Origin of the sequence: Qipengyuania sp. NPDC077410, from assembly GCF_044543405.1 — a bacterium.
Taxonomy (GTDB): Bacteria; Pseudomonadota; Alphaproteobacteria; order Sphingomonadales; family Sphingomonadaceae; genus Qipengyuania; species Qipengyuania pacifica.
In genome coordinates this window covers 1,126,039-1,182,126 of record NZ_JBITWB010000001.1, presented here as the reverse complement: position 1 = coordinate 1,182,126, position 56,088 = coordinate 1,126,039, and the positions used below count along the sequence as shown (strand labels likewise).

57 protein-coding genes and 1 pseudogene (1 of these 58 only partly in view) are annotated in these 56,088 nt (G+C 61.6%); 12 read left to right on the top strand and 46 right to left on the bottom strand.

Annotated elements, in window-relative coordinates:
• The first annotated feature begins 60 nt into the window (after positions 1-60).
• Together ACIGGE_RS05880 and ACIGGE_RS05875 are read left to right on the top strand one after the other, a co-directional pair.
• On the top strand, positions 61-762 hold the full coding sequence (locus ACIGGE_RS05880; RefSeq protein ID WP_397489672.1) for a tRNA (guanine(46)-N(7))-methyltransferase TrmB: 702 nt from the start codon (positions 61-63) through the stop codon (positions 760-762).
• A gap of 126 nt (positions 763-888) precedes the next feature.
• A complete protein-coding gene (locus ACIGGE_RS05875) occupies positions 889-2,103 on the top strand; it encodes a site-specific integrase (protein ID WP_029140603.1) in 1,215 nt (404 codons plus the stop codon).
• Between the two features lie 14 nt (positions 2,104-2,117).
• On the opposite strand, the gene ACIGGE_RS05870 is transcribed toward ACIGGE_RS05875, so the two are convergent.
• The 6 genes and pseudogenes from ACIGGE_RS05870 to ACIGGE_RS05845 all read right to left on the bottom strand — a co-directional run.
• Positions 2,118-2,684, bottom strand: coding sequence for a GntR family transcriptional regulator (locus ACIGGE_RS05870; RefSeq protein ID WP_397489671.1), 567 nt, complete (start codon positions 2,682-2,684; stop codon positions 2,118-2,120).
• A 35-nt stretch (positions 2,685-2,719) separates the two neighbouring features.
• Positions 2,720-3,586, bottom strand: a complete 867-nt coding sequence (locus ACIGGE_RS05865) for a phytanoyl-CoA dioxygenase family protein (RefSeq protein WP_067674506.1) — start codon at positions 3,584-3,586, stop codon at positions 2,720-2,722.
• Positions 3,583-4,197, bottom strand: coding sequence for an acyl-homoserine-lactone synthase (locus ACIGGE_RS05860; RefSeq protein WP_067674508.1), 615 nt, complete (start codon positions 4,195-4,197; stop codon positions 3,583-3,585). The genes ACIGGE_RS05865 and ACIGGE_RS05860 overlap by 4 nt, the downstream gene beginning before the upstream one ends.
• A 191-nt stretch (positions 4,198-4,388) precedes the next feature.
• Positions 4,389-5,141, bottom strand: a complete 753-nt coding sequence (locus tag ACIGGE_RS05855; RefSeq protein WP_067674510.1) for a LuxR family transcriptional regulator — start codon at positions 5,139-5,141, stop codon at positions 4,389-4,391.
• A 201-nt stretch (positions 5,142-5,342) separates the two neighbouring features.
• Positions 5,343-5,975, bottom strand: coding sequence for a DUF2285 domain-containing protein (locus ACIGGE_RS05850; protein WP_082834723.1), 633 nt, complete (start codon positions 5,973-5,975; stop codon positions 5,343-5,345).
• 4 nt (positions 5,976-5,979) lie between these two features.
• A pseudogene (locus ACIGGE_RS05845) lies at positions 5,980-6,105 on the bottom strand (transcriptional regulator domain-containing protein); the annotation flags it as partial.
• A 407-nt stretch (positions 6,106-6,512) separates the two neighbouring features.
• Between ACIGGE_RS05845 and ACIGGE_RS05840 the strand changes: the two are divergent.
• The 3 genes from ACIGGE_RS05840 to ACIGGE_RS05830 all read left to right on the top strand — a co-directional run bounded on the left by ACIGGE_RS05840 (position 6,513) and on the right by ACIGGE_RS05830 (position 11,719).
• Entirely contained in the window at positions 6,513-7,094 is a 582-nt protein-coding gene (locus ACIGGE_RS05840; protein ID WP_216082371.1) for a sigma-70 family RNA polymerase sigma factor, read from the top strand.
• Between the two features lie 120 nt (positions 7,095-7,214).
• The gene (locus ACIGGE_RS05835) at positions 7,215-9,572 is read left to right on the top strand and encodes a TonB-dependent receptor domain-containing protein (RefSeq protein ID WP_082834725.1); all 2,358 of its coding nucleotides are present in this window, start codon (positions 7,215-7,217) and stop codon (positions 9,570-9,572) included.
• Complete coding sequence (locus ACIGGE_RS05830; protein ID WP_397489670.1) at positions 9,572-11,719, top strand: Atxe2 family lasso peptide isopeptidase; 2,148 nt, start codon at positions 9,572-9,574, stop codon at positions 11,717-11,719. The genes ACIGGE_RS05835 and ACIGGE_RS05830 overlap by 1 nt, the downstream gene beginning before the upstream one ends.
• Here the strand turns inward: ACIGGE_RS05830 and ACIGGE_RS05825 are convergent.
• The 14 genes from ACIGGE_RS05825 to trbB form a co-directional block, all read right to left on the bottom strand.
• Positions 11,708-13,186 carry an asparagine synthase-related protein gene (locus ACIGGE_RS05825; protein WP_397489669.1) on the bottom strand — a complete coding sequence of 493 codons (1,479 nt, stop codon included), beginning with the start codon at positions 13,184-13,186 and terminating at the stop codon, positions 11,708-11,710. The genes ACIGGE_RS05830 and ACIGGE_RS05825 overlap by 12 nt on opposite strands.
• A 239-nt stretch (positions 13,187-13,425) precedes the next feature.
• Positions 13,426-14,001 (bottom strand): lasso peptide biosynthesis B2 protein, encoded by a 576-nt coding sequence (locus tag ACIGGE_RS05820; RefSeq protein ID WP_397489668.1) that lies wholly within the window; start codon positions 13,999-14,001, stop codon positions 13,426-13,428.
• A gap of 96 nt (positions 14,002-14,097) precedes the next feature.
• A complete protein-coding gene (locus ACIGGE_RS05815) occupies positions 14,098-14,235 on the bottom strand; it encodes a benenodin family lasso peptide (protein WP_156170876.1) in 138 nt (45 codons plus the stop codon).
• Between the two features lie 333 nt (positions 14,236-14,568).
• Positions 14,569-14,805: a DUF2274 domain-containing protein gene (locus tag ACIGGE_RS05810; RefSeq protein ID WP_397489667.1), complete on the bottom strand. Its 237-nt coding sequence runs from the start codon at positions 14,803-14,805 to the stop codon at positions 14,569-14,571.
• Positions 14,802-15,980, bottom strand: a complete 1,179-nt coding sequence (locus tag ACIGGE_RS05805; RefSeq protein WP_397489666.1) for a TrbI/VirB10 family protein — start codon at positions 15,978-15,980, stop codon at positions 14,802-14,804. The genes ACIGGE_RS05810 and ACIGGE_RS05805 overlap by 4 nt, the downstream gene beginning before the upstream one ends.
• Complete coding sequence (gene trbG, locus ACIGGE_RS05800) at positions 15,977-16,978, bottom strand: P-type conjugative transfer protein TrbG (protein WP_397489665.1); 1,002 nt, start codon at positions 16,976-16,978, stop codon at positions 15,977-15,979. The genes ACIGGE_RS05805 and trbG overlap by 4 nt, the downstream gene beginning before the upstream one ends.
• Positions 16,978-17,658 (bottom strand): conjugal transfer protein TrbF, encoded by a 681-nt coding sequence (trbF, locus tag ACIGGE_RS05795; RefSeq protein ID WP_010240179.1) that lies wholly within the window; start codon positions 17,656-17,658, stop codon positions 16,978-16,980. Before trbF ends, trbG begins: the two co-directional genes overlap by 1 nt.
• A 6-nt stretch (positions 17,659-17,664) precedes the next feature.
• Positions 17,665-18,978, bottom strand: coding sequence for a P-type conjugative transfer protein TrbL (gene trbL / locus ACIGGE_RS05790; protein ID WP_010240177.1), 1,314 nt, complete (start codon positions 18,976-18,978; stop codon positions 17,665-17,667).
• Between the two features lies 1 nt (position 18,979).
• The gene (gene trbK-alt / locus ACIGGE_RS05785) at positions 18,980-19,306 is read right to left on the bottom strand and encodes a putative entry exclusion protein TrbK-alt (protein WP_050775919.1); all 327 of its coding nucleotides are present in this window, start codon (positions 19,304-19,306) and stop codon (positions 18,980-18,982) included.
• 6 nt (positions 19,307-19,312) lie between these two features.
• Entirely contained in the window at positions 19,313-20,059 is a 747-nt protein-coding gene (gene trbJ, locus ACIGGE_RS05780) for a P-type conjugative transfer protein TrbJ (protein WP_372519974.1), read from the bottom strand.
• Positions 20,056-22,518 (bottom strand): conjugal transfer protein TrbE, encoded by a 2,463-nt coding sequence (trbE, locus tag ACIGGE_RS05775; RefSeq protein ID WP_060703633.1) that lies wholly within the window; start codon positions 22,516-22,518, stop codon positions 20,056-20,058. The genes trbJ and trbE overlap by 4 nt, the downstream gene beginning before the upstream one ends.
• A gap of 3 nt (positions 22,519-22,521) precedes the next feature.
• Positions 22,522-22,797 (bottom strand): VirB3 family type IV secretion system protein, encoded by a 276-nt coding sequence (locus ACIGGE_RS05770; protein ID WP_010240658.1) that lies wholly within the window; start codon positions 22,795-22,797, stop codon positions 22,522-22,524.
• Positions 22,797-23,120, bottom strand: a complete 324-nt coding sequence (locus tag ACIGGE_RS05765) for a TrbC/VirB2 family protein (protein ID WP_369813978.1) — start codon at positions 23,118-23,120, stop codon at positions 22,797-22,799. Before ACIGGE_RS05765 ends, ACIGGE_RS05770 begins: the two co-directional genes overlap by 1 nt.
• 5 nt (positions 23,121-23,125) lie before the next feature.
• Positions 23,126-24,106, bottom strand: coding sequence for a P-type conjugative transfer ATPase TrbB (gene trbB, locus ACIGGE_RS05760; protein ID WP_029140414.1), 981 nt, complete (start codon positions 24,104-24,106; stop codon positions 23,126-23,128).
• Positions 24,107-24,348: 242 nt separating this feature from the next.
• Between trbB and ACIGGE_RS05755 the strand changes: the two genes are divergently transcribed.
• The 6 genes from ACIGGE_RS05755 (at position 24,349) to ACIGGE_RS05730 (ending at position 35,200) form a co-directional block, all read left to right on the top strand.
• The gene (locus ACIGGE_RS05755; RefSeq protein WP_060703634.1) at positions 24,349-25,506 is read left to right on the top strand and encodes a cysteine desulfurase family protein; all 1,158 of its coding nucleotides are present in this window, start codon (positions 24,349-24,351) and stop codon (positions 25,504-25,506) included.
• A 99-nt stretch (positions 25,507-25,605) separates the two neighbouring features.
• The gene (locus ACIGGE_RS05750; protein ID WP_010240493.1) at positions 25,606-26,532 is read left to right on the top strand and encodes a DUF4007 family protein; all 927 of its coding nucleotides are present in this window, start codon (positions 25,606-25,608) and stop codon (positions 26,530-26,532) included.
• Positions 26,529-29,897, top strand: coding sequence for a hypothetical protein (locus ACIGGE_RS05745; protein ID WP_397489664.1), 3,369 nt, complete (start codon positions 26,529-26,531; stop codon positions 29,895-29,897). Before ACIGGE_RS05750 ends, ACIGGE_RS05745 begins: the two co-directional genes overlap by 4 nt.
• A complete protein-coding gene (locus ACIGGE_RS05740) occupies positions 29,894-30,733 on the top strand; it encodes a phosphoadenosine phosphosulfate reductase family protein (RefSeq protein WP_010240132.1) in 840 nt (279 codons plus the stop codon). Before ACIGGE_RS05745 ends, ACIGGE_RS05740 begins: the two co-directional genes overlap by 4 nt.
• A gap of 136 nt (positions 30,734-30,869) precedes the next feature.
• On the top strand, positions 30,870-33,290 hold the full coding sequence (locus ACIGGE_RS05735; RefSeq protein WP_060703636.1) for a sensor histidine kinase: 2,421 nt from the start codon (positions 30,870-30,872) through the stop codon (positions 33,288-33,290).
• Positions 33,287-35,200, top strand: a complete 1,914-nt coding sequence (locus tag ACIGGE_RS05730) for a hypothetical protein (RefSeq protein WP_060703637.1) — start codon at positions 33,287-33,289, stop codon at positions 35,198-35,200. Before ACIGGE_RS05735 ends, ACIGGE_RS05730 begins: the two co-directional genes overlap by 4 nt.
• A 132-nt stretch (positions 35,201-35,332) precedes the next feature.
• On the opposite strand, the gene ACIGGE_RS05725 is transcribed toward ACIGGE_RS05730, so the two are convergent.
• From ACIGGE_RS05725 to ACIGGE_RS05600, 26 genes are all read right to left on the bottom strand, one after another.
• On the bottom strand, positions 35,333-36,256 hold the full coding sequence (locus tag ACIGGE_RS05725) for a HEPN domain-containing protein (protein ID WP_010240530.1): 924 nt from the start codon (positions 36,254-36,256) through the stop codon (positions 35,333-35,335).
• Between the two features lie 134 nt (positions 36,257-36,390).
• The gene (locus ACIGGE_RS05720) at positions 36,391-36,861 is read right to left on the bottom strand and encodes a hypothetical protein (protein WP_010240533.1); all 471 of its coding nucleotides are present in this window, start codon (positions 36,859-36,861) and stop codon (positions 36,391-36,393) included.
• On the bottom strand, positions 36,858-38,852 hold the full coding sequence (locus ACIGGE_RS05715; protein ID WP_010240536.1) for a conjugal transfer protein TraG: 1,995 nt from the start codon (positions 38,850-38,852) through the stop codon (positions 36,858-36,860). Before ACIGGE_RS05715 ends, ACIGGE_RS05720 begins: the two co-directional genes overlap by 4 nt.
• A 100-nt stretch (positions 38,853-38,952) precedes the next feature.
• On the bottom strand, positions 38,953-39,654 hold the full coding sequence (locus tag ACIGGE_RS05710; protein ID WP_054522837.1) for an RES family NAD+ phosphorylase: 702 nt from the start codon (positions 39,652-39,654) through the stop codon (positions 38,953-38,955).
• Complete coding sequence (locus ACIGGE_RS05705; protein WP_010240541.1) at positions 39,641-40,072, bottom strand: antitoxin Xre-like helix-turn-helix domain-containing protein; 432 nt, start codon at positions 40,070-40,072, stop codon at positions 39,641-39,643. Before ACIGGE_RS05705 ends, ACIGGE_RS05710 begins: the two co-directional genes overlap by 14 nt.
• A gap of 74 nt (positions 40,073-40,146) precedes the next feature.
• Positions 40,147-41,889 carry a DUF3363 domain-containing protein gene (locus ACIGGE_RS05700; protein WP_054522838.1) on the bottom strand — a complete coding sequence of 581 codons (1,743 nt, stop codon included), beginning with the start codon at positions 41,887-41,889 and terminating at the stop codon, positions 40,147-40,149.
• A 240-nt stretch (positions 41,890-42,129) separates the two neighbouring features.
• Positions 42,130-42,810, bottom strand: coding sequence for a lytic transglycosylase domain-containing protein (locus ACIGGE_RS05695; protein ID WP_225982213.1), 681 nt, complete (start codon positions 42,808-42,810; stop codon positions 42,130-42,132).
• A 4-nt stretch (positions 42,811-42,814) separates the two neighbouring features.
• Complete coding sequence (locus ACIGGE_RS05690) at positions 42,815-43,147, bottom strand: DUF736 domain-containing protein (RefSeq protein WP_010236492.1); 333 nt, start codon at positions 43,145-43,147, stop codon at positions 42,815-42,817.
• Positions 43,144-43,725, bottom strand: coding sequence for a S26 family signal peptidase (locus ACIGGE_RS05685; protein ID WP_067674518.1), 582 nt, complete (start codon positions 43,723-43,725; stop codon positions 43,144-43,146). The genes ACIGGE_RS05690 and ACIGGE_RS05685 overlap by 4 nt, the downstream gene beginning before the upstream one ends.
• Positions 43,722-44,411, bottom strand: coding sequence for a DUF2840 domain-containing protein (locus ACIGGE_RS05680; protein ID WP_230782952.1), 690 nt, complete (start codon positions 44,409-44,411; stop codon positions 43,722-43,724). Before ACIGGE_RS05680 ends, ACIGGE_RS05685 begins: the two co-directional genes overlap by 4 nt.
• A complete protein-coding gene (locus ACIGGE_RS05675; RefSeq protein WP_050775920.1) occupies positions 44,411-45,292 on the bottom strand; it encodes a replication initiator protein A in 882 nt (293 codons plus the stop codon). Before ACIGGE_RS05675 ends, ACIGGE_RS05680 begins: the two co-directional genes overlap by 1 nt.
• A gap of 9 nt (positions 45,293-45,301) precedes the next feature.
• Positions 45,302-45,574: an AlpA family transcriptional regulator gene (locus ACIGGE_RS05670; RefSeq protein ID WP_010240237.1), complete on the bottom strand. Its 273-nt coding sequence runs from the start codon at positions 45,572-45,574 to the stop codon at positions 45,302-45,304.
• A gap of 572 nt (positions 45,575-46,146) precedes the next feature.
• Positions 46,147-46,368: a hypothetical protein gene (locus tag ACIGGE_RS05665; RefSeq protein ID WP_010240235.1), complete on the bottom strand. Its 222-nt coding sequence runs from the start codon at positions 46,366-46,368 to the stop codon at positions 46,147-46,149.
• 400 nt (positions 46,369-46,768) lie between these two features.
• The gene (locus ACIGGE_RS05660) at positions 46,769-47,155 is read right to left on the bottom strand and encodes a single-stranded DNA-binding protein (protein ID WP_397489663.1); all 387 of its coding nucleotides are present in this window, start codon (positions 47,153-47,155) and stop codon (positions 46,769-46,771) included.
• Positions 47,156-47,423: 268 nt separating this feature from the next.
• Entirely contained in the window at positions 47,424-47,693 is a 270-nt protein-coding gene (locus tag ACIGGE_RS05655) for a hypothetical protein (RefSeq protein ID WP_067674521.1), read from the bottom strand.
• A 71-nt stretch (positions 47,694-47,764) separates the two neighbouring features.
• The gene (locus ACIGGE_RS05650) at positions 47,765-48,118 is read right to left on the bottom strand and encodes a hypothetical protein (RefSeq protein WP_010240464.1); all 354 of its coding nucleotides are present in this window, start codon (positions 48,116-48,118) and stop codon (positions 47,765-47,767) included.
• 283 nt (positions 48,119-48,401) lie between these two features.
• Entirely contained in the window at positions 48,402-48,809 is a 408-nt protein-coding gene (locus tag ACIGGE_RS05645; protein ID WP_156492842.1) for a hypothetical protein, read from the bottom strand.
• A gap of 14 nt (positions 48,810-48,823) precedes the next feature.
• On the bottom strand, positions 48,824-49,474 hold the full coding sequence (locus ACIGGE_RS05640) for a DUF2231 domain-containing protein (protein WP_067674523.1): 651 nt from the start codon (positions 49,472-49,474) through the stop codon (positions 48,824-48,826).
• Between the two features lie 232 nt (positions 49,475-49,706).
• Positions 49,707-50,438: a PepSY domain-containing protein gene (locus ACIGGE_RS05635; RefSeq protein ID WP_067674525.1), complete on the bottom strand. Its 732-nt coding sequence runs from the start codon at positions 50,436-50,438 to the stop codon at positions 49,707-49,709.
• Positions 50,439-50,465: 27 nt separating this feature from the next.
• Positions 50,466-50,984 (bottom strand): nuclear transport factor 2 family protein, encoded by a 519-nt coding sequence (locus ACIGGE_RS05630; protein ID WP_009823989.1) that lies wholly within the window; start codon positions 50,982-50,984, stop codon positions 50,466-50,468.
• A gap of 24 nt (positions 50,985-51,008) precedes the next feature.
• On the bottom strand, positions 51,009-52,322 hold the full coding sequence (locus ACIGGE_RS05625; RefSeq protein ID WP_397489662.1) for a copper resistance protein B: 1,314 nt from the start codon (positions 52,320-52,322) through the stop codon (positions 51,009-51,011).
• The gene (locus tag ACIGGE_RS05620) at positions 52,319-54,118 is read right to left on the bottom strand and encodes a copper resistance system multicopper oxidase (RefSeq protein ID WP_397489661.1); all 1,800 of its coding nucleotides are present in this window, start codon (positions 54,116-54,118) and stop codon (positions 52,319-52,321) included. Before ACIGGE_RS05620 ends, ACIGGE_RS05625 begins: the two co-directional genes overlap by 4 nt.
• 55 nt (positions 54,119-54,173) lie before the next feature.
• Positions 54,174-54,734: an RNA polymerase sigma factor gene (locus ACIGGE_RS05615; RefSeq protein WP_067674531.1), complete on the bottom strand. Its 561-nt coding sequence runs from the start codon at positions 54,732-54,734 to the stop codon at positions 54,174-54,176.
• Positions 54,735-54,740: 6 nt separating this feature from the next.
• Positions 54,741-55,175, bottom strand: a complete 435-nt coding sequence (locus ACIGGE_RS05610) for a Spy/CpxP family protein refolding chaperone (protein WP_067674533.1) — start codon at positions 55,173-55,175, stop codon at positions 54,741-54,743.
• 3 nt (positions 55,176-55,178) lie between these two features.
• Entirely contained in the window at positions 55,179-55,475 is a 297-nt protein-coding gene (locus ACIGGE_RS05605; RefSeq protein WP_067674535.1) for a hypothetical protein, read from the bottom strand.
• A gap of 55 nt (positions 55,476-55,530) precedes the next feature.
• The gene (locus tag ACIGGE_RS05600) at positions 55,531-55,941 is read right to left on the bottom strand and encodes a hypothetical protein (RefSeq protein ID WP_397489946.1); all 411 of its coding nucleotides are present in this window, start codon (positions 55,939-55,941) and stop codon (positions 55,531-55,533) included.
• On the opposite strand from ACIGGE_RS05600, the gene ACIGGE_RS05595 reads away from it, so the two are divergent.
• Positions 55,834-56,088: the 5' portion of a hypothetical protein gene (locus ACIGGE_RS05595; protein ID WP_397489934.1), read on the top strand. It continues 30 nt past the right edge of the window; only the first 255 of its 285 coding nucleotides appear in the window; it begins with the start codon at positions 55,834-55,836; its stop codon lies off the right edge, out of view. The genes ACIGGE_RS05600 and ACIGGE_RS05595 overlap by 108 nt on opposite strands.

Sequence of the window (56,088 nt, the reverse complement as noted above, 5' to 3'; positions counted from 1 at the left end):
GTATGATCGACAGGCGTACCATCTGGACGCACGGTGGGCGGATCGTTAGTCGCCCGCGCCATGAGCGCATTCAAGGAAGGTGACCCGACCACTCTCAACCGGCTATACGGGCGCAGCCAGGGCAAGCCCCTGCGCGCATCGCAGCAGGATCTGGTCGACCGCCTGCTACCGCAGATTTCCGTGCCCGACGAAGGGCCGGTGACGTCGGAAACCCTCTTCGGTTTCGACCGCCCGCTGCATTTCGAAATCGGTTTTGGCGGCGGGGAACATCTCGCTGAACGCGCCGATCTGCTGCCCGATCATGGATTCATCGGCGCGGAACCCTTCGTAAACGGCGTCGCCCAAGCCCTCACCCACGTCCGCGACCGCACGCTCGCCAATGTCCGCATCCACCACGGCGATGCGCTGGAAGTGCTGCGCCGCGTGCCCGACGGCGCGCTGACCATGCTCTATCTCCTGCACCCCGATCCATGGCCCAAGAACAAGCATGCCAAGCGCCGCATGATGAACGATGGCCCGGTCCGCATGTTCGCCGACAAGCTGAAACCGGGCGGTGAATTCCGCTTCGGCACCGACCACGCCATCTACCTGCGCCACGCCCTGATGGTCATGCGGCGCTTCGGCGACGACTTCGAATGGCTCGTCGATGGCCCGGCCAGCTGGCAGAACCGCCCGTCAGGATGGCCCGAAACGCGCTACGAACACAAGGCCCGCACCGTCTATGGGCATGAGGTCTGGTACTTTCGATTCAGGCGACGCTAGACTACGCTGATGTTGTAAAAACAACGACTTAGCGCAAATCACTTACGCCAGAATGGCCTCCAATTCGCCCCTTTTTCCGCTTGCGTGATTACCCGGTGATTGCCAGAAAAGGCCACGAGGTATCGCATGGCAACAGGAAAAATCAGCAAGCGCACGGTCGATTCGCTCCCGGTTGGACCAAAGGAAAACTATCTTTGGGACACCGATCTCAAGGGCTTTGGCGTCAAGATTACAACTGCTGGATCAATCAGTTACATAATCCAGTTCCGAATGGGCGGACGAGAAGCGAAGACCCGTCGTTTCACGATCGGATCACATGGATCGCCTTGGACACCGACTACTGCACGCTTGGAAGCTGAGCGATTGTTGGTGATTGTTGCGCAGGGCATTGATCCGGTTGATGCGGAAAAGCAGCGCCGCCGGGAAGCTGTCGACCTCGCCTTCTCGAATTACGCTGACCTCTTCACTCGCTCCTGCAAACGCGAGGGATGGCGTCGCCTCGTGGAGCGATCCATTCGCCTCTACCTCAAGCCCACATTCGGAATGAAGGCGCTGCCAGCGATTACGAAGATCGACGTCGTTTCGGTTCTCGATCAGATGCCGCCCAAGCAGGTGGCAAACCGGCGAAATGTCTTTGCCGTTATGCGCCGCCTGTTTCGCTGGGCCGTCAGTCGCGGAGATATCGATCGCAATCCGATGGAGGGCATGGAAACGCCGCCTCCGGTCAAGCCACGAGAGCGCTGGCTCAAGGATGGCGAACTCCGCCATATCTGGAATGCGGCGCCGGAATGTCATCGCTGCTTTGGTCCAATTGTCAGGCTTCTGATCGTAACCGGACAGCGCCGTGAAGAAGTCTCCGGGATGCACTGGCAGGAGCTCAGTCGCAGCGAAAGATTATGGACCCTGCCCGGATCTCGAACCAAGAACGGAGAACCTAACTCCATTCCCCTCAACGATCTTGCAATCGCCGAGCTCGACCGGGAGGCTCGCGGCGAGAGGTGGCCGCGTAAGGGCCGTGTTTTCGCGACAGCTAGCGGGGCGGGCTTTACGGGATACGCCAAAGGGAAGGTGAAGCTCGACAGCCTGATCGAGGAACGTTGCGAAGAGCCGCTCGAAGCCTGGCGCCTTCATGATCTACGACGAACCCTCGCAACGAACTTCCAGCGGCTTGGCGTTCGGTTTGAAGTCACCGAAGCCGTTCTCAACCATGTGGGCGGATCTCGCGCCGGAGTCGCCGGCATCTACCAGCGCCACGACTGGAAGGACGAAAAGCGCCAGGCGCTCGATGCCTGGAATGACCACCTCGCGACGGTTCTGTCCGAGAGTGGGGAGACGACCTAAAATATTGGCGAGGGCTAGGGCGTCTGCTGGTTCAAACGTCCGACAAGAGCGGGTACCAGATCCTCAATGTGTTGATGATATGCGCGTACCGCTCGGTTTGAGCCATCGAACCCTTGCTGCGCTTTTCGCTCAATTTGCTCAAGGGCATGCGGCGCGCCAGGCCAAATCACCGGCTCGAGTTCACGTAGCGGATGGAGTCTGTCGCTAATGCGTTCGACCAAATGTACGCGAAACCGATTGCCTGAGCTTGCCGCGATGTCTCTGAAGGCGCGCGCCAATCGGTCGGCATAAGCACCTCGCGTGTCGTTTGATCCTTCGTTGATTGTCAGTGATTTGTGATCGTTGTCGGGAGCCTGCTCCAAAAGCAGGGCGTTGACTTGCAGAATGTCGCGCAAGGCCTGTTCGGTAAGCAGCGGTACGCGAAATCCTTCGCCAGGCGTGAAGTCGACCAGCCCTTCACCAACAAGCTGGTTCAGGCTGTCTCTGACCGGCGTCATGCTCACTCCGAAATCGTCAGCCAGTCGCATTGCCTCGAGCTTCGCGCCGACCGGGAAGCGCCCTTCCAGCAGTGCATTTTTCAACCGCCTGTACGTAGGCTCGAGGACGTGAGCGGGACTCATCGCGCGCTGCGGCGCGTCTCGGCGAACTCACGAACCGCTACTTTCTGATCGGGACGCAGACTATCGGTTGCCTGCGGGAAGGCGGGCACCTTGTCGCTCAGCAGAACCGACGGGCATTGGCCTTCGAAATTACCCAGGTTCGGGCGGTGCTGCACATAACCGGCGAGCTCGGCGAGTTCGGGCGAGAACTCTTTTGCTACTGCGGGCGGGTATGCAAGCCAGAGATTCTCGTAGGGTTTGAGCCAGCCGAGACTGTAGCCGATCACGACACCGCGTCGGACATCCTGGGACTGGTTTGGTCCCGCCCCATGGACGGTCGAGCCAAGAAAGCAGATTGCGTCGCCGGGCCTGCATTCAGCGACTATGGGATCATCGAGGCTTTCGAGATTATCGACAGGCTTTCTGTGCGTGCCGGGGTAGATGCGTGTCGCGCCATTGAGACAAGTAAACTCGGTCAGCGGCCAGATGACGTTGAGAAGATATTCGTGATCGCCCTTGCGGCCTGCCCACATATCCTGATCGCAATGCGGAAACTGTTCTATCTCACCGGGATGGATCGCGATAGCTTGGGCGACATTGAGCTGTATCCGGTCGCAGGCGCTGCCCAGAATGGCGCGGGCGAGCGACAGGACTAGCGGCTGCAGGACCAGATCGCCCGTGACTTGTGACCGGCGAAGCAGGCTTCCAAACCGTTGGGTCCGATGCCCATAGAAGTCTCCCTTGCTAAGTGGCGCCTGCGCAAATGCACCTTCCAGGTCGGCATCGAGTGCGGCGATCTGTTGCTCGGCGACCAGCTGTGGAATGATGCAATAGCCATCCTCCTGCAACCGATCGAGCCAGTATGCCTCGCTCGCGCCGGTCATGCTGCCAGCTCCATGCCGCCTTGGGCCTCCGGCTGACTATTGGTGCAGTAGATCCCTGCGTTGGCGAGTTGCTCGCGGGTATCCTGTTCAATGTCGATGCGAAGAGCGACAAGCTGCTGCCCATCGATGAGAACGCTCGGTCCGAGCTGCTGGCAGCGCCAGCCAAATTGGGCGATCTGGCGGAACCAGGGCATCGGGGCGACCGCCGAATAACCGGAGATACCTTCCGATAGCGCAAAATCCGCGAGTGCGGAAACGAGCTGGTTTCGGACATCCCGCCGATCCGCTCGTGGCAACGTGGGATCAATGCAGAAACGGGTAATCTCACGAAAAGCCTCGTCCTGCGGAACCGGTTGGTCGCACAACTGCGGGTAGAGATCGCGCAGGATGTGAGGCCCGTCAGAACGCAAAAGCCGCGCGGATGCACGATGTTGGCCATTTTCACCGGTGAGGACGAGATAGACGGCCGTGGGCGTGTCGAACTGGTCGATTTCGTATGTATCCTCAAGGATGGGCACGTCCCATTTGAGGAGGTCAACGAAGATCCGCTTGCGTGCTTCGAACATGACACGAAGCGCCGGGTCGGCGAGACTGGAGCGAACTGCGCCCATTGATTGTTGCATTGGGTTTACCTGTAAAATTGATGACAGGCGGCATCTCAACAAATTCGCTCAATTGGAGACATACCAAGAACTGGGGATGGGGGCCGTATCCATTCCCTCTAACGCGATCGCTGAGTGTGCATGCCGGATGGCGAGGCCTCGAAAACAGCGAAGGGAGCGCTGGGTTGGTACCGATTAATCTACCCCGCATCGCGCCAGCGGATGATGTCCGCAAATCCGATCAAGCCATCAAACAGCGCCGCGACGACGAGCGATTGTTTGCAATGGACATGGTAGCGTTCGCGGGCCATCTTGAGATGCTGAATGACGGTCTCGGTGCTGATTTCTAATATCATAGCTGTTTCAGCGGCAGTCTTCCCTCTTGCAACCCAAAGCAGGCACTCGCGCTGCCGGTCGGTCAGGGCGGGGACCGTCTTATTGGATTTTTCCGAATTCAGACCCAGCGCACAGCTCAAGGCAAGCGCGCCGATCATTTCCACGACGGCTAAGCGCCCACTTGGAAGTTCTCGCTCGGGTCTGACGGCAAAGGTGCAGGTACCGCGCCCCACCCCTGGCAAATGCCGCGGAACGGTATAGCCATTGCCGATTCCGCATTCTCGACCGACGCCAAGCATCTGGCGATCACCGCGTGTGAGAGGGACAAGTTCGTCTAACCAGTCCCAAGCAAAACCAGTGATGGTCTTGTCGCAGGCTCTTCGTACCGGATCCTGACCGGCGAGGTCGAAGGCGATATAGACTTTCGCCCATTCGTCGGGATAGTCGTGCAGTAGCAGTCCTGGTGCGTCGTACGACGTCGATCGCATCTCCAGGCTGAGTGCGAAATGGTCGAAGCCAAGGCGCCGCGAAACCAGTTTAAGGGCGCCATCGAGTTCAGTGTCCGAACGGACATTGATAAGTTCAGTCGCGAATTCCTCCGCAAGATACGCGTACATAGACCTGCCGTTCGATCGGCAGCACGCAATCCAACACGTCGCCACCAGACCGCCTGCTCGGTGCCAGACAAGACGGTTCCATTCCACCCTTTCCGGCTGTTGCAGTTGCGACCCTCAAGGTCCGGTTCCAATCCGGGCGCTCCACACAATCAGCGGCATGCCCCAAAGAAAAGCATAATACATTCAGTGCGTTTGAAAAGATCAGAAGCGGCTTTGACGAAGCAGGCCGAGATAACCGTGTGACGCCATTCTTCGTGCTTCGGCGACGAGACGCTGGGTCTGCCGGCGTTGCGATGATGATTTCCAGTCTATGGCGCGTTGCTCCGATAATCCGCGATAAACGAGGGTTCCCGCAATCTCTCGCAGAGTTGCACCCTCAGGCACTCGGCCCAGAGTATCGAGTATGGCAAGCAGCAAGCGGAGGCGATGGGACTGATAGGCGGTGGGCCGCAACTGGTATCGCTTGCTGGGCACAGCGGAACCAGCAACGCAGCAATGAAATGCATCGATCGCCGCTAGCCTAATCGGAACCCACTGGTCTTGAGGGATCAGGTAATTGTCTCCACCCAACCGGGCTGAGGCCACAGCGAGCAGCCGGTGACGAGCGCCACCACCGGCGAGGATCAGATGATCTCCCGCATTGCTCGTTCGTTTGGCGATCAGGTCGCACGCTCCGCGCGCCACTGCTGCGCCGCTACCGCTTGTAATTACAACATGGGGATTTTCTCCGGCTTGCCAGATCGCCGGATGGCTGCGAGCTGAAAGGTCGGGATCGATCGGGAAATTCAAGGCCCCATGAACGCGCCATTCGACGGCAAGCTGGGGATTGCGCATCAAAGCCGCTTACGCTGGCAATCCGGGCGTGTTGCTGCCGGTAGGCGGGATTGCGGCGCAAGAATTCCTGCGCGAAATCCGAAAAGTCGAATCCGCTGGTCCGGTCGTTGCTGTCAAATGGTCGAGCCATGAAGCACCTCCTTTCTCGCCGGTTGCGCTAGAGGCGCCAGCATCGCGCCGACATTCCAAGACCAAGGTATCCACTTCCCCAATAGTGGGCATATTTGATCGGGCGCTCGGCGGGACCGGAGCGCTCTTAGAGAAGGCGATGACCGCTGCCACAAGCGCGTCCGAAACGGCTCTACTTACCTCTTGCAAGCCGTTCCCATGTTGGGCAGATTGACAGCGCGCGGATTGATATTCTGGCACCATCCGCGTGGATCCTCCCGCCGGACATCATGCACGCCGGTCCAGCGCAGGCCCGGCGGCCGAACCGATCAAGGGGCACAAACCAGGCCCCGGACGACGGCACAGACCTGGAACCCGCAAGCAGTTCGCCATGCGAACTCTGCTTGCGGTCGCCTCCAAGTTCGAAGCATGACTCAAATTGCCGCCGAAATTCGGCACCAATCTCCCCAGTGTGTGGGCCCCGTATATTGCGCTGCGAAAGTAAGCCGAACGGTCGGTCGCCACCGCACACTCGATCGACTTTATCGTGAGGAACGCACTGGACTGATCGCATATCTCGCGCGCCGCGTGGGCTCCGAGCGCGCCCACGACCTCGCACAGGACGTGTTTCTGCGTGCAGCGACCAGCAGACAGCTAACGGAACTCGTCAATCCGGCGGGCTTTCTGAGGCGGATTGCGTTAAATTTGCTGGTGGACGAGGCGCGGCGGCAAAAGTGCCGGGTCAGGACCCAGCCCCTTCTGGAAGACGCAGACGCGCCAAGCCGCGCCGCTCAAGAAGATGCCGTGCACGTCCGTGAAGCTCGGCAAGCACTGGAAATCGCGCTCGGGGAGCTCCCGCAGAAGACCGCGCGTATCTTTGCAATGAACCGTATCGAGAAGAAATCCTACCAACAGATCCATCTCGAACTCGGCATCGCGCTGCCAACAGTCGATTATCATATGATGAAAGCCCTTGCGCATTTGCGGCAGGCCTTGGGTCACATCTCCTGATTTCAGGCACCCGGTTCAAAAGGAAAACTGAAAACTTAATTTCAATTGAAACTAAGGTGTTCGCGAAAATGAGCGTCATCCCCTGTAGCGGCCCGACCGCGCCAGAACAGGGAGACCCTTATGCCGTCGAAAATTCGCACGCTTTCCATTCTTCTAACCGGGGCAGCATTTGCAGGTGCCGCTCCTCCACTTTTCGCCCAAGACAGTCCAAGCGAACAGCCACAAGATGACGCTACCGAGGTTGGCGATACGGCTTCGGACGGCGAAAGTTCTGCGATCGTTGTCACGGGAACGCGAATCCGAGGCGCAAGGGTGATCGGTGAAGTCATCGAACTTGATCGCGAGACGATCGTCGAGGCCGGGCAGGTAGATCTGGGTGAAGCAATCCGCAGCTTACCCCAAAATTTCTCGGGCGGTCAGAACCCCGGAGTGGGTTCGGGTGCCGGGCTTATCAACAGCAATGTAAACTCTGCGGCCAGTGCGAACCTGCGCGGTCTGGGTCCCGATGCAACGCTTACGTTTCTCAATGGCCATCGCCTTCCATACGATTCCGCCTTCGCAGGGGTCGATATTTCGGCAATCCCGCTCGCGGCGGTAGAGCGGATCGAGGTCGTCCCGGACGGCGCGTCGGCGCTTTACGGATCCGACGCTGTCGCCGGCGTGGTCAACGTAATCCTGCGCCGGGATTTCGAAGGCGTGGAAACATCGGCCCAGATCGGCGCGAGCACCGATGGCGGGTATTTTCGCCAGCAGGCCGATTTCGTCGGTGGATCCCGGTGGGATGGCGGCGGATTTTTCCTCGCCTACGATTTCACCAACAACTCCGATATCGAGGCGGGGCAGCGATCCTATGCGGCCGCGCTCGACCCCGAGACCACGCTGTTTCCGTCGCAGGAACGGCATGCCGTCACGCTTTCCGGACATCACGAAATATCACCCGGTATCGAGGCAAGCGTGGACGCACTTTATTCGCGGCGCAGCTCGGTTCGCATCACCGGGTCTTCCACGCTCCGCCAGACCGCAGATCCAGTGGTCGAATCCTACACGCTCGCACCGTCGCTCAAGGTCGATATCGGATCTTCGTGGCAGCTGTCGGTGCTCGGCGTTTTTGGACGGGACAGGACGCGCTACCGCACGACCTTTACACGGCCGTCTGGTCCGACAAGCGTGACCGAAGGCTGCTTTTGCAACGAGGTACTATCGCTCGAAGCCGGTGCGGAGGGGCCACTCTTTGCATTGCCAGGAGGCGATGCGCGCCTCGCAATTGGTGCTGGCTTGCGCGATAATTCGCTCGATTTCTCGCGCTCGGAAGGCGGCAATCTCGTTATCGCTTTCGACGAAGCGCAGCGGGCCCGCTTTGCCTATGGGGAGCTGTTCCTCCCGTTGGTGTCGTCGCGCAATGCGATCGGAGGTATCGATGAGCTAAGTGTTTCGCTGGCCGCTCGTCATGAAAGCTATCCCGGTCTCGACAGCCAGACCACGCCGCGCATCGGCTTGGTCTACGCGCCCTCACCAGGCTTGACCCTACGGGGAAGCTGGGCGAGATCGTTCAAGGCTCCAACGCTTTACCAGAGGTTCATTCCGTACCAGACCATCGTGCTGCCAGCGTCGATCTTCGGCGCGGGTACGGCTCCGCAAACCGTCTTCGTAACAAGCGGCGGCAACCCGGATGTGACATCGGAACGTGCGCGCAGCTGGACAGCCGGTTTCGAATATCGTCCGCCGTCAGTGCCGGGTTTGCTCGTGTCGGCCACCTGGTATGACATTCGCTATCGCGACCGGGTGGTTCGCCCGATTGCGGGATCGGTTGTCGCCGGTTTTCGCGATCCGGGTTATGCAAGCCTGATCGATTTCTCGCCCGATCCCGCAATCTTTTCCGGGCTGATCGAAAATTCTTTGTTCGGCCTCGAAAATTTTTCCGGATCGCCCTATGATCCGGCCAATGTCGTAGCCTTCATCGACAACCGCAATCGCAATGTCGCCGTCTGGGCAGTCGAAGGGATCGATGCGCGGATTTCGTGGGACCACGACCTCGGTAACCAGCGCAGACTGGGCCTGGAAGTCGCTGGCAGCTGGCTCGACAGCAACCAGCGCCTGAATTCCGACCTACCGCAGGTTCAGCTCGCCGGGACGATTTTTAATCCGCCGCAATTCCGCGCACGAGGCGTGGCCCGTTTCGAAGCCGGCACTTTCAAGGCCAATGCGGCAGTCAATTATATAGGAGCACTGGAAGATCCGCGCTTCGGCGTGGCGGAACGCCTGTCGCCAAGCGCCACACTCGATCTTGGCGTGAGCTACGATGTGATCGGTGGCGAAGGGCGCAACCCCGGACTCACATTGTCGCTGACCGTGCAAAACGTGTTCGATGACGAACCCGAGATCATTGGACAGACGGGCCCGACCGATACGCCTTTTGATTCGACGAACTACTCCCCGATCGGACGGTTTATCGCTTTCGGAATCCGGAGGCACTGGTAATGTCGCTGGCCCTCGCTGCAGCGCTGTCCCAATCCATCGTTCCGCGCGTGGACCTGCCGCCGCCGCAAGAGGATCCGTGTGCAGGTTTCGAAGAGGCAGAGGATCTATCGGGCAGTGGCCAGCGGGCCTTTACGCTCGATGACCAGGTCAGGATGGCGGACATCGGACGCGCCAATCCGGTCGGCGCTGCGCGGGCCTTCGGTGTAGCGCCCGACGGCGAGCACATCGCTTTCGTCGTAAAACGCGCAAATCCGGAAGCCAACGGCTACTGCCAGAGGCTTATGATTGCGACGATGGACGGAAGCGGTGCCGCCGTCGAGGTCGACCGGGGCGGCGAATTCATCCGCGATGATTTCCGATTGCGCGACTTCCCCGCGATTATGGGCGGATGGGACAGGCCCAATCCGCCCCGCTGGTCGCCGAACGGTTCCCAGATCGGCTATCTCAAGAGGCTGAACGGTTCGACCCAGGTATGGCTGGTCGATCCTGACCGAACGGTACCACCGCGACAGGCGACCGCCGTTCCCGATAATGTCGATAGTTTCGCATGGACGAACGACGGAACTGCACTGATAGTCGCGACGCGTCCCGGGATACGCATCCAGTCAGAGGCTATCGCACGCGAAGCGGCCGAAGGATTTTTGTTCGACGAGCGTTTCTCGCCGCAATTCGCCGATCGGCCAATTCCGACCGGACAACTCGAAACGCACTATAGCTACGTGTCGCTGGCGGATGGCGAAGTGCGGGTCGCGAGTTCGCAAGAAACGCGCCTGCTCTCGGGCGAAGCGCCAGAGGGCCTCCCGGATAGACCCCGCGCCTATGCCGAGAATGGTGACGGAGTTGCGGCGTGGCTCGAGCCGAGCGAGCCCACGCGGCTGATCAGCCCCACTAGGCTTGTCGTCGCGTGGCCTGATGGCAATCGCATAGTCTGCGAACAAATGGCCTGCGAAGGGATTCGCGAGCTGTGGTGGGCTAGCGATGGAGCTTCGCTGCTCGCTCTTCAAGCTACTGGTTGGGCCAACAGTCAGACCGCCATTCTGCGATGGAAGCTTGGCGAGGCGCAACCGCGCCAAACCCTGCTTACCGAAGACGCGCTGGTCGGATGCATGGTGGTCGGCGGCGAATTGCTGTGCGGCCGCGAAGGGTTCGGTCAGCCTCGCCGTCTGGTTGCAATCGATGTCGTCACCGGTGCAGAGCGCCTCGTACACGATCCCAATCCGCAGCTTGAAGATAGGACCTTCGGGACCGTTGAGCGCCTCAGGTTCCGCAATGCTTTCGGGGCCCAAAGCTATGCCGATCTTGTCCTGCCACCGGACCACCAGGCCGGGCAACGTCATCCCTTGGTCGTCGTGCAATATACAAGTGTAGGGTTCCTGCGCGGCGGTACCGGGGACGAGGTTCCCATCCATCCGCTGGCCAACCGCGGTTTCGCCGTGCTCAGTTTCGACCGTCCGGACTTCTCTGCCGCGGCGCTTGGCGCGACCACCGAAGAAGAACTCACCCGCGCCAACCGCGCAAACTGGATTGACCGTCGCAGAGTCCATTCCTCGCTCGAGACTGCGATCTCGCTCGCTATAGATACCGGTGCGGTTGATCCTGCACGCATGGGCATAAGCGGCTTTAGCGATGGCGGGTCGACCGTCCAGTGGGCGCTGATCAATTCGGAGCTGTTCCGGGTCGCGTCGATGGGCTCTTGCTGCGAAGACATGTATTCTTACCCCCTCGCCGCAGGTCCGCGCTTCACAGATTTCGTACGGGCGATGGGATACCGCCATTTCGAGCCGGGTAGCGAAGAGTTCTGGAAACCGATGTCGCTTATTCTCAATGTCGATGATGTCGATGTGCCGATCCTGATCCAGACCGGGGACAGTGAATATGAAGCGGGCCTCGATGTTTTCGAGACCTACTCGCACCGCGGGAGACCGATTGAGCTCTACGTCCTGGAAGATGAGACCCATATCAAGTGGCAGCCCACACACCGTCAGGCAATCTACCGGCGATCAGTGGAATGGTTCGAATTCTGGTTGATGCAGCGGATCGATTGCGACCCGGCAAAGGCCGGACAATATGCGCGATGGTTGGCAATGGATGGCGCGCCGGCCCGGGAGGACCTACGATGCTTGGATGGTCGTAGCTCAGCCCCATGAGCGCGACCAGTTCTCGGCCTCGACGAGGTCCAGCAGGCGGTAGACCATCGATCCGCGCCGCGATGTTTCGAGCGTGAAAGCCTGCTCGACAGCTGCGCGATCAATCACGCCCTGTTCCGCCAGTAAGCCGTCGAGAAGCAGGTCACGAAGCACGGCGCGATGACTGTCGAAGGCGCCTCGAATGAAACTGTCGGGTCCCGCCTTGGAGGTGCGATCGAGAACGCTGCGAGGAAGCAGGTCCGAGAAGGCTGCGCGGGCAAGCGCACGGTTCTGACCGCCTTTCACCCAGGCCCAGGTGGGGACGCCGAGGCAGAATTCGAGCAGGGGCTGGCTCATCAGCGGGGAGAAGCGCGCTGGCCCGGGACCGAAGCCGTGTACATGATGCTGCGCGCGCATGATCAGCGCGAGGTGATCGTGTTTGCCTGGGTGGCGCCAGGTCGACAGGCGATGCCACGGCGTCAACGGTACGGGTGAGTCCTCCAAGATGGCCGCATCGGCAAGCAATCGGCTGTCTGGCGCCCAATCCTGTTTCGAATGGCCTCCCATCAGACGCTTGCCGGTCGCGCGCAGCATGGTCGGAACATCGCAACCTGTGACACAGCACATGTCTGGCAGAGTTTCGAAAAGCGCCGCCCTTGGCCCCTCGTTCCGCAGCCGGTCTACGATCGGTGCTGCGGAATGGAGAAAACAGAAGAGATTATCACCGCCATTGCCATCTAGGACGATGGCTTTTCCCAGCTCTGCAGAACCCGCGGCGAGCAGGGCGTCGACCGCCGTCAGAAACCCCTTTCGACCGGGCCGCGAAAGACCCGCGGATGAACATGCGGTGGGACGGTAATAGGCCGGATCATAAACCCGCCGTGTGAAATCCGCATCCAGATGATCGGCAAGCAGCCGGGCATAATCGCTTTCGTCGCCGCTGCTGTCGGAGGTCGCCAGCGTGATGCATCCAAAATCCCTGTCGCCAGCGGCGAGTGCGGCGCACAGGAAGGACGAATCCACTCCGCCCGAGGTGGCGACAGCCACGGGTCCTAACAGGTCTGTCCATGCACCACAGGTCCGGGTTGCCAGTTCTCTCAGCTCTGCGGCAGCATCGCCCAACGACGGAGCGCGCCCTTGAGGAAGATAGTCCGAAGCACTCCAGACCGGCTGCTCAAGTTCCTGGGTGCCGCCGGTCACCAGGAGCGTACCTGGGGCAAGCTCCTCCACGCCCGCCAGGCACGTCTGCTTCTGCCGCAATTCGGGATAGCGAAGGAACAACGCGAGCGCGGCCCAGTCGACCTTGAGGCGATCTCCAAGAACTTCTCCGAGCAGATAGGTATCGGACGCAAACACCACATGCGTCTGGCTCATTCTGCGGTAGACCGGAAACAGGCCAGAGGGATCGACCAGCAACGCAAGAGTGCGGCGCCCCGGATCAGGCAGGATCGCGACGTAGGCACCCCAATAATTCCGAACAAGCCGCATGGCGGTGGCCTGGGCGGACTCGGATTCAGGTAGCGGGACGGCGTCGACCGTTCGGGCAGTTTGTGCAGAGAAGACGCACCCGATCAGGAAGCCGTGCGTTCCCAGACTGGCTTCGGGAGTGTCATCGCTGGTCCAGAATGAAGCATTATCATCGCAAACATCGTCAGGACTTGCGCTTCTGCGAACGACCGGCGGGACGCCACGCCGACGCGGGACGGCAAGCACGAAGCGGCCCTGTTTCAAATTATCAGTATCGGCGTGTAGCGCCGAACTTCTTCCAAGCTGTCATTCAGCACAATGTCGCCATGCTGGACCCAGGCGTGGGCACCGAACGGCCGGTCCTTCACGCCAATAACAAGATGCGTGCGCAGTCTCAGCTTGGCGAGGCGTAATTTCAACGCGATCGAACGCGGGAGACAGCGGTCTGCGGCCGAACGCAGAAGGCGGGCTTGCTCGAAAGCACGTACTGTGGGACCCGACCGGGATTTGGTGGAATGGCGCTGCGTGCGTTGCTCGGTCAGGTGGCGAAGTTCAACGAGGACCGTCTGGAATGATGTCCGCGCAAGGCGATGTTCGATCCGGCGCTGAGACCAGACAGCTGCGGCCACATCGGCCAGCCGGAAAGGTCCTTCACCAATATCATGGGAAACACGCTGCGGGACGAGCCAGGCCGCAGGGCGCGGCAGTGGTGGCGGCTGATGCCAGGACACCGTGGCTTCGATGCCGAGCCTTTCGAGAAACACGTGCTGCACTCCGTCCGCCAACGCAAAATAGCGGTCCCGCGCGATGTCCAGAAAGATGAAACGTTCGCTCACCTTGCACCACGCGAGAGCCTCGGGATCCGGATTGACCATGAAGTTTGTACGAGGAGAAGGGGCGCGGCCAGGTCCGGCACGCGCCCCTCGCGAGCTTCAGTCGTCAGCCATGCCGGTGGCATAGGACAAACGACCGCCGCTCACATCGATGTCGAACAGGGCGTCGCCCTTGGTCTCCTCGGATGCGCTGCCGAGATCGATGATCTCTCTCTGGATTGTGTCGAGTTCCTTCATTGATCACTCCTCTGCTTTGATCGCGACTCCAATCGTCGCGGTCAGAGCATGAAGAGCATGGCCAGATGGGGCCAACTTATAATGGAATTATAAACAGATAGTCCGACAAACGAGGTGCGACCGGGTGATGGAAGCACTCGTTGGCAAGTGCATCGATGGTTTTAGCGAGGAGCCTGGACATGAGCATCGCCACCCGGTCGCGAGGAACCTGAATTCCCGATCCGACAGTAGAGCCGATCATGTACAGGAATACAGAGCAATTCTACCTATTGGCACATTTCTTATCCAATACTGGTTAAGAGAAACCAGAAAAAGTCCGGACAGTCTCAGAACTTATCGACTTGATGATGCATGCGTTCTTCTGCGTGCCTTGGCGAAATCCCGGTCACTGGCGACGAAGCGCTCGATCATTGGTGGGATCAGAGCTGCGGGCTCGGGTGCACCCTTTGAAACGCCGCCATTGAGCACGTTCCCATATTCGACCAGCCGGCGATGGACCCGCGCAGGGATCTCTATCGTCAGCTTGACGGGCTTGCCATCGGTAATGTCGGAGAGCTTGAGCCGGGTCATGCTCCACCCTCCAGCACAATATCGCGCGTCACCAGAACGCGTACGGGAAAGCCGGGACGGATCGTCAGCGTCGGGCGGATATCAAGCTCGCGTGCAACGACCTGCTCGCCCGCGCGATTGATGCTGTCCTGGCTGCCGCGGCGAACAGCGCGCAGCAGGTCATCATCTCCGCCTGCGCCGAGTTCGCCGCCAATCCCGAGCAAAGTGGAAACGAGCGCCGCCTTGACGACACCGCCCCAATGGTAATCGACGCCGTCCTCCAGTCCAGCATAGCCCGAGGGATCGGCAACTGGCTGACGATCGAGCACAATCGAGCGACCATCAGGCAGGATAAGCCTGGTCCAGGCCAGCAGCACCCGGCGTTGGCCGAATCCGACATCGGACTCGTATTCACCGATCAGGCGCGCACCTTGCGGGATCAGAAGGTGCCGCCCGGTCAGGCTGTCATAGACATTCTCGGTCACCTGCGCAGTCACCAGGCCGGGCTGGTCCGATCGGATACCGGTAATCAGCGCTGCCGGAATGATCGACCCGGCCTGAAGCAGCGCGCCAGATGGCACCGCCTCGAGCCGCTGCAAAGACGCTGTCCGCGTGTCGGCAGGCCGTTCGAGAAAACTCGGCCGCGCGGTCGAGACGGTTGGCTGACCTGGTGCTGGGGGTTGCGGCCCAGCACCCGAAGCTGCCGGACCGGAATTGGCGGCGGGTGTCCCGCCGCCGAAAAACAGGCGACTGCCGCGCGCCGCCTCGCGTTCCTGTTCTAAGCGTTCGCGCGCCATATCCTCGGGGCTCGGCGCCGCCCGCTGTGACGGTGTCGGAGGCGGGGCGCCGACCGGTGGAAGCGCGGCAACTGCCCCGCGATCCTGAGCCTCGAGGATCGGTTGACCGAGATCGCCCGGCAGCGGCGGCCCTAACCTCGGAACCTGCGAATAGTCTGCCGGGGCAGTGGCAAGTCCGTCTGCCACAGCAATCCCCTCGGTGTTGACCAGCTCTTCGCCAAAATCCTGCGAAGCCGGTTGCAGGGCGTAGAGCAGTATACCGCCAAGCACGGCCAGACCCGCGGCGCTGGCAATGCCGATAGCCTTGCGCGAGAGCCTGACCACGCGCGGTCCTTCCCCGCGCAATTGAACGATGCTTTCGGCATCGGGTGGCGGCTCGGTCTTGCTTTCCTCGTTCACGACCGCCCCCGCTTGCGGTTTTCAATCTTTACGCGGACCTGTCTGCGACCGGTACCGAGGCGCAGTTCGGCCTTGTGGAAGAGGCGGTCGACGATGAGATAGCGCCCGGCGATCCGGTAGTTGACTAGCTCGGCTGCGCCATCCGCGCCCACCACGAAGAACGGGGGCATTTCGCCCTGGGCGATATCGGGTGGAAACTCGACCAGGGTCCGCTGTCCGTCGTCGAAGACCCGTAGCGGGCGCCAGTCAGGCTTGGCACCCGAGATGCGGTACTCGAAATTGAGCGCCTCAAGCGTGAACCCGTCGGCGACTGGTGTGGCTCGCGCCGCTCGCTCTTCTTCAAGGCGCAGCGCGATCAGTTCGTCTGCCGGATAGGACCAGCTGACCGAGGCCATATAGATGTCCGGATTGGCGCGCAGTTCGATATGATAGGTGCGGCGGTCGGTATTGATGACCAGATTGGTGGCGATGTCGGGCCGCGTCGGTTTGATAAGGATATGCACCCGCTGCGTCGCTCCCGAGCCGCTCAGCGTGTCGCCGATCATCCAGCGCACGGTATCACCTGCAGCGACCGGCCCGGGGCCGACCAGCGTTTCGCCCTCCTGCAAGGCGATGTCGGTCACCTGCCCGGGTTTGGCGTAGACCTGGAACAACGCACCTTCGCGATAGGCATAGCGCTGGATGGCATTGTCAAATCCGGCATTGTCCGGTTCGATCCTGGCGGCCTCGTTCGCCGCTCCCACATGGCTCTGAGGATCAGGGGCGGGGTCAGAGGCAGGGGAGCGGCGCGCGGCAGTGGGGGAGGCCTGCCGCGAGGGGGTGTTGGCATATGCAATGGCCTGAACAAGGCGGGATGCATCGGCGAGGTCGAAGGCGGTGATCGCCCGCGATGCGGCCCGGGCCTGCGGCGCAGGCGTCGCTGACGCGGGCGATCCGGCAAGGAGTAGAACGCCGGCTGCGAGCAGCGCCGGACGGGAGAATTGAAGTAAGTGCGTCATCAGCCAAGCTCCTTTGACCAGTTGATCGAGGTGACGAAGATCCCGAGCGGATTGCTGGTGAGCGCGTCGGGCGTTCTGGGAGGCTGGACGGCAACGCCGAGGATAGCGGTCCAGCGAGTGGTTTCGGCGAGCGCGCCGTCGCGGTAGCGCCGCTCGACCCAGGCCACGCGGAAGCTGCGCGGCGAGGCTCGGATCACGCTGGTGACATCGACCGCAACCTGTTCGCGGCCGATTGCCGCGAACGGGTCGTTGGCCCGCGCATAATCGTTGAGCGCCAAGGCGCCCTTGTCGCTGGCGAACTGGTAGGCTCTGAGCCAGTTCTCGCGCACCACAATCGGATCGTCGGGGATAGCGCGGACATGCTCGATAAACCGGGCGAGGTGAAAGGCGATCTGCGGATCGGTCGGCTCGTAATCCGCAGCGGCAGGAGCGACGGTGCGGGCCTCGCCGAGCCTATCGACCTCGACCACCCAGGGCACGATGGTGCCGCGCGCATTCTGCCACACGAGCCCGCCCGTCAGCGCTGCCGACAGGCCGAGGGCGCCGAAAAAGGCGTAGCGCCAGCTCTTTGCCTGGACGCGCGCGGAACCGATGCGTTCGTCCCAGACCTGCGCCGCGCGCTGGTAGGGCGTCTCTGCTTGAGGCGTTTTTGCGTAGCGGATCGAAGGCCGTTTGAACATTGAAAGCTAATCCTTCTCTTTGGTGTCGATGGAAGCGCCTGCACCGTGGCCATCACCGGAGCGCACGGTGTGCGCGGCAAGCGAGGCCGAGTGCCCCAGGCTCTGCCTGTGCTTCATGGACCGCGCCCAGGCCGGCGGGCCGTTCGTCTGTTCCGGATCCGGTGACGAAGCACCGTGAGCGGGCACGATGCGGCCACCCATGTTCCCGACCGACGCACGCGCCCCGTCGCGGAAATTGCTCCTGGCGCTGTCTGCCGCTTTGCGTAGCGGCGACATGGCGGCACCGCCTGCTGCGCGGCCAACACCCGCCATTCCGCTTGCAACCGCGGCGCCGCCGCTCTTGCCCGCCGAACCGGTGGCATAGGCCATGGTCGCACCTCCGGCAGCGCGCGAGGTGCCTCGCGCGACGGAAGAGGCAGCACTGGCGACCGCGCCGCCCGCAAGTTTGGCACCGGCCACGCCGCCAACCGCAGCACCGCCTGCAAGAAGCGCGGTGCCTGCGGCAGCGCCTGCACCGAGCTGCGGACCGCCCGCGACAATGCCATTGGCGATCCCCGGCCCGAAAATGCCCAGACCAAGCAGGGTGAGGCTGGCGAGCACGATGGCCAGCGCATCCTCGATGGTCGGCTCGCCGGGGATGGCGCCGGTGAATTCGGCGAAGAGCGTCGAACCGATGCCGATGATGACGGCGAGAACGAGAACCTTGATCCCCGAGGAGACCACATTGCCGAGCACACGTTCGGCAAGGAAGGCGGTCTTGCCGAACAGTCCAAAGGGAATGAGCACGAAACCCGCCAAGGTCGTCAGTTTGAACTCGATCAGGGTGACGAACAGCTGGATGGAGAGAATGAAGAAGGCGATGATGACAATCGCCCAGGCGACCAGCAGGATGATGATCTGCAGAAAATTCTCGAAGAAGCCGACATAGCCCATCAAATCGGCAATCGATTCGAGGAGCGGCCAGGCGGCATCGATGCCTACTTGCGCCACCCGTCCCGGCTGCAACAGATCGCTCGCGCCAAGCCCCGAGCCGCTCGCCTTCAGGCCTAGCCCGGCAAAGCTGTTGAACACGATATTGGCGAGCGCGCTCCAGTTGCCGATGATGTAGGCAAAGATTCCGACGAAAAGCGTCTTCTTGACGAGCCGGGCGATGATGTCGTCGTTCGCGCCCCAGCTCCAGAACAGGGCGGCGAGCGTGACATCGATCACGATCAGCGTGGTCGCGATAAAGGCGACCTCGCCAGAAAGCAGCCCGAAGCCGCTGTCGATATATTGCGAGAAGATCGCGAGGAAGCGATCGACAACACCGGTGCCGCCCATGTCAGTTCTCTCCTCTCGCTTCGCGGGAAAAGGACTCAGGCAGCGCCCTGTCGCCGATCCCGGAATAAGCCTCGGGGTGATCGACGCCGAAGAAGCGGCGGCGTTTTTCGGCCCAGGCCGCGCGGCAATCGGGCGAGGACAGCGCCAGTTCGCCCATTTGAGCGCAAGCCCTCAGCTGTGCTGGCAGCGGATCACCGTCGGGCACCCATATGCGCCGGTCAGCTTGCCGCACCGGCGCGGGCTCCTCGCGCAGCTGGACGATCGTCGTCGCGATGGCGAGACCGACGAACACAACGGCACCGATGCGCGCGAGGAGCTTGGTGTCCATCGCGGATCAGTCCGATCCGCCGGGCAGATAGCGCGGACGAATAGCGAGAAACCGCCTCAACTGCTCGCGCGCCTGTGCCTTGGCCGCCGCGCGTTCGGCGGCATCGAGCGCCTGCGCCCGGCCAGTAGCGGCGATCGTGGCGGTCAGGTCGGCCAGCTGGCGGGCCTGCAATGCCAGCAGCTGGTTGCCAGCCTGTGCTGCCTGCAAGGCGCCCGTGGCGGACTGGCTTGCGGAAACGAGGCTGCCGAGCGCTTCGCGCGAACCTTCGATATTGGCAACCGTGCCCGCCTGGACCTTGAGGGCATCTTCGAAAGCCACCACGCTGTTTTGCCAGCGCGCCTCGGCGCCTTCGACCATCGCCCGCTGCGAGGCACCGAGCGGTACGTTCTTGTAATGCTGGTCGAAAGCGCCCTCGATGGTGCGGACATCGTAGGCGATGCGCTGGGCTTCATTCAGCAGTTGCTGGGTCTGCAGGATCTGGTCCTGCAGGGGCTGCACGATCGTCAGCGGCAGGCTCTGAAGGTTCTTCGCCTCGTTGATGAGCGACGTCGCCTGGTTCTGCAGCATGCGGATCTGGTTGTTGATCTGCTCGAGCGTGCGCGCGGCAGTCAGCACGTTCTGCGCGTAATTGGACGGATCGTAAACGATCCCGCCGAACTGGGCGTGTGCAGGCGTTGATACCAAGGCGCTCGTACTCGCCAAGGCGAGCGCGGTGCCCATGGCCAGGCTGCGGACGATTTTTCGAGAGGTCACTTCAGGTCTCCTTCTGATGGGTTTGGGGGGTCGGAAGAGTGCGCATCGCTGCCGAGCAATTCGGCGGCCCAGTGGAGGCCGCGATACCTGAGCCAGTGGACGGCAAAGCCGCTCCGACCATGCTCTTCGATGATGCGGGACATGGCGAGCTGGTCGCTCTTGGAAGAAGCGGCGGCAAAGGCGAGCGCCACTTCGCCAAGGCCCAGTTCGAACAGGCGATTACCGCGAGAGGACTGACAGTAATAATCGCGCTTGGCCGTTGCCCGGCTGAGGATTTCAATCTGGCGGTCGTTCAGCCCGAAGCGGCGATAGATACTCAAAATCTGGGGTTCGACCGCCCGGTCATTGGGCAGGAAGATTCGCGTCGGGCAGCTTTCGATAATCGCGGGCGCGATCGCCGAGGTCTCGATATCTGCAAGGCTTTGAGTGGCGAAAACGACGCTCGCATTCTTTTTGCGCAGGGTCTTGAGCCATTCGCGCAATTGCGCGGCGAAGGCCGGACTGTCGAGCACCAGCCAGCCTTCATCGATGATGATGAGCGTCGGCGAGCCGTCGAGGCGGCCTTCGATACTGTGAAACAGATAGGACAGCACGGCAGGCGCAGCCGCCGATCCGGTCAGCCCTTCGGTCTCGAACGCCTGGAAACTCGCTTCGCCCAGCCGTTCGCTCTCGGCATCGAGGAGCCGTCCGAACGGCCCGCCGACGCAGTAGGGGGCAAGCGCCTGCTTCAATGCCTGCGATTGCAAAAGGACAGCAAGCCCGGTGAGCGTGCGCTCAGCGACCGGCGCGCTCGCCAGCGAGCTCAGCGCCGACCACAGATGATCCTTGGTTTCCGGATCGAGTGCGACGCCCTCCGCAGCGAGGATCGCCTGAAGCCATTCCGAGGCCCAGTTGCGCTGTGCCGGCTCATGGATCCGCGCCAACGGTTGCAGCAGGACTGGCTCGTCGCTGTCCTCGGAAAGACTCGATCCCAGATCCTGCCAATCGCCGCCGCACACGAGCGCGGCCGCACGGATCGAGCCACCGAAATCGAAAGCGAAAATCTGCGACCCGGCATAGCGGCGAAACTGCAACGCCATCATTGCCAGCAAGACCGATTTGCCCGCCCCGGTCGGACCGACGACGAGGCTGTGTCCGACGTCACCGACATGAAGCGAAAACCGGAACGGGGTCGAGCCTTCGGTCTTGGCGTAAAACAACGGCGGCGCGTTGAAATGCGCATCGTGTTCCAGTCCGGCCCAGACAGCCGAAAGCGGCATCATATGCGCAAGGTTCAGCGTCGAGATCGGGGGCTGGCGAACATTGCCGTAGACATGGCCGGGCAGCGATCCGAGCCAGGCCTCGATCGCATTCATGCCTTCGGTCACGCAGGTAAAATCGCGGCCCTGGATGACCTTTTCGACCAGCCGCAGCTTCTCGGCGGCAAGCGCCGGTTCCTCGTCCCACACCGTAACGGTCGCGGTGACCAGCGCGAGCCCGACATGGTCGGCGCCCAGCTCCTGCAGCGCGGCATCGGCATCCTCGGCCTTGTTGGCGGCATCGCTGTCGACCAGCACCGAAGCCTCGTTGGTCATCACTTCCTTGAGGATCGCGGCGACCGATTTGCGCTTGGCGAACCACTGGCGGCGAATTTTCGAAAGCAGCTTCGTCGCATCGGATTTGTCGAGCATGATTGCCCGCGTCGACCAGCGATAGGCAAAGCCTAGCGCATTGAGTTCATCGAGCAGGCCGGGGAATGTCGCGCTCGGAAAGCCGATCACGGTCAGTGTCCGCAGATGGGCCGCACCCAGGCGCGGTTCGAGACCGCCGGTCAGCGGCTCGTCGGCAAGCAGCGCATCGAGATGCATCGGGGTTTCGGGAACGCGTACATCGTGCAGTCGCGTCGAGATGCAGCTGTGAAGATAGCTCAGGGTCTCGCCATCATCGAGCCATTGGACCTCAGGAAAGAACCCTTCGAACAGGCGCAGCAGCCGGTCGGTCCGATCGGCGAAGCCCTCGAGAAGCTCGCGCGGATCCACGCCTTTCTCGGCCCTTCCTTCGTAGAGCCAGCTTTCAGCCCGCGCGGCATCCTCGGCTGGCGGCATCCATAGGAGGGTCAGAAAATAGCGGCTCTCGAAATGCGCGCCCTCTTCTGCGAACTGCGCGGCGCGCTCGCGTTCGACCAGTGCCGAAGCCGGATCGGGAAAGGCGCAGACGGGATAATCAAGTGCCGGACGGCGCACGGCCTCGACGAAGATCGACCAGCCCGACCCGAGCCGGCGCAGCGCGCTGTTCAATCGAGCGGTCGTGGCAACCAGTTCGGCAGGAGTCGAACTGTCGAGATCCGGCCCGCGAAAGCGGGCGGTGCGCTGGAAGCTGCCGTCCTTGTTGAGCACAACGCCGGGGGCGACGAGCGCCGCCCATGGCAGGAAATCCGCAAGCCGGTCGGCCTTGTTTCGATATTCGCGCAGGGACAGCATGGCTCAGACCTGCAGATGTGCGGGGAACCGCAGATGCCGCCGCGCGACATCGACGAATTGCGGATCGTGCCGGGCGGCCCAGACCGCGACCATGTGGCCGAGCGCGAAAAACGCGGCGCCTGCGATCCACAGCTGCAGACCCAGTCCGATTGCGCCCGCCAACGTCGCATTGGCGATAGCGAGCCCGCGCGGCGCACCGCCGAGCAGGATATGCTCGGTCAGCGCCCGGTGAACTGGAACAGCAAAGCCGTTCGGCAGAGGAGATTGACCGCTGTCCATCAGACCAGCGCTCCGCCGCCGAAGGAGAAGAACGAAAGGAAGAAGGAGGACGCGGCAAAGGCGATCGAAAGCCCGAAGACGATCTGGATCAGGCGCCTGAAGCCTCCCGATGTATCCCCGAAAGCGAGCGCCAGCCCGGTGGCGATGATGATGATCACCGCGACAATCTTGGCGACCGGGCCCTGGATTGATTCGAGGATCGCCTGGAGCGGCGCTTCCCACGGCATCGACGAGCCGGCGGCCTGGGCGGGCGCCGCAAATGCCAGCGCAATGACGCTCCCAACGATCAAAGCGGACAGGCGCGGTCGCGCCCGCGAAAAGATATGGGTCACGAATGGTCTCCTGTTGTGGATGGAAGGGGTGCGAGGACGTATTCGCCCGCGGCATCGAGTCCGCGCACCTCGGCGAGTTCGGCAAGGCGCCGCCCGGTGCCGTCGCGCACAAGCACGGCGATAATATCGATGGTCTCGGCGATCAGCGCGCGCGGCACGGTGACCACGCTTTCCTGGATAAGCTGTTCGAGCCGCCGCAGTGTGCCAAGCGCCGAGCCGGCGTGAAGCGTGCCGACCCCGCCTGGATGACCGGTGCCCCAGGCTTTCAGCAGATCGAGCGCCTCGGCACCGCGCACCTCTCCGATGGGAATGCGATCGGGCCGCAGGCGCAGCGCCGACCGGACAAGATCGGACAAAGTCGCAACGCCGTCCTTGGTTCGCAGCGATACCAGATTGGGCGCTGCACATTGCAGCTCCAGCGTATCCTCGATGAGGACGACACGGTCGGACGTGGCTGCGACCTCGGCGAGCAACGCATTGGTGAGCGTCGTCTTGCCGGTCGAGGTGCCGCCGACGACCAGAATGTTCTTTCTCGCAGCGACCGCACCGGCAAGCGCTTCGGCCTGCCATTTGCTCATGATCCCGGTCGTCACGTAATCGGCCAGCGAGAACACCGCGATGGCTGGTTTGCGGATGGCGAAGCTCGGGGCGGCAACCACCGGTGGCAGCAGACCTTCGAAGCGCTCGCCGCCTTCCGGCAGTTCGGCGGACACACGCGGTACGCTTGCATGCACCTCGGCGCCGACATGATGGGCGACCAGCCGGATGATCCGCTCGCCATCGGCTGCGCTCATCAGACATTCGCTCGCCGCGAGACCCTCGCCCAACCGGTCCACCCAGAGACGCCCGTCGGGGTTGAGCATGACTTCGATGACATCGGGCTCGTCGAGCCAGCGGGCGATGTCGCCGCCAAGCGCAGTGCGCAGCATGCGCGCGCCGCGCGATGAGACTTCGGATCGAAGGGGGATGACGCTCATGGACTGCCTCGGATGCGGCAACCGACCATCGGCTGCGTTCGCGAGGCAGATCAAAAAGACATTACTTTGCCCTCGGGCAACAGTGATCTGCAATCGGCGTAGAAAGGCGAAGAATAAGAAATAAAAGGCAAGGCCAAATCGGGAGGGCGTCGCCATTCAGGCTCGAACACCGCGCGATCGTGGTTGCTTTGCCAGGCCAGGTTTGGTCTTATCGGTGCACCGATTTCAATGAAGGTTGTTCCTTGCGCAGACCCGGCCCCGCCTATCTCGATTTCATGGCCTCAACTCCGGTCGATCCCTCGGTCATCGATGCGATGACGGACGCGATGAGCCATGACTGGGGCAATCCGCATTCGGATCATGCGCATGGCCTGCAGGCCTCGAAAATTGTCGAACGATCGCGCGAAGCGCTCGCGGCGCTGCTCGGAGCCGGGGAGGACGAAATCCTCTTCACCAGCGGAGCAACCGAGGCGAACAACCTCGCCATCAAAGGTGTTATGAGCTCAGCCGAACGACGCGGAAACCATCTGGTGGTGTCATCGATCGAGCACAAATGCGTGCTGGAGGCCGCCCGTTCGCTCGTGAAAACCGGGATCGAGGTCACCGAAGTCAAACCGGGGGCAGATGGCCGCGTTCGCGCAGAAGCCATCGCGCAGGCCCTGAGGCCCGACACGGCGCTCGTATCGGTCATGCACGCCAACAACGAAACCGGCGTCATTCAACCCGTGCGCGAGATTGCCGAAATCTGTCATCGCCAAGGTGTCCTGTTTCACACAGACGCGGCGCAGACCGTCGGAAAGATCGATGTCGACTTCAACCATACCGGTGCCGATCTGCTGAGTTTCTCCGGTCACAAGTTCTACGGTCCAAAAGGCATCGGCGGCCTTGTCGTGTCGCGCGCCGCGCGGTTACGGCTCGTTCCGCAGCTTGATGGCGGTGGACAGCAGCCTCTCGGACGCAGCGGTACAGTGCCGGTTCCGCTTTGCGCCGGGCTTGCAGCGGCGGCGCGGCTTTACGAGCGCCACGGCCAGTCGGCACGCACACATATTCAATCATTACAAAGACTTTTAGAAGATCGGGTCACCAGGAAGGGATGTCCTTTCACTATCAATCCGCATGCCGAGCGCATCCCGGGTTGCACGAGCCTCAGGGCCGAGGGAGTGAATGCGGAAGACATCCTCTTGCATGCCCGCGGCGAACTATCGGCATCGACAGGCTCAGCCTGCAACTCAGGCAGCATCGAGCCATCTTACGTCCTGTTGGCGCAAGGGCTTTCCTTTGACGAGGCTTCGTCGTCCGTTCGCATCGGGATTGGCCGAACCACTTCCGAGGCCGATATCGACCGTGCCGTCAGTGCGCTCTTGGCCGCGCACGAGAAAGCCTACCGAGCAGCGGCCTGAAGCGTAAATTTCCAAGCAGGGCCCGCATCGAGGTTGCCAACTGGGGGAAATCACCAGTAGGAAAAAGCTATGCTCAGAGGCCCTCTTGGACAAACCGGCGTGAAGACGCGCTTCGCGGGACATGAAACCTTTCCGCTGAGGCGGCTGTGGCTACGCAAGGCTTACGATGCGGTCTGCGAGGATGCGGAGGCTCCGGCCCCAAATACCTTCGACAAGGACGAAGGGATCATCCGGTTCGGAGTCGGCAAGAATATGGTTGCGGCAATCAAGCATTGGGCGCTCACTTGCCGAATCATTGAAGAAGACCCGGAGCGGGGTGTCGGCGCCTTGAAGGCAACGTCCTTCGGCAAGCTCATCTTCGACCGCGATACAGGTCTCGATCCATTCATGGAAAGCCTCGCGACCACATGGCTGCTCCATTGGCAGATCGCCAGCAATTTCGAGCGCGCGACGACATGGTATTATGCGTTCAACCATCTGAATGCACACGGGTTCGACCGCGACGGCATTGCCGAGCCGATCCGGCTGCTGTGTGCCCAACTCGACCGGTCGCGGGCCTCCTCCACAACGATCAAGCGCGACGTGGAATGCTTTGTCAGATCCTATGTCGCCAAGGTCGGCGCGGGCGCGGTTGACGATCAGGTGGAAACCGTACTTGGCGAACTTGGCCTTATGCGCGAAGTGTCATCGCGATCGTTCGCTTTCCGCCATGGGCCCAAGCCCGGCTTGCCCAACGGTATCTTCCTTTTTGCGCTTGCAGATTTCTGGGCAAGGCGTGCACCCGAGCAAGCAACGCTCGCCATCGATACGCTGGTATACGAGCCCGGATCGCCGGGGCGGATCTTCAAGCTAGACGAGGATGCGCTGATCGACCGGCTTGTCGATATCGAAAGGGTCGCCAAGGGCGCCTTTCTGTGGACCGACAGCGCAGGCGTGCGCGCGATTGCAAGGCGGGGAGAAAGCTTGCCCGATCCGGCCTCCTTTATCGCCAGCGCCTATCCGCACACCAAGGCGCTCGCGGCATGACCCAGACCTACCTCGCAGACCATGTTTCGGTCGCGCCGCGCTACCAGCGATCGGTCAGAATCGACGCCGATTTTGGCCAGGCCGACCCCCTGTCCGGTTATGTACTGCAAGGATCGGCGCGCGATGCGTTGACCACCACGCTCCGCCTCGCGACAAACGGCCAGGGCGCGTTCACATGGACGGGCCCTTATGGCGGCGGCAAGTCGAGCCTCGCGCTCGCGCTTGCCTCCTACTCGCTCGGGCGCGGACCTGCCTTCAAAGAAGCGAAACAACTCCTTGGCGATGTGCCCGAAGTAACCGCCGTTTTCGGGCGTGCGCCCAAAGACTGGCTCTGCGTGTCGCTGAGCGGTCGGAGGGGCGATCCGGTGGCCGACCTGCGCGAAGCGCTCGCATCAGCAATCGCTGGCGAGCCGGGCCACGCGCGGACCAAGCGGTCCAAGATGGAAGCTGCTGACGGGCGCGATATCGTCGAGCGGCTGCAGCGCGAGGTTGAAGCGCGTCCCAAGGGCGGAGTGCTCGTCATTGTCGATGAGCTGGGCAAATATCTGGAAGGTGCTGCCGACCACGCCATCGACATCCATTTCTTCCAGGATCTCGCAGAGGCCGCCAATCGCAGCGAGGGAAGGCTTATCGTCGTGGGCGTACTGCACCAGGCTTTCGAGCGCTATGCGGATCGTCTTGGCCAGAGCGTCCAGGACGAATGGCGCAAGATTCAGGGCCGCTTTGCGGATGTCCCGATCATTACGGCGGTCGACGAGGTGATCGAATTGGTCGGGCGTGCCGTCACGACAGAGCGTTCGCACCCTCAGTCGCATCCGATTGCCGCTATTGTTGCCAGCGAGATTGCCGAACGGCGACCAGGTGTGCCCAAGGATCTTGCGGAGAGGCTCGACGATTGCTGGCCTCTCAACCCTGCGGCGGCAGCGCTGCTTGGACCGATCACCCGGCGGCGCTTCAGCCAGAACGAACGCAGCCTGTTCGGTTTTCTTGCCTCAGCGGAACCCAGCGGCTTCACCGAATTTCTTCAGCGCACGACGCTCGCCTCAGGAAAAACCTTCAGACCGGCAGAACTTTGGGATTATCTGCAGGTCAATCTGGAGCCCGCGATCATGGCTTCGCCCGACGGCCATCGCTGGGCACAGGCCGCAGAAGCGATAGCGAGGGCGGGCCGCGACGGCACCCACCTGCGCTTGCAGATCGCGAAGACCGTAGCGGTCATCGATCTGTTCAGCAATGGATCGGGACTGGCAGCCTCGCCCCGGACAATCGCGGCAAGCCTCGGTCATTCCGATGCCGACGTCGAAGATCAGCTTGCCGATCTCGTCAAGATTTCGGCGCTTGTCTACCGTCGTCATCTGGGCGCCTATGCAATCTATGCCGGCAGCGATTTCGACATCGAGGGCGAAATCGAGGCCCGCATCGCCGAACGCGGGCGGCTCGAGATAGCGTCGCTGAACGATCTCGCCTCGCTGCAGCCGATTCTGGCCAAACGGCATTACGCCGAATATGGCACGCCGCGCTGGTTCGACGCACAAATCGGCGAACTGGCGCCGCAAGGGCTTGGTCCGAAAGACGTTCGGGTTAGCGCCGGGGCTGCTGGCAAGTTCCTGCTGCTTCTGCCTGGGATCGACGTCGATCCCGACCAAGCGGAGGCGAGCCTGATCGAAGTCTCGCGCACGGAGCATCGGCACGGTCTGCCCGTAATTGTCGGTCTTGCATCGAACAGTGCGGACATTCGCAAAACAGCGATCGAGCTCGAAGCCGCGCGCGACGTGCGCAACGAAAGCCCCGAACTGGCCGGAGATGCAGCCGCCAGGCGCGAGATCGATGCCCGCATTGCCCATTTGTCCGCGCAGCTGGAAGGTCTCTTGAGAGACGGTTTCGAGCGCGCGCACTGGTTCGACACTGGTAAGCCGCTCGATTTGCAGTCGCTTTCCTATGGCCTGTCGCAAGCAGCAAGCGATATCGCCCGGCGGACTTTCCGGCAGGCTCCGATCGTGCATTCCGAACTCATCAATCGTCGGCGGCCTTCGAGCAATTCCAATGCGGCGTTGCGAGCCCTGTTGCATGCTATCGTAGTGGGCCGCGGCGAGCAGCACTTCGGGATCAAGGGCTATCCGGCCGAGAAGGGCCTAGCGGTTACCGTTCTGGAACGCGCGGGTCTCTATGTCCGGCAAGGCGAGCGGTGGGACTTCGTTCCGCCCAGCGAGACCAGCACCTTCGCCCCTCTCTGGTCGCTGACCGATGACCTGCTCGAAGCCGGCGAGCAGGTTTGTGTTGCCGACATTTACCGGGCGTGGGGCGAGCCGCCTTACGGCGTGCAGCAAGGCGTGATGCCCCTGTTAATCGTGACCTATCTTTTCTCGCGCCGTCACAGCACCGCGGTCTATGCGAAAGAGGCCTTCCAGCCGGCCATATCCGATCTGGTCATGGATCTTCTGCTGCAGGACCCCGAACATATTGCGCTGAGATCGGTTCCGACCGATGCCGCGAATGCGGTCGCGCTGAAGGAGTTTGCCGCCGTCGCGAGCGAATTCGTCGAAGAGGCGCCATCGGAGGAGCCGCTCGATATAGCACAGGCGCTCGTGCAGTTTGCGTACAGCCTTCCCAACTGGTCCCGCAAGGCGCAAGCCACACTCTCCAAGCAAGCGATCGATGTGCGCCGCTTGTTGCTCGATGCGGATGATCCCTACCAGTTCCTCTTCGTCGACATACCCGAAGCGCTCGAGGCTTCAGGCGAAGGCACCGCACGTGCGCTGCGCACGGTCCTCAGCGAACTTGATCACGCTTACCCAGACATGATCGAGGATCTGAAAACCCGGATGCTGGAGGGCCTGAAACATCGCGACGCAGGAAATCTCGCCGAGTTGGTGGAGCGAGCCAAGCGAATAGCGGGGCATGGGGGAGACGACCTCAAGCTTCGAGGCTTCATCACGAGGCTGGCCGAGTTCGATGGGTCGACGGAAAGCATGGCGGAAATTTGCGGTCTCGTGATGGGCAAGCCGGTGACGACGTGGCACGATCTCGAGCCGAGCCGGGCGGCGATGCAACTGTCGGAATACGCCTACCGGTTCCGCCGCGTGGAACTGTTCGGCGACAGCGACCAGCAACCGACCCAGACCGCGGTGATGGTGATGGCGGGTGTCGGGTCGACCGAACGAAGCGTCGTTCGCAGAGCACAGATTGCAACCGAGGCGCAGAAGCGCCTAGGGCCACTTCTCGACGAGATCGGCAAGACGCTCGACGCCGCACAGCTCGAGCCCGATATGGTGCTCGCCGTGATCGCGGAGCTCGCGCAGCGTCATATCGAGGATGACGGCGAGCGCGATGTCACTGTGCCCATCAGCGCGGAGAAGGAAGCGTGACCGGCGAGGCGATGCATGTTCTGGGTCTGTCCGGCGGACGAGACAGCGCTGCCCTCGCGGTCTGGATGCGCGATCACCGTCCGGACATCGATGTGCGGTATTTCTTCACTGACACCGGCAAGGAGCTACCCGAGGTCTACGATTATCTCGGCCGCCTTGAGGGCTTCCTTGGCAAGACCATTGAAATGCTCAACCCTGGTCGGGATTTCGATTTTTGGCTAGCCGAATACGGCCACTTCCTGCCTTCCCCGCGTACCCGCTGGTGCACGCGGCAGCTCAAGATTCAGCCGTTCCAGAAGTGGCTCAAACCGCATCTCGACGCAGGCGTGGAGGTGCATTCCTATGTCGCGATCCGGGCCGACGAGCCGAGCCGCTCGGGAATGATCGCAACCCACCCCAACATGCACGTCCATTTCCCATTGAGGGAGGCCGGCCTCGACAAGGCTTCGGTCATCGGCCTGCTGGAAAACTCCGGGCTTGGCCTACCGGATTACTATCGCTGGCGCTCTCGCAGCGGTTGCACATTCTGCTTTTACCAGCAGAAGATCGAATGGGTGCGGCTGATGCGCGAGCACCCGGACGCCTTCGAGGAAGCCAAGCGTTACGAGAAATCAGCCATCGAGCACGGTTCACCGTTCACCTGGACCCAGAACGAAAGTCTCGAAGAACTGGCGCGGCCGGAGCGGGTTGCCGAGATCGAGCGCAATCATGAAGAGCGCAAGGCACAGGCGCTCGCTCGCAGAATGCCAAATTCGCTGAGAGCACGGATCACCGATAGGACGGTGGAACAGATGCTTGCGGACGAGGACAGCGGCTGTCTCGTCTGTCACAAATGACGAAGCCTACAAATATCGAGGCTCAAGTTTGCAGTCTATGATGTCGACAAATCAACTTTCCTTGGTTCCGGGGGCATGCTTGAGATGCCAAAATTAGAATACTGTCATTTTACCATTTCCGTTCTATGTGCCCGTGATGTTTAAGGTTTCGGCCCGCACCGTTCTTGAGCTCGGCTCAGAGCTCATCAGCTCCGACGCGATCGCATTCTATGAGCTTATCAAGAACGGTGTTGACGCAGGGACGAAGGACGGCGTCACGATCAAATTCAAGGTTGTCCTCGCCCGCAGGGACTATCTCGAGTTGCGCCATACCGTGAACCGCCTGCGAAATATGCCCGACAATGGCAATCATGCGGAAGATGAGTTCGATTTCGAGGAAGCGCTTGCCGAACTGCTCGATGAAACCCGTGCCCGCCTCTTCAGCGATGCAGGCAAGCTTTACGATAGGGCGATCGAATTTCTCGAGGATATCGACGATCTCGACGAATACGATGCTGCGCTAGAAGAGATTGATGTGCTCAACCAGGTAACGGTTTCTGACACCGGGTCGGGCATGTCCTTGGAACAGCTCGAAACCGTGTTTCTGGTTCTCGGAACCAAATCGCGCAAAGAAGAAGTTGACACTGCGTTTGAAGACGGTGTCAGCGAAGCTCCGTATTTGGGCGAGAAAGGCATAGGCCGGCTCTCCGCAATGCGTCTTGGCGACCGGCTGACAGTTCGAACCGCCCGTGAAGAAGACGAGACCTTCAACATCTTGGACATCGATTGGACCGACTTCGAAGATCCGCAAAAGATGATCGAGGATGTCACGATCGAACCGCGCGTGGGCGGAGAGAAGCCGCAACCGGACTACAGCGGGACTGACATTCGCGTCCGCAGGCTAAAGGCCAATTGGGATCGCAACCGTGTTGAACGGCTTGCCGTTGATGATTTTTCGTTGCTTGCCAACCCGATTGGAAAGCCCAAACGCCACCGCATTGCCATTTTCTGGAACGGCGAGCGCATCAATTTTGCCCGGCTTGACAAAAATTTCCTTTCTCATGCCCACGCGACCCTCAAGGGTGAGTATAAGATCCGGGACGGCTCTCCCGAACTCACGCTGCGAATGGAGCTCGTCAATCTTGGGTTCGAGCATCCCGTCGAGCACCAGATCGAGACATTGAAATTCGACGATTTGCTCGCCGCACTGGTCGGCCTGCGTCAAAAACGCAGCCGGGAAAACAAGCGTGATGTAAACGCAGCCGCACTGACTGACGTCGGACCTTTCAATTTCGAACTCTATTGGTTCAATCGCGCAACGCTGCGAAAGGGCCGGAGTACAGGCGATTACCAGGCTTTGCGCAAATTGCTCGACCAATGGATGGGAGTGCGGCTCTATCGCGACGGGTTCAGGGTCTATCCCTATGGTACCGAAGATGATGACTGGCTCGAACTCGATCGCACAGCTCTGCGCGCCAAGGGCTATGCGCTCAATCGGATTCAGTTTGTCGGACAGGTAGATATTGGCCGCTTCAGCAATCCGCATCTAATCGACCAAACCAACCGAGAGGGTTTGCGGCACACCCCAGAAGAAGCGGTTCTCAAAGAGGCGATACAGCTCGCTGTCGACAGGCTACGCGACGAAATGAAGCGCGTCGAAAACGCTTTCAAGAAAAACAAGCCGAGAGTGCCGACGGACCCGACCCGTACGAAAGCCCTCGAACAGCGGATGAAGAAAGCAATTCGCGCGCTCGCCAGATCGGCCGATGAAGACCAGCGAGAGATCGTCGCCGAGTTTGAAGAGATGCGTGAAGAATTTTCCCGGTATGCCGCAGAAGCGCGGGAACGGATTCTCGAGCTCGAGCAGGATACCGATCAGATGGTCGCGATGGCCGGCGTAGGTCTGATGGTCGAGGTCGTTGCCCACGAATTGGCTCGATCCGCCGAGGATGCGCTCGACACGCTAAACAAGCTTCAGCGTAAAAACGTACCGGAAGAGGTACGAAGCAGGTTGGAAAGTCTGCGCGCGTCGATGAAAGCGATAAGCAAGCGGCTTCGTATTCTCGACCCGCTCAGCGTGAGTGGCCGACAACGCAAGGAGGCGTTCGAACTTGACGAGCTTGTCCGCGACCTCCTCAGTGCCCACGAAGCGCAGTTCGACCGACACCATGTCAAACTTGAAACGCATTTCCCCGATCGTCCGGTTGCGCTGAAAGCCGTCAAAGGCATGGTCGCACAGGTTATTGAAAACCTCGTTTCCAATTCTGTCTACTGGATGGATATTGAGCGCGAACGCAAACTGGGCTTCAAGCCGCTGCTCACGATAGCGGTGGAGGACAATCCACCGCGGGTACGGGTAACCGATAATGGGCCCGGTATATCGCCCGAATACGCCGAGCGGGTTTTCGACCTGTTTTTCTCGCTGAAGGACAAGAGCCGACGGCGCGGACTCGGGCTGTTCATTGCCCGCGAAGCAGCGGAGCACAATGGCGGCGCGCTTGTCATCGACACCGAAATTGTAAACCGCGAGGGACGATACACCACGTTCGATTATCGCGTCATCGGGAGCGATGAATGACGGACAAGGAAATCATCGCCGCGGCGGGCATAAAGTCCGCGCTCATTGTCGATGATGGCTATGACCTAGTACCGCGCGCGAGCGAGCTTGCAGATGTAGACTGGGATATCTTTTTCGACGACGCCATTGGCGACGCGCTCGAGCGCTTGGAAGCGGTTTTCCCGGGCTTTGACCCCGATGAGAGAGCCGATCTTCGCGGTGATGACGCCTTCATTCAAGCGCTGTGGGAACACCGTGGAGTTCTTGACGATCTGGTTCGCGACCTGTTCGCCGACTATGTCGCGAAGAGCCTGCGAGACATCAAAGCTCTCGGTGAGATCGAAGAAATACTGACCGATCTCGGGATTGCGTTCACCAAAGCAGGACGCGACTTTGTCAAAGCTGCCGAGCAGGTCGACCTCATCATCATCGACCTTTTTCTTGGTGCCGCCCAGTCGGACGAAGACAGGCAAACGACTGTAGCCGGCCTGAAAAAAGTGATCGACGGCCGTGACGCCCCCCCCGCAGTTGTTCTGATGTCGCAGATCAGCCTCACAGAAGAGGCACCCGGGCTTCGCGACGAGGTCGAGCTCCACGCATCCGGTTTCCGCAGCATCCAGAAAAAGGTAATCAAGAAGGGCGCTCGAATGCGGCGCATCATCGCAACCTTGGCGACGCACCGTGAAGATAGTCTCTTGCTGGCGGAATTCACTAATAAGTGGAAGACCGGCGCATCTGACGCGGTCGAACGTGCGGGACGAGAATTGCGAAGAATCGATATCGACGACCTGCATCATATCAAATCGCTGCTTTTATCAGCCGAAGGACTGCTGCCATCAAGCTATATGGTCAGCGTTCTCGACCGCGTCCTTCAATATGAAATCGAAGCCGACAAGGAAATCCTGTCCGGAGCCGAGGCGCTAGACAAAATAAGCGACAAGCCGGCTCCTTTGACGATCGCTAAGGGAAAGGACAGTTTCCGCCTCATCGAGCGGACGGTCTTCGCTAATCCCGAGCGGCGCAAGCGAGACAATGGCTCGGTCTGGCCACTCACATTTGGTGACATTCTCATGTCCCGGCTCCAGGGATCGGTCAGCAAGGCCAGCATTTTCAAAGGCGACCCAAACAGGGTGTTTTTCGTTGCCTCGCCGGAATGTGATCTGCTGCGTGGCAAAAACCTCCACGCAGCACTGCTTATCGGAGGTACCCTAGAACCGCTCGCTATGACGGAGCCACTTTTTGGCGAAGACAAGACGACGCCAATCATCACACGCGGGAAGAAGCGTTATCAGATCAGATGGGACTTCGGATTTCCAGCTACAATTACGCTTCAACGCGCGAAAAATCACTTGGCGTCGGACGGGTCTGCAAAGATTGCGGAAACTTTAAGGGACGTTAGCGCCCTCAATCTGCGGCAACAATATCTCGATCACATCGGACGCGTGGGAATGATGGCCCTGCCTCCTCGTACTTTCAACATAACCGTGCAATGCGCCTATCCGACAAAAAATGGCGACCTCGTAGTAATCAAGATCGGTAGCAAATCCGATCTGACAGGTGTGATGCATATCGATCAGCGCACGAAGACCGCACGCATCGCCTTCGACCAGACGCAGGAAGACGATTTTGCCGATGCGATCTTGGGTATCGACCTCGGTGATGTCGCCACCAATAGTCGATCCGAAATAGAGGCGCTCCAGCAGCAAACCCAGCTTCAGCAGTTGTTCCGCACAGGCTTCCAGAATCTAAAATATCCACTTAAACCCAGCCAAGCGGCCCAACTAATCGCTCCTTCCAGAAGCGTGGGCAACGATGCGAGCCAGAAAAATAAGCCGATTGGCAAGCTATTTGATGGCGAGAGCTCGCATCCTTCGGCCAGTGTGCTGCAGAATTCTGGTTTCGCTTTCACACTACTTTCCGAGCACGACTAGGCCTCTTTTAGAACTTAGCCCTGTGATGAGCGTCTCTCCTCGCGATCGAAAACAATATTCAGCTAGGTCCGAAGTAGGCGCGCAACGCAGACATCTGCTACAGTGCGATCGGACCCGACAGGCGAGCATCGATTAGGGGTTTATTTCATTACTGAGCTTTTTGAGACCGTCTGAGCATATCTCGTGCACGACCCGGCCAAGCTCCTCAACCTGCTCTCCGAGCCATTCGAGCTCTTCGCTGGTGATGCGGTAATGCTTTGAGTATCTAGCCTTGACGTACGCTTCCTTCAGCTTCTCAAAGCGCGCACGATCGCGGCGCGTGTCGCGCGGCCAGACATAGGTCAGGCGTGGGTCGATTCGCTCCGCCTGGGTGCGGAGAAAACCCAGATTATGTACATGCGGTGTATAGAACGTGCAGACCAACAGCACGCAATGGTATAGAAATTCGGCCGATTGATGCATGTCGAATGCTGCAGGTTTTAGGAATCCTCGCTCCCGGCCCACCTTTGATAGCTCATACCGTTGCATCGCTGTCGGGAACCACTCGTCGAAATACTCCTGCGCCATTGCCAGCGCCTCACCGGCAGTCTTGGGCTTCGGCGTGTGGAGCTCGGTGTCGTCGGATTGGTAAAGCGCGATCCCGTCCTTCGCGACATCCATGAAGAAATAGCGTCCGTGCGCGAGACCGTCGTTCACCTCCTGCAGCGTATGGACGATGAAATTGACCGGCGTCTTGAGCGATTTGGTCACGCCGTACTCGCGCATCAGCCGGTCATCGAGCTTCGACCAGTACTTGACCCGGTCGACCAGCCGCTTGTCGTTGACGATGATGAGCAGATCGTAGTCCGACTGGTAGCCCTTGGCCGTATGCGGCTCGTCGACCCAGGTGCCGCGGGCATAGCTGCCGTAGAGAATGACCTTGAGAATGCGACCGGCCTTCTTCCACTCGTGCTTCGCCAGCGCAAAGGCATCATCGAATTCTTCGAAGATCAGCTGCACCACGCGCTCAAGTTCCCGTTGCTTTTGCGGAGGCAGATGATCGAGTTCGGTGCGCATTACTGGACCTTTAGCAAGCACTTGGAATGGTTGCACCCTCGCATTCCTGCAGGTGCGCCGGCGCATGAAAGAAAGCGTTCCTCTGCTCTATTCATGTGTGTTTCCTGCCGGACTATCGAAGGTCTTTGTCAGGGCTACGCCGGAGGCTCAGGGCCGTCTCCGTCCGGATTTTCAATCTCACCCAGCCTTGGTTCCGAAGCCGCGCGAATGAGATCGTCAGCGAGATGCCTGCCCGTTTCCATGCGCCGCGCGAGCGCTTCGACGAAGAAGTCGAACCGCTTTTCTGCATCGGCACGCGCAGCGGCATTGGCTTCAAACGGCATGGCCGGGGTCACCGCCAGCCATCGCCTGAGGTAGAGCGCGAATGCCTCGTTCCCGACCTCGATATGATAGTCGAGCTTGCCGATCTGTCGGCTTATGCGATCAAGGCGTCGACTGAAGGCCGCTTCCATGCGTTCCGATCCATCCGGAGAGAGAAAAGAGGCAATGGCGGCCTCCACTACCGAAGCCTGCGAGACGCGCTTGCGGCCGGCATAGTCGGCGAGTTGCCTGGAAAGGGCTGGCGGCAAGCGAAAGGTGTGCTTGATACGGTTGCCCTTGCTCATAGCTCGATCCCGTCGCCAGGATCGAGTGCAGCCCGCCGCGCATTGGCCTGCATCCGCTCGGCCATCCTGCGGTTGCTGTTTGCCTGATCCTCGTCGGTACGGTCGTCAAACTCAAATTCGTTGGGAATTGCCATGGGCGGCGGCGCCCCATTCTCGTATTCCGGCAATTCAGGCGATTGGCGGATCCCGCCATCGGACTGGCGATCATCGACCTCGTACTCTTCAGACCCGGTCAGCAATTTCGCGGATTGCGCAGGCGCGGTCACAAGTCTCCCGTGCCATTCGCTCTCATCCGCCGCAAACTCGCCCTTTTGGACCGTTGGTGGACGCTCTACCCGTTTGCTGAGCCGGGGGTCGTGGTAGTAGCGCGCTTTCCTGGCACGGATCGGATGCACGCCTGCGAGCATCACGATTTCGTCGGTATCGGGAAGCTGCATGATTTCGCCCTGGGTCAGAAGAGCGCGCGCCGTCTCCGAGCGCGAGACCATCAGGTGACCAAGCCAGGGCGAGAGGCGGTGTCCGGCATAATTGCGCATCGCCCGGGTTTCGGTCGCGGTCCCGAGTGATTCCGAAACGCGCTTGGCAGTGCGCTCGTCATTGGTCGCGAAGCACACCCGCACATGGCAATTGTCGAGGATGGCATTGTTCTGCCCGTAGGCTTTCTCGATCTGGTTCAACGACTGCGCGATCAGAAAGGCCTTGATGCCGTAGCCCGCCATGAAGGCGAGCGCGCTTTCGAAAAAGTCGAGTCGGCCCAAGGCCGGAAACTCGTCGAGCATAAGGAGAAGCCGCTCGCGATCGGCACCCTCCTGCAGGTCCTCGGTCAGGCGTCTTCCGAGTTGGTTGAGGATGAGCCGGATGAGCGGCTTGGTGCGGCTGATGTCGGAGGGCGGGACGACGAGATAGAGTGTGACCGGTCGGCCCTGTGCCACCAGGTCCGCGATACGCCATTCGCAATGCCGGGTGACCCTGGCGATCACCGGATCGCGGTACAGCCCAAGGAACGACATGGCGGTCGAGAGCACGCCCGAGCGTTCGTTCTCCGACTTGTTGAGCAATTCTCTCGCCGCGCTCGCGACAACCGGATGGATGCCGTCTTCCCCCAGATGCGGCGTGTGCATCATGGCGGTCAATGTCGCCTCGATCGATCGGCGCGGATCGGAGAGGAAGTTCGCCACCCCGGCGAGCGTCTTGTCAGGCTCGGCATAAAGCACATGCAGAATGGCCCCGACGAGAAGCGCATGGCTGGTCTTTTCCCAATGGTTGCGCCGTTCGAGCGAGCCTTCCGGGTCGACCAGCACGTCGGCAATGTTCTGGACGTCGCGCACCTCGTTGATGCCGCGCCGCACTTCCATCAGCGGATTATAGGCTGCCGACGCTTCATTGGTCGGATCGAACAGAAGCGTGCGGCTGAAGCTGGACCGGAAACCAGCGGTCAGCTCCCAGTTCTCGCCCTTGATGTCATGGACGATCGCCGAGTGCGGCCAGGTCAGCAGCGTCGGCACGACAAGGCCGACCCCCTTGCCGCTGCGCGTCGGTGCGAAACAGAGTACATGTTCTGGCCCGTCGTGGCGAAGATAGAGATTGGCGTGTTGGCCGATAATGACGCCCTTGCCCGCCAGAAGGCCAGCGCGCGCGATTTCGGAACGGGTCGCCCAGCGCGCCGAGCCATAGGTCGCGCTGTTCCTGATTTCTCGGGCGCGCCAGACCGACATGCCGATCGCGACCACGACCGACACGAGACCGCCCGATGCAGCAATCATTCCGCCGGTTTCGAAGATGCGCGGCGCATAGGCTTCGTAGCTGAACCACCACCAGAAGATGGCATAAGGCGGATAGACAGGCGCTCCGGAAACACTGAACCACGGCGCGCCCAATTGCGCCTGATAGCCGAGCGCGTATGCCGTCCACTGAGTGCCCGCCCAGACGCCTGCGAGCGTGAGAGCGAAGACGACGAGTATCTGACCCCACAATATCCGGGTTGCCGACAAGGCTGTCTCCTTTCGTGAAAGGCAGCACGGCGGCTTTGCATCGCATATTCAAGTCAGAAGCTGCGTGATCGCAGGCTGGCGTAGCGAAAGCGGGAAGCGGCTAGATTGCTTCCCAATCAAAGGCAGGATTGCCGGACCAGGTCAGGCGATACATCGCCCCTTGCGCGACCGATTGCACGACATTGGGCCACAAGGCCGCGATGCAGGTTCCGCCCGCATGGCGGACCGAAGAATAGATAATCCCGTTATGGCCGGCGGCGCGCGCCTGCGCCGCTAGAGCATTGCCGACCGGATAGCCTTTCGTCTTGTCCGGATCGAGTGCGGGGTGATCAGGCACGCCGCGCAGATCGATAAAGACCCCCGCCATGCTGGCGATCATCTCGCCATATTCGACAACGGCATCGAAATCGTCGGCATCGGCGAGCGCCTGCGTCAGGTGATGACCGACCTCGGCGATGCAGGTCTCGACATCGAGCGCGGCATACCATGCGCCGCGGTTCGCGGGGTTGAAGCGATTGGGCTCGCGCGGCTTGGCATAGGCGAAGCTCGCATTGATAAATCTGGCATGCGGCACGCCGTGAACCAGCTCGTCGGCTGTCAGCCCGCCAAGCCCGCGCTCTTCGGCGATCAGGCGCGAACTCGTCGCCCCCTCGATTTCAGCGAGCAGCGCAAGCTCTTCACCATTGTCGGCTAGCGGAGCCATGACCGCTTCGCGCAAACGCGCGCTGGAAACGAGCCGGACCGTCCGCTCGAAGGCTTCGCGGATCTGCGGCGGCTCGCCCTCCTCCTCAGAGCCCGCCACGAAGCGCGTCGATATATTGCCTAGTCTCTAACATGCGCGGAATACCGCCTTCGATCATTGCCTGGATGGGCGAGCGGCGATCGAAGACCGGAGCCCTGTTTTCGAGTTTCGGCCAGCGGTCGGCCATGTCGTTGGCAAACAGCAGGTGCAGCCCCTTGAACAGGCCGATCAGCGCCGACGCGCGGGTCAACTGGTCCTGACCGAGCGAGCCCTCCCATGTTCCGGCTTTCATCCGGTCCCAGGTGCTTTCGGACACGCCGAGCAGTGCAGCACCGTCGGCGTTGCTCGCACCCCAAGCCTCGATGAGCCGCAGCACGGCTTTTACCGCAGCGCTGGTGAGGCGGCTGCGATCACCGTCGCTTGCAAAGGTCTGAAGCCCCGGGGGAGCTTCGGCATGTTGAATCGCTGCACTTACCATATCGCATCTCCTGATGCGTTTATAAGCATCATATGGTGCGTTTGTCAAGATTTCCGTTTAGATGCCGGTGCTCATCAAACCGCCGGCCCGCGCGAGCGCGCAAAGTTCCAATCGACACCGCCGCGTGCATTAACCTTGCCAGCGACTTCTTTTCCAAGATGCCGCTCGAGGTCTTGCCTCCAGGGCACGAGCTGGAAACCCACTCCGTCATCGATCATGGCGAAGCGACCCGACGCCAGCGAAATGCGCTCGCGGTAGATGCCGGAAATGTGATCGCCTTCCGTTACCGGATTTGCCAGACGACCATGACGCGCAGCCAGCGCTTTACCTGCCGCGTCCAGTTCCTGCTTGCGGAGCGCTCCGAGAAGGTTGCGCACCAAGGTCACGCTCCTACCATGTCGCTTCGCAAGACTTTGATCGACGAGCCAGTCACGGCGCTCGTCAAGAGCCTTCCGGACTTCATTGCCGAAGCCGCCTCCCAGCGACGCGGCTCGTGCCGACAGCAGCTGCCGGTCGAGCCAGGTCGCCCCGCGCGCGTCAATCTGCCGCTCGAGCGGCAGGTCCGAGCGCACCAGCAGGCTTTCGCGCCGCCGCCCCTTGCGGTCGGTCCATTCGCTTGTCTCGACGATCGCGCCGGGTGCTGCATCGCTCGTCTGGTCAAGATCGGGGAAGCGAAGATAGTGGGCGCGACCGTCCACTCCTTCGACGATCGCATAAGCCTCGCCTGTCAGCTCGTTATGGAGACCGCGCTCGACCAACCTGCCGATGACTCGGCGGTTCTCGTCTTCTCCATGCAGCGCTAAGGATGCAAGGGCGCCTTGTGCGCCGCGTCCACTCATCGCCTTGTGCAAGGTCTTGATGATGTCGCCGCGCTCGCCAAGCGCGCGCAAGGTCGGTTCGAGATCTGCGGCCAAGGTCCAGCGCGCCGCCCCGATCCGCTCGGCCAATCCCATGCGTTCGAGCGTTCGTGCGCGGCCGATAAGGAATGCGCGGTTGCTGCGCCGTGTCGCATCGACTTCGGGGGACAAATCGACCACGCCGAGATCGTCGCGTTGCTTTTGCAGCCGGCGGTCGAGTGAGGTCCAGCGCTCGGCATCGACCTCGCGGCGAAGCGCTAGCTGAATATCGCGCTCGCTGCGCGGCCCGAGTTCGATAGTGACGCGCTCCTGGGCACGGGCCCGCATGCCTTCGCTGATATAAGAGCGATCAATCACCAGGTCCCTGCCATCCGAGGCAACGCCGCGGACCAGAACATGGACATGCGGGTTGTCGGTATTCCAGTGATCGACCGCCACCCAGTCGAGGCTGGTGTCGAGGTCGCTCGCCATATCTTCAAGGAGCTCGCGCGTGAAAGCGCAAAGGTCAGCCATCTCGCTCGCGTCTTCCGGCGACACGATGAAGCGGAAGTGATGCCGGTCGTCTCCGCAGCGCGCGGCGAAGGCATCGCCATCGACCTCATCCGACGAGGCATCGAACATCTGGGCATCCGATCCGTCACGGGTGACGCCGTCGCGTTCGAGATAGGCGATGTGGCGAGCGAGCGGTGCAGAGCGGAAGCGGCTGCCGCCATGACGAACGACGCGCGCCTTGATGATGACCCGCCGCTGGAAAGCATGGGGGCGGCCTCGGAACGCAGCCCTTTTGCCGCGTCCCAGATGTCCGGTTCCGCCGCCAGCCCGGCCTCGCGTGAGCGGTGTATAGCCTGACCGGCGCGAAACCTGCAGCACGCGTCCGACCAGCGAACCGGCCTTGCGATAGGCGCGCGCATCGCTGTCTCGCGACTGACCCGGCCTGATGTTGATTTCATCGTCAGCCATAGACAGGAAAATCGGCAGACGGCGCTTTCAGCATTGAAAAGCCTAAGGATTTCGGTCCAAGCGCCTGCAGGCGCACAGCAGAGATGGCGCATAATCTCCCGCAAAACCAACCACCTGCACCCCGACCGACGGCGGTGCTTTTATCTCGCCATCCCTCCTTTCTTTTGATGCGTAAGTCTCCGCTTATACGCCCGGTTTCGCCTGGAAACGCATGCCTGCGCGAAGGTGCGAGGCTCGCTTTCATTGGGAGGAGACCGTCGAAGCAGGCGCGAATAGATCGTGCGCGGGCTGTTCCGGACGCGCGAAGGGGTTCGCTGCGGGACCGGGCATAGCCACCTCGTCCAACTCTTCTCGCCCAGCGCGGGGCGCCTGCAAGACGCCAGCCGGAGCATTCCCGGCTTGTAAAGGCACCGCCGCAAACATGCGCTCGGACTGCAACAGCGGCGCAATCCGGGCGACATAGAGGCGTGTTTCGAGTGGCAGCGAACGCCGTCCGGCAAGCCAGTCTTCGTAGCGTCCCGGACCCGCATTGTATGCAGCGAGGAAGCCTTGCGCGCCGTAGCGATCGTACATTTCGCGCAGGTAAGACGTGCCGGCCAGAATGTTGTCGCGCGGGTCGAACGGGTCTTGCCCGAGGGAGAACCGGGCGCGCTGCCGCGACCAGGTTCCGGGCATGAGCTGCATGAGACCCATCGCTCCTGCTCTGGAAACCGCCCGCACCCGGCCCGCACTTTCGGCGCGGATCACCGCGTAGATCCAGTGCTCGGGAATGCCGAATTGCTGCGATGCTTCGCTGACATGCGTCGCAATCTCGACGCGCGGGGAAGGTCGGACAAACTGCTCCGATTGTGCAAAAGCCTGCCCGGGACTCGCCGCCAGCATGGCGGCCAGGATCCCCGGCAGAAGATGCGGGCGGAGCACGGAATCAGTCCTTTGCCGGGCGGCGCGCGCCGCGCGACCATATCAGGACATGGCTCTGGTCGTCAGAACTGAACAGATTGGCGCGCAGGGGCCGCGGCAATACCGGATCGTCGATGACGAGCGTGACGAAATCGCCTGCCTTGTCGCCGACATGTTTCCAGCCTGCACCCACCTCGTAGGTTTCCTCGCCTTCGCCTGCCATGATGCGATAGTCCGGGGCGTTCTCGGTGTCGCCGGGGTCGGCGGCCACCAGGGTCAGCGGTGCGTCGATGGTCAGGGTTTGCAGCCGCCCTTCAAAGCCGTCGGGTGTGGCTGCAAAAGTGCCGATACAGGTCATTGTGCGTCTCCATCATTTACGTTGGGAATGGGAAAGTCGGCGGGCGAGGCGAGCAGGACATAGTCCCCGTCGCCCGCTTCGTTGGTCCAGACGGGCCGCGCGCGCCCGATGACATCGCCGCGTGCGACCGGGCCGAAATAACGCCCGTCAAAGCTGCCGGGGGCGCGCCTGTTCATCACGAACAGTTCATCCGCAGCGATAGTCCGGCATCCTTTCCAGACGGGCAGTTCGCGTCCAAGGCTGTCGCGCCGACGCGCCGAGCCCGCAGGTGTCCCATTGATCTCGATGAGCAGGTCGCGCCGGCAGACCGTATCCCCGCCAAGCGCCGCAACCTCCTTGATGAGCGGAACGCCCGCAGGAAGATAGCCGCGCGAGGCGAGGTATTTCTGCAGCCTGAAAGCAGGATCGATCGCGACGCGGTCGCCCCTCTGGAGACCGGTCTTTCCGCCGATTGAGTACAGTCCAACCGGCACGCTGGCCGTCACGTTCCAGACCAAAAGTCGCGAGAACGGGATTGCGATGCTGGCCAGTGTCGCTGCCGCGACCATGCCTGCCAGAAAGGCGGTGCGCCGCCTCATGATTGCAGCTTTCGCCGCCGCAGCCAGTCGCGATGGCGCGCAGGGGAATAGAAACGTACTTGCATGCCCCCTGCCAGCCTGTTGTGGACATGATGCCAGTGGTCGGGAGCTACATCGCAGGGATCGATGCCAACGTCCTCGATCGCATCGATCAGCGCAAAGACCTGGCGAACCTTTGGCCAGCTTCGCACCGAGAGCAGGATTTGCGCGCCAGGATCGACCTGCGGCAGAGTGGTGAACGGCTCGCCGAAACCGGCGGCTTGGGCGATCGTGAGTGTGGAGCCAACGGTCCCGTAGTCGTTCGAAGCCCACCGAACCAAGGCAAAGACCTGTCCCGGAGCATAGCTTTCGATACGCGTCCGGCGATCGAGGATGCGCTCTGCAACGGGCTTGCCGAACCGAAGCCAGTCTTCCTGCACGCCGCCGCGCCACACCAGCGTGACATGCGTAAGTGGCGGATCACCGGAACCTGCCTCGACCGGTTCCGGAGGCGGAAGCGAAGCGCGCGCTGCGCTTTTGCACAGGCGTGGCTGTGTTAGCAGGAATCTGAAAGATTCCTTGTTAGCATTGTTAAGGGCTTCGCAGGCGCCGCGTTTTCGGCGAGTCGCGCAGGCTCCCGGTTCCCGATAGTCCGGGAATAGGGTTCCCGATCGTCCGAACGTCATGGTTCCCGATAGTCCGAACATCACGCACCCTTTTCCACAGGGGGCAGCCCGATACGGCGCCGCGCGGACGCGAAGGGATCGACAGGCGCTGCAACGAACAGGAGCCGCTCGCGGCCGAACTGGTGCTCAAGAGCGAGATTGTAGCCGGGGAGCGACTGGCGGCGAACGATGGCCCGCACTTCGAAAGCGAAACGCTTCAATGGCGAGAGCGCGCCGGACTTCAAATGCAGGTGCGAAATGTCGAAACTCCACCCGCCCTTCTGCTTCCCGCCATGCTTGCGTACGATGCGATAGAGCCAGCGCTCAAGACCGCCGGTAAGCGCGAAATAGGCCGGGTCGATGGTCAGGACGAGCGCACGATCGAGCACGCCCTCGTAGAGCCAGTCCGGCACGATCATTTCGATGCCGAGCGCGCGCCCGTTGTCGTCGAGCCGTTCGCGCCATTCGTTGATCCAGGAAAATCGTCGGCGGCGTCGCGCCCCGGCCTGCCGGATGGAGGTGGCAATGCTGGTCGACTGCAAGCGGTCGAGCGCCGCCTTCAGGCGCTCGTAGCCAGCCTTTCCGGTTCCGCGCCGGGTGAAGGTAAGGATTTCATGGGGCGTCGCCGCGATAAGGCGCGAGGTGGCTTTGCCGGCATCGCGCGCCTCGACGATCTGGCTCGCTACCCAGATCAGTACATCGGCGTCCCAGATGGTGGCCATGCCATGTTCGGCGGTCGCTTCGACCAGAATGGCGACCTCGCCCATACGAAAGTCGATCGGCTGCACCCGCTTCGTCTTGGCGAGGCTGAAGAAAGGCCAGGCCATCAGATCCTGCGCATCGCGCGCGGCGATGTCGCTGCCCGCGCCGACGAACAGGTCGAGCTGTCCGGCCCCGCCGTCCGATGTCTTCAAGGAGCGCATGGTACCGCTTCAGCGCCGGACCGGACCGGTGTAGCCGTCGATCCGCTTGGCAGGATGAACGACGCCCTTGCCCGGATCGCTGGTGGAACGGCGCAAGCCCTGCTCGGCCCAGGCGTCGAGATCTTCGGGCCGGTAAACGATGCGGCCGCCGAGCTTGTGGTAGACCGGCCCTGTTCCATAGCATCGGTGCTTTTCGAGCGTGCGCGGCGAAAGCCCCAGATGCACCGCGGCATCCGGGGTGCGCAGGTAGCGGGGACGGACCGGATCGGGAACGGCGGGCATGGGGTTAGCTCCAGGAGGCTTGGGTGGCTGCGGCTAACTGCCGCTGATTGCGGAGGGTGATGGCGCATGCCCTGGCAATGGGGGGAGCGACACGATGCCGCGTTCGGATTTGTCGCCCCTACCGATCTGAGCTCGGCAGGATCGAGGAGGGGCGGCATCCGCGCAGAACCCGACGCTATCGCGCTGCCCGGCAGGCTTTCGGCTGCAATGCCGAAGGCTCAGAGCAATGAACCGCACCTGCGAGAGAGGCAGTGGCCAAGGGCCTGTGGGAAGCAAGGCAAGCGGGACCTGTCGCGGCCGTAGCTTCCCGCTCGCCCGACCCGCTGCCGGTTCGCAAGTGCATGCGGGGCCCCAAAAACACGTAATGCCGCACCCTCAGGAGCGTATCGCCAGATGCGCGGGACAGAGTGCGTCCCCAGCCCCGCTCCATTTATCCCGATCGCCAGTTGGCCAAGCCGATGTTTGGAGAACCGCCGATTGCTGCTGGATCGAAACTTGAACCTGTAGCTCAGCCCATAAGAGACACGAAAAAAGGGCAGGAACCGCTGCCGGTCCCTGCCCTGCAGAATGCCTCAGAATTCGTCGAGCATTCCGCCATGGACGGTATGAACGACCCGGATCGCAAGATGCGGGGGCAGCGCATTGTAGTCGCCTTCGTCGACCGCGCGATATCCGAGTTCGTCATCCTCGATAACATGCTGGTCGAAGAAGCTGTGCAAGGCCCGTTGCTCAGCTGTTTCCAGAGCCTCGAAATAATTGCGCGAAGGCAGTGTGCATTTCGTGAAATAGGTCATGATAATCCTCCTGAAATCTGTCGCGAGACGACAGGAGGTTGGCCGATGGGCCCGGGCAGACCGGGTCACAGGATCGCCTGACAGGGCGACCGCGAAGCGGCGCAGGGGGAAACGGTTTTGTCCGGTGCCGGATGCAATCCGGCGGCGGACAAAATGGTGGGGCCCCTGCCGTCCTTGATGCGGGCGGCGCGGGACCATCATGCTGGAAATGCGGTAAGCCAGGCCAATCCAGTCCACCTCAAACGACCGTTTCAGATGATCGCTGCCATAATGGGTCGGGCCCTCCGGGCAGCGCCTGGCTATTCCCCGGAGAAAAGACCGAGCGAAAGGAAGGGTGAACAGCGAAAGAGGCCCTGCCGTTTCCGGCAGAGCCTCCTTTGGCTGGTTCGATGGCGCCGGATCAGTCGATCGGAGGGGCGTCCTGGTTGTCGCCGCCATTGGCCCGCGAGAGGAAATCGACCTTGTCGGCAAGGATCTCCGAGCCATACCGCGTCACACCGTCCTGGTCTTCCCACTGCGTGTAGTGGATGGGGCCCTGGACCGAGACCAGCTGGCCTTTCGAGCAGTACTGACCGACGGTCTTGGCGAGGCCGTTGAAGCAGGTCACACGGTGGAATTCGCTGTCCTTGGCGGTGTAGCCGTTCTCGTCCTTGTAGGTCTTGCCGTCCTTGTCGCGTGCAGGACGATCGGTGACGACGGTGATCCCGGTGACGCTGGTGCCGCCCTTGGTCTCGCGGGTGTCGGGATCGCGGGCGATGCGGCCGGTGAGGATTGCGATATTGGTCATGATGAAATTCCTTCAGTTCCTCAAACCGGAGACCATCTCCGGCTTGCGAACATCCAGAAGAAGCAGGGCATGGGAGGACTGCACCGCAGGCCTGAAGGGCCGAAGGGAAACCTGTTCATGACGAGTGGTGCGGGCAGGCGGCGAAGCCGCCAACACGGCCGGAAAGGAACGGGTTGCGGCTCCTCAGCTGACCTGGTTCAGGACTGTTCGCGAAGAAAGCCGGATGGGTATCGGGTGCGGGTCTGAAGGTGCCAGGACCCTGCTGCAATCAGCTTACCTCATTGCCTTCCGATGCCGCCAGGAGATCCATGAAGTTGCGGGCTGCTTCCCGGTCTTCCTCGTTCTCGAAGGCCACGTCGAGGTCGGGGGCAGACCCGAGCAGGTAGAGCATGGCCCACAGGGCAAAGCGTTTTCCCCGGTCCTGCTCCAGACCGAGATCGACCTGGCATCGCTCGATCCCCGAGGCCAAGGTTTCTGCGCCAGTCGCTCCAGGATCGGCAGTGCCAAAATAGCGGATGAGAAGCGTATCAAGGTCCATCGCACTCTTTTCGGATCATCGGTCGGGCCGCGGCGAGGAAGGCCAGCATTCGTGGCCCGGTCATGCGTCGCTCAATCAGCGGTGGGTTGCTCGCGAAGCCGCCGGGCGCGCTCGACGAAGTGCTCCATCTGGGTGGCGGCATGCAGGGTAAGCGGATGCGGCTTCGCATCGGCACGCGGGGATATGAATTCCGCGATTTCTTCGATTGCTGCAAGCTGATCGGCGCTGGCCTTCGACAGAAGGCCGAGCACCATGTTCTCAAGGGCGATCACCCTGATGCGCAATTGGATGATCTCGGCATCGGAAAGTGGCGGAATATCCCATTTCTCGCAATCGGCAGCGAGCGCTTCCTGCGGCCCGCAGGGCAATGCCCCGCCTTCGTCTTCCCAGCGCGACAGCGCCCCGGCTTTTCCCGTTTCCGACATATGCGGTTCCTTTCATAGCCAACGAGGCGATCGTCTGCACGCTGCTCACATAGCACAAAGCCCTACCGGGATGCGCCTGGCACGGCGACAGCGAAGCCGGGCAAACGGAACCCCGCGCGGGTTGGTCTTCACGCGGGGTTCCTGAACGACCCCTTGGGGGCACCTGCGACCCGCAGGGCTTCGGGGGGAGGCGGGGCCGTCCTTTCCTGATCTTGCGTTGTTCGTTGCGGTTTCCTGCCCAGGGTATCTCCTGAATAGCCGTGTCACCGGGGAACGCGCCCGATCACATGCTGTCCATGTCGTGATCGGCCATCGAGGACATGTCATGGCCCGCATGGGGATCGGCGGGCGGGGTCGCCTCGCTCGCGGGTTGCGTGCGCGTTGCTGGCGCTGCGGGTGTGGCAGTTGCGCGTGATGCGGGCGGGACAGCGCGCCGTGACGCAGGCGTGGCGGCGCCAATTGTCGAAAGAGCGTCCTGACGTGCGGCCGCTGCCTCATTTTCGGAGGGAGAGGTTGCCGGGTCTGCAAGACCCGCCTCGGGTGCCGTGCCAGGCATCACCGCAGTTCCGCCCATAGGCGAAACCTCAGCAGCCGGTGTGCTCTCCTGCGCTTGGTCACAAGCGGCGAGAGCGAACGTCAATGGCGCGGTCGCGAGAAATGCTATCGCGGTGTTCGATTTCAGAATTCGCATGTTATTCAACTCCTTCAGAGCCACGAAACGCCAAGATGGTCCGGTCCGTGCGCGAGCTCGCCGCCAAGGAACCCCTGGATGAGAACGAGTGCCGCCATGGAGAAGATCGACGCGCGCAACCATGCGCGGCTCTGGCTCGGCCTGCTCGCGAGGTATGCCATCGCAATACCGAGAACCGCGATCAGCATACCGGTCCATCGATGGACTTGCATGACAGTATCGCCGCCGAACCACAGACCGGTGTGAATCCATCCGAACAGAACTGCGACGACTGCGCCGATTGCTCCGCCGTAGACGAGTACGCGCACCGCACTTTCCAGGCCCGCTCCTTTCCGGCGCATCACGAACAATTCGGTGGCCGCAGCCATGAAAAACAAGGCGATCGGGAAGTGGATCGTTGCCGGATGCAGCTTTTTCAGTACGGCCATGACGCCGGTTTCGCTCTCATCCGCATGGCCACCGGCCTCGTCGTGCGCGCCGGAGGACTCGCCAGCATCCGCAGTCTCGCCCATCTGCGCCATGGCCGCCTGGTCGTGCACATCGCCATTGGTGGCAGCAGGCGCGGCGCTCGCCTCTTCGCCGTGCTTTTCGTCGCCATGAGCCTGAACGGGTCCGACGAAGAGCAGGCTTGCGGCGAGCAGCGCCAGAAATGAGGGGGCTTTCATGTCTCGTATGTCTCCCGGCCCGGCAGTTGCAGGGCGACCTAATGTGCCTGATACGCACGGCAGCCGCCTGCCCCTCACATTAATTTGATGGTTTTGGGGCGACAGATGTGCCCCCGCAGCATCACGTCTGCTGACGACACGATCGCGATCGTCGAACGCATTCGGCTCCTGGCCCCGTTCGGCCTGGCGAACGGGGTTTCGACGTTCGCCCACGCGAATGAGCCCCATGGGCTCAGGCGAGCTTGCTCTTCTTTGTGCGACGACGCAGCCTCGGCATCCGGTTCGCCAGCAGGACGAAACCCGACAGGGCTATGATCGTGCCGCCAATGCCGAACAGCAGCAGCCACCAACTGTTGATGCGGTCGCGCTCGGTCCAGTCCATGATGTGGAGGCCCCAGATGAAATCGAACAGGCGCCATGTATCGCTGCGCGCCGCCCCGAGCGTGCCGCTGGCGGCATCGATGTAGATGCGCGTCGAAGCCTCGTCAGCATAGGTGACCTGCCAGGCCGGAAAAGGGCCGCGAAACTCGGTTCCGATGGGGTCATCGACGATCCGTGCGGCCTCGATGGTCGTGCGCGGCCCGGTCCATGCGCGCAAGGCGATGGATTTTGCCGTTGCCGCCGAGATGGGGGAGAGTTTACGCCCAGTCACCGGATCGTGGAGGCTCACGCTACCGTCAACCTTGCGGACCTCGGTCACGGCATCGCCGTCGAGCGAACGTGTCGTTACCGCTGCAAGAGTACCGTCGTTTGCGACCCAGGCCGGGAGCGGGGCATCGGCGGGCAGCGCCTCTTGTTCACGCGAAACGACATGTTCGGAGCGAACTTCTTCCAGGTCGAGAAACGACATGAGGGCGCCGGTTCCCATCCACAAGAGAACCTGGACACCGACGAAAATCGCCAGCCATTTGTGGATCTTGCTGCCGAGCACATGCAGGCGCAGCTTCAGCGACGGCGTTGCCAACCGGTGCTACCTCTTCGAGAGCCGTAATCAGTTGCGCGGCGCGCGCGACGAGGAATGGTACTGGACGATTCTCCACCCGTCCGCATCGTGAGCAAGCACCGATGTCGCCACGCCGTCGCGCTCGATCACCCGGCCATCGCTAAGTTCGATGCGATAGCCATACGTCTCATAGGCATGGGCCATGTGCCCCATCCGGGTGACGGTCAGCGTGGGGTCGGTAAAGGTGAAGCTCACAATCGCGTCGAGCTCGGGGCCCAAATGGTGCTCCATGTAATTGGCAAAGCTTCCTTCGGCCTTGCCATTCTCGAAGATCGCCGAGTCCTCGGCGAAGAGCGCGCGCATTGCCTGCGCGTCGCGCGCTTCAAGAGCGGTGCGATAGGCCTTGAGGGTTTCTTCAGCGCCCGCGACATCGTCCGCCGAAGCGTCCATCGCGTGCATCTGATGGTTCGCATGGGAAGAGTGGTCCATCTGCTGCGCGAAGGCTGGCAGCGGTATCAGCGTGGCAACAAGCGCAGTCGCCGCGATGCGTGTCAAAGTCTTGGTCATGGAAGTTCTATCCTTTTTGAGATTTCAGAACCAGAATCGCACACCGACGACATAATTGGTGACGCTCGGATCCTCTCCGGCGGCCCGCGCAAAATCCGCGCTGTCGCCGATGCGCCATTCCTGGGAAACGCCGACATAGGGCGCGAATTCGCGTGCGAACTCGTAGCGAAGACGCAGACCTGCCTCGATCCGGTCGAGGCCAGCGCCAATGCCGAGTTCGGGAATATCCTGAGCGGAAAGTGCGATTTCGGCACGCGGTTGAAGGATCAGCCGCTGCGTGATGCGCTGATCAAGTTCGCCCTCAAAACGCGCCGTCACATCGCCCTTGGTGGAGACGAAGGCCGCGGCATCGACCTCGAACTGGTAAGGCGCGATCCCTTGGATACCGATAACCGCGTGCGTGCGTTCCGGACCGGTCAGGTCCTGGCGAACACCCGCCTGGAAATCGAAGAAGGGCGCAATGGCGCGGCTCCAGAGCGCCTGGACCTCGGCGCCTTCTATGGGTTCGCCGAAGCTGCCCTCACCCTCGGACTTGAACCAGAATTTGTCTGTGTCGCCGCCATAATATCCCTGGATGTCCCACAGATATCCATCCTTCCCCTCGCGGGCGCGGTACTCGAGCCGGTCGCCCTGAAACCAGAAGCGCATTCCTCCGTCGGTCTCGCGGACAAGCTCGCGGCGCGCTTCGTTCATGGCTTCCTCGCCCCAGATGGCGACCGCCGCGCGCGCTGGGCCGCTCCCTGCTTCTGGAGGAGGCGGCAGCAGCGGGATATCATCGTCCGAGCCCATCTGCATCGCCGAATGGTCCATGCCCTGCCTGTCCTGCGAAGGCGTCTCCCCATGGTTCATCTGGCTGTGATCCATCTGCCCATGGTCCATCGACGAACTGGCCTCCGCCTGACCCATCTCGCCGTGATTCATCTGCGAATGATCCATCGCGCCTTCGGCAGGCTTGCCCTGCGGCATAGAGCCGTGATCCATTCCGTCATGACTTTCGGGCGATGCCTGTGGACGGGCAGCGCCCATGGGCACTGCCATGCCCGAATGACTGTCCTGAGCGGTCATCGAACCATGATCCATGGTTGAATGATCCATCTCGGAGTGGTCCATCGCGGCTTCAGACCGAGTAGCGGGCTCGCATGCTCCATCTGCTACCGAATGCCCCATCGCGCGATGGCGCTCGGCTTCTTCCTCGCACTTTGTATCGGGGTCAGCCTGCGCCTCGGCGCTTTGCTGCGCTTCCGCCGGCGAATGACCGGCATGCTGCGCCGCCGCGGGGGAGGCGAGAATTGAGCTGGCTGCGACCGATGCGAGCAGGCTGGCAATACGAATTTTCATGCTTCGCTCCCGTCGGGATTGGCGACCGTGACGATCTGAAACATCCCGGCATGCATGTGATAGAGAAGGTGACAGTGGAAGGCCCAGTCGCCCGGCTCGTCCGCCGTCAGGTCGAACTGCGCGCTACCACCCGGCTGCAGGATCACCGTATGCTTGAGCGGTTGACGATCGGCCGGGGCGCCATTGACCAGCTCGAAGAAATGACCGTGCAGGTGAATGGGGTGCGCCATCATCGTGTCGTTGACGAGCTTCACGCGCACGCGCTCGTTATAGGCGAAACGGATCGGCTCGTCGGAGACGGCGGAGAACTTCTTGCCGTCGAACGACCACATGTAGCGCTCCATATTGCCGGTCAGATGGATTTCCATTCGCCGGGACGGCGTGCGGCCCTCACGGTGCGGCGTCAGAGCGCGCAGCTTGCGATAGTCGAGCGTGCGATGCGGCACATCGGTGAGACCAATGCCGGGATCGCCCATGCGGTCGACCGGGTTCATCGAGACCATGTCGAGACCGGGCCCGACCTTCACATCGGGCGGCAGAAGCGAGGTGTCGCGCATCTGCATGCCCGACATTCCTGCCATCTCGGATTGACCGGAGGTACCATGATCCATCCCCGCCATGTCGCCGCCACTTCCGTGGTCCATTCCCGACATGCCGGCATCGCCCGACGAGCCGTGGTCCATGCCGCTCATGCCCATGTCGGCCATGGTCAGGAGCGGCGGATCGCGCAGCGGCGGAATGGCGGCGCGAGCGCCGGGTGCGCTCGCCAGCGTGGCAATACCCATGCCCGAGCGGTCCATCGACTCCGCGACCAGCGTGTAGGCTTGTTGCGCGCCCGGCGTCACGACGACGTCGTAGGTCTCGGCCACACCGATCTGGAACTCGTCGACCTCAACCGGCTCGACGTTCTGCCCGTCCGCCTGAACGATGGTCATCGGCAGGCCGGGAATGCGAATATTGAAGAAGGTCATGGCGCCGGCATTGATGAAGCGCAGCCGCACGCGTTCGCCCGGGCGGAAGAGGTATTCCAGATTGTCGAGCGGGCCATGGCCGTTCAGAAGATAGGTATAAGCCGCGCTCGACACGTCGAGGATGTCCGTCGGCATCATGCGCATTTTCGCCCACATCCGGCGATCCTCGCCCGAAAGCGGGTAATCGTCGGTCCAGGTGTTCTGGTTGTAGTTGAAGTAGCCTTCGCCCTTCTTGAGCTTGTCGAAAATCATGTGGGGCGACATTTCGCTGAATTCGCTCAGCACCACGATATATTCGCGGTCGGCCTGAACCGGATCGGGTCCGGCGGGATCGACCACGATCGCGCCGTAATGCCCGGCCTGCTCCTGCAGGCCGCTATGCGAGTGCCACCAGTAAGTGCCCGACTGGCGAACCGGAAATTCGGCGGTGAAGGTCTCTCCCGGTTTGACACCGGGGAAGCTCACGCCGGGCACTCCATCGAGCTGAAACGGCACGAGCAGACCGTGCCAGTGGATCGAGGTATCTTCCTCGAGCTGGTTATGGACATTGAGCCGGACGGTCGTGCCTTCCTGCAAACGCAACAGCGGACCAGGGATAGTGCCGTTGACTGCGATCGCTCCCCCGCGCCTGTTACCGGTCGCGAAGACCGATCGGGCAACGGTGAGGTCGATATTGGGGCCGGATACCTCATCCAGCCCCTTGCGGGCGTTACCTGCGAGGATGTCCGCGCCGCGTGCCCAGGCAGGCATCGCCCCGGCAAGGCCGAGCAGACCCATTCCTCCTGCTCCGGCTCCGAGAAACTTGCGTCGATTGACGGCGATCATAAAGGGCTCCTGACGTGGCGTTTACCGTTACTTACGCGCGCGCCCATCCAACCCCTCAAAGTTTTTCGAAGCGCTCCTTCAGCCTGTTGCGCGCGCGGTATACGCGGGTTTCGATCGCCTTTTCGGTCGTTCCGAGAAGATCGGCCGCCTCGGCCTGGCTACGCCCCTCGATGGTGACGAGCACAAGCGCTTCGCGCAGCCTTACAGGCATTCGCGCGATCTCGGCCTGAACGAGATTGAGCTCTTCCCTGGAAACGGCCGACGTTTCAGGACCCGGCAAATCGTCGGCGATGGAATGGAGTTCGTCATCGCCCGACAGTCCGAAAAAGCCCGCGACCTTGCGCCTGCGCAAACGGTCCCGGCAGCGGTTGAGGACGACGGTTGTCAGATAGGGTCCGATCGGCTTGTCCGGATCGAGCCGATGGCGCGTCAGCCACACCGAAGCGAGGCTGTCCTGAACAACGTCCTCCGCCTGAGAAGGAGAGGAAAGCATGCGTGTCGCGAGCGCGAGAAGCCGACCCGTTTCATGCTCGACGAGCTTGCTGAAAGCCCGCTTGCTTCCGGCCCTTGCCTGCGAGACAAGGGCCTCGTCCGGATTGTCGCCCGCCCCCGACATGGCGCTTCAGTCGCGCGGGTCGCGGGTCAGGGCGTCGGAGACCTTGCTGTCGAACTGGCGTTGCTGATCGGGTTCGAGAATTTCGCGCATGTCGAAGACATGGCGCACCGTTGCTTTCTGCAGATCGCCCATGCGTGCATGCACCTCGTCGATCGCGGCCGAGACCTCGGGACCGTACTCATGCTCGGTTTCCATCGCCTGGGCGAGCCGGGCATTGGCTGCACGCGCCGATCCTTCGAGCCGTGCCCTTTCGACAGCGAAACGGACCTCGAGCGCATCGAGACGCTGCTCCTGGTCGGCCGTCAGGGTGAGCTCGTCGTGCACGAAATCGTGGAGGCCGGAGCCGGCCTCGTGATTGGCCCAGCGGTCCGCGGCAATCGCGCCGAGGCATCCTGCGAGCGCTGCGAGAAGCACCGCGAGAACGATATGCGTCGACTTCAAACCCTATTGCTCCACATGGAGGAGCGCCGATGGGGACAGCTGTTCGCCGAGGATCGCACTGTCGCCAAATGGCGCGGACGACGTGCCATACCCCCCGGGCCAACCGCTCGTTCCGGCGCCAGCCCCGAGCCCGACGACAAACAGACCGACGAACAGAGCCGTGCGGCGGCGTTGGTCGGCGATTTCGCCAAGCTGTCCGGCGCGCTGCCAAACGCCATCCATAAAGTCGGCGGGGACCTCGCTAGCGGCGGTGGCGGAGAGGGTTCCGAGCACCGCATCAAGAGAGTGTTTGTCACGCATCCGAAAAACTCCTGTGGGTTCCACGTGCCCTATACGCGCTCGCCTGCACAATCCCTTAAACTTCTTTTTTTGAGGGAATGTCCCCCACCATACGTAATCGAGACGGGTCTGCCAGAATCGGGTCGAACCCGGGATGAATGGGAGCGAACGCGTGAACAATATCACCGCGCCTGAAGATCACGGCGAATTCACGCCTCTTCTTGGCAAGAGCTTTCTGACGCCGCTTTACGACCGGGCGCTCGGTCTGTTCACCCGCGAACATCTCTGGCGACAAAAGATTGTCGAAGAGCTGCACCTTGTCCCCGGCGACCGGGTGATCGATGTCGGCAGCGGAACCGGTACACTTCTCAAGGCCTTGATGACGGATTGCCCGGAAGCGGGTCTGATCGGTGTCGAACCCGACCAAGGGGCGCTCGCGCTTGCGCGGCGCAAGTTTGGAGCGGGAGCCGATCTCGTCAAATGGCACAATGGCTTTCTCGAAAACCCTCGAGCTGCCCGCAGGGTGGCAGCCGAACAAGATCGTCAGCAGCCTCGTCCTTCACCAGGTTCCCTTGCGCAAGAAGCAGGCAATCCTGGAAACCATCGAAAGCTTGCTCGTGCCAGGCGGAACCGT

What these genes read in the sequence shown, in the direction of transcription:
- ACIGGE_RS05880 (WP_397489672.1), top strand. Translation starts at nt 61, where the DNA reads ATGAGCGCATTCAAGGAAGGTGACCCGACCACTCTCAACCGGCTATAC.
- ACIGGE_RS05875 (WP_029140603.1), top strand. Translation starts at nt 889, where the DNA reads ATGGCAACAGGAAAAATCAGCAAGCGCACGGTCGATTCGCTCCCGGTT.
- ACIGGE_RS05865 (WP_067674506.1), bottom strand. Translation starts at nt 3,586, where the DNA reads ATGACCGGCGCGAGCGAGGCATACTGGCTCGATCGGTTGCAGGAGGAT.
- ACIGGE_RS05860 (WP_067674508.1), bottom strand. Translation starts at nt 4,197, where the DNA reads ATGGGCGCAGTTCGCTCCAGTCTCGCCGACCCGGCGCTTCGTGTCATG.
- ACIGGE_RS05855 (WP_067674510.1), bottom strand. Translation starts at nt 5,141, where the DNA reads ATGTACGCGTATCTTGCGGAGGAATTCGCGACTGAACTTATCAATGTC.
- ACIGGE_RS05850 (WP_082834723.1), bottom strand. Translation starts at nt 5,975, where the DNA reads ATGCGCAATCCCCAGCTTGCCGTCGAATGGCGCGTTCATGGGGCCTTG.
- ACIGGE_RS05840 (WP_216082371.1), top strand. Translation starts at nt 6,513, where the DNA reads ATGACTCAAATTGCCGCCGAAATTCGGCACCAATCTCCCCAGTGTGTG.
- ACIGGE_RS05835 (WP_082834725.1), top strand. Translation starts at nt 7,215, where the DNA reads ATGCCGTCGAAAATTCGCACGCTTTCCATTCTTCTAACCGGGGCAGCA.
- ACIGGE_RS05830 (WP_397489670.1), top strand. Translation starts at nt 9,572, where the DNA reads ATGTCGCTGGCCCTCGCTGCAGCGCTGTCCCAATCCATCGTTCCGCGC.
- ACIGGE_RS05825 (WP_397489669.1), bottom strand. Translation starts at nt 13,186, where the DNA reads ATGCGGCTTGTTCGGAATTATTGGGGTGCCTACGTCGCGATCCTGCCT.
- ACIGGE_RS05815 (WP_156170876.1), bottom strand. Translation starts at nt 14,235, where the DNA reads ATGAAGGAACTCGACACAATCCAGAGAGAGATCATCGATCTCGGCAGC.
- ACIGGE_RS05810 (WP_397489667.1), bottom strand. Translation starts at nt 14,805, where the DNA reads ATGACCCGGCTCAAGCTCTCCGACATTACCGATGGCAAGCCCGTCAAG.
- trbG (WP_397489665.1), bottom strand. Translation starts at nt 16,978, where the DNA reads ATGACGCACTTACTTCAATTCTCCCGTCCGGCGCTGCTCGCAGCCGGC.
- trbF (WP_010240179.1), bottom strand. Translation starts at nt 17,658, where the DNA reads ATGTTCAAACGGCCTTCGATCCGCTACGCAAAAACGCCTCAAGCAGAG.
- trbL (WP_010240177.1), bottom strand. Translation starts at nt 18,978, where the DNA reads ATGGGCGGCACCGGTGTTGTCGATCGCTTCCTCGCGATCTTCTCGCAA.
- trbK-alt (WP_050775919.1), bottom strand. Translation starts at nt 19,306, where the DNA reads ATGGACACCAAGCTCCTCGCGCGCATCGGTGCCGTTGTGTTCGTCGGT.
- trbE (WP_060703633.1), bottom strand. Translation starts at nt 22,518, where the DNA reads ATGCTGTCCCTGCGCGAATATCGAAACAAGGCCGACCGGCTTGCGGAT.
- ACIGGE_RS05770 (WP_010240658.1), bottom strand. Translation starts at nt 22,797, where the DNA reads ATGGACAGCGGTCAATCTCCTCTGCCGAACGGCTTTGCTGTTCCAGTT.
- trbB (WP_029140414.1), bottom strand. Translation starts at nt 24,106, where the DNA reads ATGAGCGTCATCCCCCTTCGATCCGAAGTCTCATCGCGCGGCGCGCGC.
- ACIGGE_RS05745 (WP_397489664.1), top strand. Translation starts at nt 26,529, where the DNA reads ATGACCCAGACCTACCTCGCAGACCATGTTTCGGTCGCGCCGCGCTAC.
- ACIGGE_RS05735 (WP_060703636.1), top strand. Translation starts at nt 30,870, where the DNA reads ATGTTTAAGGTTTCGGCCCGCACCGTTCTTGAGCTCGGCTCAGAGCTC.
- ACIGGE_RS05730 (WP_060703637.1), top strand. Translation starts at nt 33,287, where the DNA reads ATGACGGACAAGGAAATCATCGCCGCGGCGGGCATAAAGTCCGCGCTC.
- ACIGGE_RS05725 (WP_010240530.1), bottom strand. Translation starts at nt 36,256, where the DNA reads ATGCGCACCGAACTCGATCATCTGCCTCCGCAAAAGCAACGGGAACTT.
- ACIGGE_RS05720 (WP_010240533.1), bottom strand. Translation starts at nt 36,861, where the DNA reads ATGAGCAAGGGCAACCGTATCAAGCACACCTTTCGCTTGCCGCCAGCC.
- ACIGGE_RS05705 (WP_010240541.1), bottom strand. Translation starts at nt 40,072, where the DNA reads ATGGTAAGTGCAGCGATTCAACATGCCGAAGCTCCCCCGGGGCTTCAG.
- ACIGGE_RS05700 (WP_054522838.1), bottom strand. Translation starts at nt 41,889, where the DNA reads ATGGCTGACGATGAAATCAACATCAGGCCGGGTCAGTCGCGAGACAGC.
- ACIGGE_RS05690 (WP_010236492.1), bottom strand. Translation starts at nt 43,147, where the DNA reads ATGACCTGTATCGGCACTTTTGCAGCCACACCCGACGGCTTTGAAGGG.
- ACIGGE_RS05685 (WP_067674518.1), bottom strand. Translation starts at nt 43,725, where the DNA reads ATGAGGCGGCGCACCGCCTTTCTGGCAGGCATGGTCGCGGCAGCGACA.
- ACIGGE_RS05680 (WP_230782952.1), bottom strand. Translation starts at nt 44,411, where the DNA reads ATGTTCGGACTATCGGGAACCATGACGTTCGGACGATCGGGAACCCTA.
- ACIGGE_RS05675 (WP_050775920.1), bottom strand. Translation starts at nt 45,292, where the DNA reads ATGCGCTCCTTGAAGACATCGGACGGCGGGGCCGGACAGCTCGACCTG.
- ACIGGE_RS05670 (WP_010240237.1), bottom strand. Translation starts at nt 45,574, where the DNA reads ATGCCCGCCGTTCCCGATCCGGTCCGTCCCCGCTACCTGCGCACCCCG.
- ACIGGE_RS05665 (WP_010240235.1), bottom strand. Translation starts at nt 46,368, where the DNA reads ATGACCTATTTCACGAAATGCACACTGCCTTCGCGCAATTATTTCGAG.
- ACIGGE_RS05660 (WP_397489663.1), bottom strand. Translation starts at nt 47,155, where the DNA reads ATGACCAATATCGCAATCCTCACCGGCCGCATCGCCCGCGATCCCGAC.
- ACIGGE_RS05655 (WP_067674521.1), bottom strand. Translation starts at nt 47,693, where the DNA reads ATGGACCTTGATACGCTTCTCATCCGCTATTTTGGCACTGCCGATCCT.
- ACIGGE_RS05650 (WP_010240464.1), bottom strand. Translation starts at nt 48,118, where the DNA reads ATGTCGGAAACGGGAAAAGCCGGGGCGCTGTCGCGCTGGGAAGACGAA.
- ACIGGE_RS05645 (WP_156492842.1), bottom strand. Translation starts at nt 48,809, where the DNA reads ATGCGAATTCTGAAATCGAACACCGCGATAGCATTTCTCGCGACCGCG.
- ACIGGE_RS05640 (WP_067674523.1), bottom strand. Translation starts at nt 49,474, where the DNA reads ATGAAAGCCCCCTCATTTCTGGCGCTGCTCGCCGCAAGCCTGCTCTTC.
- ACIGGE_RS05630 (WP_009823989.1), bottom strand. Translation starts at nt 50,984, where the DNA reads ATGACCAAGACTTTGACACGCATCGCGGCGACTGCGCTTGTTGCCACG.
- ACIGGE_RS05625 (WP_397489662.1), bottom strand. Translation starts at nt 52,322, where the DNA reads ATGAAAATTCGTATTGCCAGCCTGCTCGCATCGGTCGCAGCCAGCTCA.
- ACIGGE_RS05620 (WP_397489661.1), bottom strand. Translation starts at nt 54,118, where the DNA reads ATGATCGCCGTCAATCGACGCAAGTTTCTCGGAGCCGGAGCAGGAGGA.
- ACIGGE_RS05615 (WP_067674531.1), bottom strand. Translation starts at nt 54,734, where the DNA reads ATGTCGGGGGCGGGCGACAATCCGGACGAGGCCCTTGTCTCGCAGGCA.
- ACIGGE_RS05605 (WP_067674535.1), bottom strand. Translation starts at nt 55,475, where the DNA reads ATGCGTGACAAACACTCTCTTGATGCGGTGCTCGGAACCCTCTCCGCC.